Annotated in this window: 57 protein-coding genes and 3 pseudogenes (1 of these 60 running past the window's edge); 23 read left to right on the forward strand and 37 right to left on the reverse strand. The window is 41.2% G+C overall.

Annotation, left to right across the window (positions count from 1 at the left end):
* Positions 1-169: 169 nt before the first annotated feature.
* Positions 170-751 (reverse strand): GNAT family N-acetyltransferase, encoded by a 582-nt coding sequence (locus ACFVS1_RS15540; protein WP_352921966.1) that lies wholly within the window; start codon positions 749-751, stop codon positions 170-172.
* A gap of 96 nt (positions 752-847) precedes the next feature.
* Here ACFVS1_RS15540 and ACFVS1_RS15545 point away from each other — a divergent pair, with 96 nt between their 5' ends.
* Positions 848-1,036, forward strand: coding sequence for a hypothetical protein (locus ACFVS1_RS15545; RefSeq protein WP_387548623.1), 189 nt, complete (start codon positions 848-850; stop codon positions 1,034-1,036).
* 51 nt (positions 1,037-1,087) lie between these two features.
* Here the strand turns inward: ACFVS1_RS15545 and ACFVS1_RS15550 are convergent, their stop codons facing one another.
* Positions 1,088-2,233: a putative glycoside hydrolase gene (locus tag ACFVS1_RS15550; protein WP_387549389.1), complete on the reverse strand. Its 1,146-nt coding sequence runs from the start codon at positions 2,231-2,233 to the stop codon at positions 1,088-1,090.
* A gap of 562 nt (positions 2,234-2,795) precedes the next feature.
* Here ACFVS1_RS15550 and trpS point away from each other — a divergent pair.
* Entirely contained in the window at positions 2,796-3,782 is a 987-nt protein-coding gene (trpS, locus tag ACFVS1_RS15555) for a tryptophan--tRNA ligase (RefSeq protein WP_387548625.1), read from the forward strand.
* A 31-nt stretch (positions 3,783-3,813) separates the two neighbouring features.
* Here trpS and ACFVS1_RS15560 read toward each other — a convergent pair whose 3' ends face one another.
* The 4 genes from ACFVS1_RS15560 to ACFVS1_RS15575 form a co-directional block, all read right to left on the reverse strand.
* Positions 3,814-4,569 carry a YjbA family protein gene (locus ACFVS1_RS15560; protein ID WP_352922679.1) on the reverse strand — a complete coding sequence of 252 codons (756 nt, stop codon included), beginning with the start codon at positions 4,567-4,569 and terminating at the stop codon, positions 3,814-3,816.
* Positions 4,570-4,677: 108 nt separating this feature from the next.
* A complete protein-coding gene (locus ACFVS1_RS15565; RefSeq protein ID WP_387548627.1) occupies positions 4,678-5,448 on the reverse strand; it encodes a DUF2268 domain-containing putative Zn-dependent protease in 771 nt (256 codons plus the stop codon).
* 135 nt (positions 5,449-5,583) lie between these two features.
* On the reverse strand, positions 5,584-6,822 hold the full coding sequence (fabF, locus tag ACFVS1_RS15570; RefSeq protein ID WP_387548629.1) for a beta-ketoacyl-ACP synthase II: 1,239 nt from the start codon (positions 6,820-6,822) through the stop codon (positions 5,584-5,586).
* A gap of 55 nt (positions 6,823-6,877) precedes the next feature.
* Positions 6,878-7,813 (reverse strand): beta-ketoacyl-ACP synthase III, encoded by a 936-nt coding sequence (locus tag ACFVS1_RS15575; protein ID WP_352921973.1) that lies wholly within the window; start codon positions 7,811-7,813, stop codon positions 6,878-6,880.
* A gap of 202 nt (positions 7,814-8,015) precedes the next feature.
* Here ACFVS1_RS15575 and ACFVS1_RS15580 point away from each other — a divergent pair, with 202 nt between their 5' ends.
* Complete coding sequence (locus ACFVS1_RS15580; protein ID WP_352921975.1) at positions 8,016-8,240, forward strand: hypothetical protein; 225 nt, start codon at positions 8,016-8,018, stop codon at positions 8,238-8,240.
* Between the two features lie 42 nt (positions 8,241-8,282).
* Here the strand turns inward: ACFVS1_RS15580 and ACFVS1_RS15585 are convergent, their stop codons facing one another.
* The 3 genes from ACFVS1_RS15585 to ACFVS1_RS15595 form a co-directional block, all read right to left on the reverse strand.
* Positions 8,283-8,465, reverse strand: a complete 183-nt coding sequence (locus ACFVS1_RS15585) for a ComZ family protein (RefSeq protein ID WP_034314525.1) — start codon at positions 8,463-8,465, stop codon at positions 8,283-8,285.
* A 220-nt stretch (positions 8,466-8,685) separates the two neighbouring features.
* The gene (locus tag ACFVS1_RS15590) at positions 8,686-9,519 is read right to left on the reverse strand and encodes a Rossmann-fold NAD(P)-binding domain-containing protein (protein WP_387548632.1); all 834 of its coding nucleotides are present in this window, start codon (positions 9,517-9,519) and stop codon (positions 8,686-8,688) included.
* Positions 9,520-9,621: 102 nt separating this feature from the next.
* Positions 9,622-10,344, reverse strand: a complete 723-nt coding sequence (locus ACFVS1_RS15595) for a hydrolase (RefSeq protein WP_352921978.1) — start codon at positions 10,342-10,344, stop codon at positions 9,622-9,624.
* Between the two features lie 295 nt (positions 10,345-10,639).
* Between ACFVS1_RS15595 and ACFVS1_RS15600 the strand changes: the two genes are divergently transcribed.
* Positions 10,640-10,831: a YjzD family protein gene (locus ACFVS1_RS15600; protein ID WP_352921979.1), complete on the forward strand. Its 192-nt coding sequence runs from the start codon at positions 10,640-10,642 to the stop codon at positions 10,829-10,831.
* A gap of 82 nt (positions 10,832-10,913) precedes the next feature.
* Here ACFVS1_RS15600 and clpB read toward each other — a convergent pair whose 3' ends face one another.
* Entirely contained in the window at positions 10,914-13,502 is a 2,589-nt protein-coding gene (gene clpB, locus ACFVS1_RS15605) for an ATP-dependent chaperone ClpB (protein WP_387548635.1), read from the reverse strand.
* Positions 13,503-14,024: 522 nt separating this feature from the next.
* Here clpB and ACFVS1_RS15610 point away from each other — a divergent pair.
* A pseudogene (locus ACFVS1_RS15610) lies at positions 14,025-14,176 on the forward strand (IS5/IS1182 family transposase); the annotation flags it as partial.
* Between the two features lie 96 nt (positions 14,177-14,272).
* Here the strand turns inward: ACFVS1_RS15610 and ACFVS1_RS15615 are convergent.
* From ACFVS1_RS15615 to ACFVS1_RS15630, 4 genes are all read right to left on the reverse strand, one after another.
* Positions 14,273-15,475 carry an FAD-dependent monooxygenase gene (locus tag ACFVS1_RS15615; RefSeq protein WP_387548637.1) on the reverse strand — a complete coding sequence of 401 codons (1,203 nt, stop codon included), beginning with the start codon at positions 15,473-15,475 and terminating at the stop codon, positions 14,273-14,275.
* A gap of 126 nt (positions 15,476-15,601) precedes the next feature.
* Positions 15,602-16,714: a cupin domain-containing protein gene (locus ACFVS1_RS15620; protein WP_101224122.1), complete on the reverse strand. Its 1,113-nt coding sequence runs from the start codon at positions 16,712-16,714 to the stop codon at positions 15,602-15,604.
* 30 nt (positions 16,715-16,744) lie between these two features.
* On the reverse strand, positions 16,745-17,236 hold the full coding sequence (locus ACFVS1_RS15625; RefSeq protein WP_387548639.1) for a DinB family protein: 492 nt from the start codon (positions 17,234-17,236) through the stop codon (positions 16,745-16,747).
* 1 nt (position 17,237) lies between these two features.
* The gene (locus tag ACFVS1_RS15630) at positions 17,238-18,185 is read right to left on the reverse strand and encodes a fumarylacetoacetate hydrolase family protein (RefSeq protein ID WP_387548641.1); all 948 of its coding nucleotides are present in this window, start codon (positions 18,183-18,185) and stop codon (positions 17,238-17,240) included.
* A gap of 389 nt (positions 18,186-18,574) precedes the next feature.
* On the opposite strand from ACFVS1_RS15630, the gene ACFVS1_RS15635 reads away from it, so the two are divergent.
* Positions 18,575-19,333: an IclR family transcriptional regulator gene (locus tag ACFVS1_RS15635; protein WP_241590624.1), complete on the forward strand. Its 759-nt coding sequence runs from the start codon at positions 18,575-18,577 to the stop codon at positions 19,331-19,333.
* A 54-nt stretch (positions 19,334-19,387) separates the two neighbouring features.
* On the opposite strand, the gene ACFVS1_RS15640 is transcribed toward ACFVS1_RS15635, so the two are convergent.
* From ACFVS1_RS15640 to argC, 8 genes are all read right to left on the reverse strand, one after another.
* A complete protein-coding gene (locus tag ACFVS1_RS15640; RefSeq protein ID WP_034314546.1) occupies positions 19,388-19,567 on the reverse strand; it encodes a YjzC family protein in 180 nt (59 codons plus the stop codon).
* 274 nt (positions 19,568-19,841) lie between these two features.
* Positions 19,842-20,801, reverse strand: coding sequence for an ornithine carbamoyltransferase (gene argF, locus ACFVS1_RS15645; RefSeq protein WP_352921990.1), 960 nt, complete (start codon positions 20,799-20,801; stop codon positions 19,842-19,844).
* Positions 20,798-23,917, reverse strand: a complete 3,120-nt coding sequence (locus ACFVS1_RS15650; protein ID WP_387548644.1) for a carbamoyl-phosphate synthase (glutamine-hydrolyzing) large subunit — start codon at positions 23,915-23,917, stop codon at positions 20,798-20,800. The genes argF and ACFVS1_RS15650 overlap by 4 nt, the downstream gene beginning before the upstream one ends.
* On the reverse strand, positions 23,910-24,992 hold the full coding sequence (locus tag ACFVS1_RS15655; RefSeq protein WP_352921994.1) for a carbamoyl phosphate synthase small subunit: 1,083 nt from the start codon (positions 24,990-24,992) through the stop codon (positions 23,910-23,912). The genes ACFVS1_RS15650 and ACFVS1_RS15655 overlap by 8 nt, the downstream gene beginning before the upstream one ends.
* A gap of 81 nt (positions 24,993-25,073) precedes the next feature.
* Positions 25,074-26,225, reverse strand: coding sequence for an acetylornithine transaminase (locus ACFVS1_RS15660; protein ID WP_387548646.1), 1,152 nt, complete (start codon positions 26,223-26,225; stop codon positions 25,074-25,076).
* The gene (argB, locus tag ACFVS1_RS15665) at positions 26,222-26,995 is read right to left on the reverse strand and encodes an acetylglutamate kinase (protein WP_387548648.1); all 774 of its coding nucleotides are present in this window, start codon (positions 26,993-26,995) and stop codon (positions 26,222-26,224) included. Before argB ends, ACFVS1_RS15660 begins: the two co-directional genes overlap by 4 nt.
* A 12-nt stretch (positions 26,996-27,007) precedes the next feature.
* On the reverse strand, positions 27,008-28,240 hold the full coding sequence (argJ, locus tag ACFVS1_RS15670; RefSeq protein ID WP_352922000.1) for a bifunctional ornithine acetyltransferase/N-acetylglutamate synthase: 1,233 nt from the start codon (positions 28,238-28,240) through the stop codon (positions 27,008-27,010).
* Positions 28,241-28,256: 16 nt separating this feature from the next.
* Positions 28,257-29,294, reverse strand: a complete 1,038-nt coding sequence (gene argC, locus ACFVS1_RS15675) for an N-acetyl-gamma-glutamyl-phosphate reductase (RefSeq protein WP_387548650.1) — start codon at positions 29,292-29,294, stop codon at positions 28,257-28,259.
* A 232-nt stretch (positions 29,295-29,526) separates the two neighbouring features.
* On the opposite strand from argC, the gene ACFVS1_RS15680 reads away from it, so the two are divergent.
* Complete coding sequence (locus ACFVS1_RS15680) at positions 29,527-30,216, forward strand: Crp/Fnr family transcriptional regulator (RefSeq protein WP_387548652.1); 690 nt, start codon at positions 29,527-29,529, stop codon at positions 30,214-30,216.
* Between the two features lie 245 nt (positions 30,217-30,461).
* Here the strand turns inward: ACFVS1_RS15680 and moaA are convergent, their stop codons facing one another.
* The 3 genes from moaA to ACFVS1_RS15695 all read right to left on the reverse strand — a co-directional run bounded on the left by moaA (position 30,462) and on the right by ACFVS1_RS15695 (position 32,774).
* The gene (moaA, locus tag ACFVS1_RS15685) at positions 30,462-31,475 is read right to left on the reverse strand and encodes a GTP 3',8-cyclase MoaA (protein ID WP_387548654.1); all 1,014 of its coding nucleotides are present in this window, start codon (positions 31,473-31,475) and stop codon (positions 30,462-30,464) included.
* 106 nt (positions 31,476-31,581) lie between these two features.
* On the reverse strand, positions 31,582-31,890 hold the full coding sequence (locus ACFVS1_RS15690) for a metal-sulfur cluster assembly factor (protein WP_034314562.1): 309 nt from the start codon (positions 31,888-31,890) through the stop codon (positions 31,582-31,584).
* Between the two features lie 95 nt (positions 31,891-31,985).
* Positions 31,986-32,774, reverse strand: coding sequence for an alpha/beta fold hydrolase (locus ACFVS1_RS15695; protein WP_387548656.1), 789 nt, complete (start codon positions 32,772-32,774; stop codon positions 31,986-31,988).
* Between the two features lie 230 nt (positions 32,775-33,004).
* Here ACFVS1_RS15695 and ACFVS1_RS15700 point away from each other — a divergent pair, with 230 nt between their 5' ends.
* From ACFVS1_RS15700 to ACFVS1_RS15710, 3 genes are all read left to right on the forward strand, one after another.
* Positions 33,005-33,820: a Cof-type HAD-IIB family hydrolase gene (locus ACFVS1_RS15700; protein ID WP_241590635.1), complete on the forward strand. Its 816-nt coding sequence runs from the start codon at positions 33,005-33,007 to the stop codon at positions 33,818-33,820.
* A 103-nt stretch (positions 33,821-33,923) separates the two neighbouring features.
* Complete coding sequence (locus ACFVS1_RS15705; protein ID WP_164468789.1) at positions 33,924-34,076, forward strand: hypothetical protein; 153 nt, start codon at positions 33,924-33,926, stop codon at positions 34,074-34,076.
* Entirely contained in the window at positions 34,076-34,267 is a 192-nt protein-coding gene (locus tag ACFVS1_RS15710; protein WP_352922011.1) for a DUF3813 domain-containing protein, read from the forward strand. The genes ACFVS1_RS15705 and ACFVS1_RS15710 overlap by 1 nt, the downstream gene beginning before the upstream one ends.
* A 60-nt stretch (positions 34,268-34,327) precedes the next feature.
* On the opposite strand, the pseudogene ACFVS1_RS15715 reads toward ACFVS1_RS15710, so the two are convergent.
* Positions 34,328-34,564, reverse strand: a pseudogene (locus ACFVS1_RS15715) (KGG domain-containing protein); the annotation flags it as partial.
* Between the two features lie 136 nt (positions 34,565-34,700).
* Positions 34,701-35,543, reverse strand: a complete 843-nt coding sequence (locus ACFVS1_RS15720; protein WP_133348755.1) for a YitT family protein — start codon at positions 35,541-35,543, stop codon at positions 34,701-34,703.
* Positions 35,544-35,699: 156 nt separating this feature from the next.
* Between ACFVS1_RS15720 and ACFVS1_RS15725 the strand changes: the two genes are divergently transcribed.
* The 5 genes and pseudogenes from ACFVS1_RS15725 to ACFVS1_RS15745 all read left to right on the forward strand — a co-directional run bounded on the left by ACFVS1_RS15725 (position 35,700) and on the right by ACFVS1_RS15745 (position 39,372).
* A complete protein-coding gene (locus ACFVS1_RS15725; protein WP_387548661.1) occupies positions 35,700-36,566 on the forward strand; it encodes a DegV family protein in 867 nt (288 codons plus the stop codon).
* Between the two features lie 68 nt (positions 36,567-36,634).
* On the forward strand, positions 36,635-36,766 hold the full coding sequence (locus tag ACFVS1_RS15730) for a DUF3941 domain-containing protein (protein WP_352922015.1): 132 nt from the start codon (positions 36,635-36,637) through the stop codon (positions 36,764-36,766).
* Positions 36,767-36,869: 103 nt separating this feature from the next.
* Entirely contained in the window at positions 36,870-37,361 is a 492-nt protein-coding gene (locus tag ACFVS1_RS15735; RefSeq protein WP_063232211.1) for a YajQ family cyclic di-GMP-binding protein, read from the forward strand.
* A gap of 239 nt (positions 37,362-37,600) precedes the next feature.
* On the forward strand, positions 37,601-38,476 hold the full coding sequence (locus tag ACFVS1_RS15740) for an SDR family oxidoreductase (protein WP_387548664.1): 876 nt from the start codon (positions 37,601-37,603) through the stop codon (positions 38,474-38,476).
* 109 nt (positions 38,477-38,585) lie between these two features.
* Positions 38,586-39,372, forward strand: a pseudogene (locus ACFVS1_RS15745) (MBL fold metallo-hydrolase).
* 34 nt (positions 39,373-39,406) lie between these two features.
* On the opposite strand, the gene ACFVS1_RS15750 reads toward ACFVS1_RS15745, so the two are convergent.
* The 4 genes from ACFVS1_RS15750 to ACFVS1_RS15765 all read right to left on the reverse strand — a co-directional run bounded on the left by ACFVS1_RS15750 (position 39,407) and on the right by ACFVS1_RS15765 (position 45,444).
* The gene (locus ACFVS1_RS15750; RefSeq protein WP_387548666.1) at positions 39,407-40,450 is read right to left on the reverse strand and encodes a LacI family DNA-binding transcriptional regulator; all 1,044 of its coding nucleotides are present in this window, start codon (positions 40,448-40,450) and stop codon (positions 39,407-39,409) included.
* 329 nt (positions 40,451-40,779) lie between these two features.
* Entirely contained in the window at positions 40,780-42,429 is a 1,650-nt protein-coding gene (locus ACFVS1_RS15755; protein ID WP_387548668.1) for a glycoside hydrolase family 13 protein, read from the reverse strand.
* A 79-nt stretch (positions 42,430-42,508) separates the two neighbouring features.
* Complete coding sequence (locus tag ACFVS1_RS15760; protein WP_387548670.1) at positions 42,509-44,044, reverse strand: alpha-amylase family glycosyl hydrolase; 1,536 nt, start codon at positions 44,042-44,044, stop codon at positions 42,509-42,511.
* Between the two features lie 149 nt (positions 44,045-44,193).
* Positions 44,194-45,444 carry an extracellular solute-binding protein gene (locus ACFVS1_RS15765; RefSeq protein WP_387548672.1) on the reverse strand — a complete coding sequence of 417 codons (1,251 nt, stop codon included), beginning with the start codon at positions 45,442-45,444 and terminating at the stop codon, positions 44,194-44,196.
* A gap of 362 nt (positions 45,445-45,806) precedes the next feature.
* Here ACFVS1_RS15765 and ACFVS1_RS15770 point away from each other — a divergent pair, with 362 nt between their 5' ends.
* Positions 45,807-47,558 carry a glycoside hydrolase family 13 protein gene (locus ACFVS1_RS15770; RefSeq protein ID WP_387548674.1) on the forward strand — a complete coding sequence of 584 codons (1,752 nt, stop codon included), beginning with the start codon at positions 45,807-45,809 and terminating at the stop codon, positions 47,556-47,558.
* Positions 47,559-47,601: 43 nt separating this feature from the next.
* On the opposite strand, the gene asnB is transcribed toward ACFVS1_RS15770, so the two are convergent.
* Positions 47,602-49,449: an asparagine synthase (glutamine-hydrolyzing) gene (gene asnB / locus ACFVS1_RS15775; RefSeq protein WP_387548676.1), complete on the reverse strand. Its 1,848-nt coding sequence runs from the start codon at positions 49,447-49,449 to the stop codon at positions 47,602-47,604.
* Between the two features lie 285 nt (positions 49,450-49,734).
* Between asnB and ACFVS1_RS15780 the strand changes: the two genes are divergently transcribed.
* Positions 49,735-50,301, forward strand: a complete 567-nt coding sequence (locus ACFVS1_RS15780) for a DUF2777 domain-containing protein (protein ID WP_352922030.1) — start codon at positions 49,735-49,737, stop codon at positions 50,299-50,301.
* Positions 50,302-50,357: 56 nt separating this feature from the next.
* On the opposite strand, the gene ACFVS1_RS15785 is transcribed toward ACFVS1_RS15780, so the two are convergent.
* From ACFVS1_RS15785 to ACFVS1_RS15800, 4 genes are all read right to left on the reverse strand, one after another.
* Positions 50,358-50,699 (reverse strand): YisL family protein, encoded by a 342-nt coding sequence (locus ACFVS1_RS15785; protein ID WP_101224146.1) that lies wholly within the window; start codon positions 50,697-50,699, stop codon positions 50,358-50,360.
* A 134-nt stretch (positions 50,700-50,833) separates the two neighbouring features.
* On the reverse strand, positions 50,834-52,015 hold the full coding sequence (locus tag ACFVS1_RS15790; RefSeq protein WP_387548679.1) for a DUF418 domain-containing protein: 1,182 nt from the start codon (positions 52,013-52,015) through the stop codon (positions 50,834-50,836).
* A 32-nt stretch (positions 52,016-52,047) separates the two neighbouring features.
* Positions 52,048-53,322, reverse strand: a complete 1,275-nt coding sequence (locus ACFVS1_RS15795; protein ID WP_387548681.1) for an MFS transporter — start codon at positions 53,320-53,322, stop codon at positions 52,048-52,050.
* Positions 53,323-53,634: 312 nt separating this feature from the next.
* Positions 53,635-55,227 (reverse strand): long-chain-fatty-acid--CoA ligase, encoded by a 1,593-nt coding sequence (locus ACFVS1_RS15800; protein WP_387548683.1) that lies wholly within the window; start codon positions 55,225-55,227, stop codon positions 53,635-53,637.
* 224 nt (positions 55,228-55,451) lie between these two features.
* On the opposite strand from ACFVS1_RS15800, the gene ACFVS1_RS15805 reads away from it, so the two are divergent.
* From ACFVS1_RS15805 to ACFVS1_RS15830, 6 genes are all read left to right on the forward strand, one after another.
* Entirely contained in the window at positions 55,452-55,673 is a 222-nt protein-coding gene (locus ACFVS1_RS15805; protein WP_241590647.1) for a spore germination protein, read from the forward strand.
* Between the two features lie 22 nt (positions 55,674-55,695).
* A complete protein-coding gene (locus tag ACFVS1_RS15810; protein ID WP_387548685.1) occupies positions 55,696-55,902 on the forward strand; it encodes a spore germination protein GerPB in 207 nt (68 codons plus the stop codon).
* Between the two features lie 83 nt (positions 55,903-55,985).
* Positions 55,986-56,597, forward strand: coding sequence for a spore germination protein GerPC (gerPC, locus tag ACFVS1_RS15815; protein ID WP_241590649.1), 612 nt, complete (start codon positions 55,986-55,988; stop codon positions 56,595-56,597).
* Positions 56,587-56,766: a spore gernimation protein GerPD gene (locus ACFVS1_RS15820; protein ID WP_387548687.1), complete on the forward strand. Its 180-nt coding sequence runs from the start codon at positions 56,587-56,589 to the stop codon at positions 56,764-56,766. The genes gerPC and ACFVS1_RS15820 overlap by 11 nt, the downstream gene beginning before the upstream one ends.
* A 5-nt stretch (positions 56,767-56,771) precedes the next feature.
* A complete protein-coding gene (locus ACFVS1_RS15825; protein WP_387548689.1) occupies positions 56,772-57,152 on the forward strand; it encodes a spore germination protein GerPE in 381 nt (126 codons plus the stop codon).
* 43 nt (positions 57,153-57,195) lie between these two features.
* Positions 57,196-57,414: a spore germination protein gene (locus tag ACFVS1_RS15830; RefSeq protein ID WP_095391926.1), complete on the forward strand. Its 219-nt coding sequence runs from the start codon at positions 57,196-57,198 to the stop codon at positions 57,412-57,414.
* 45 nt (positions 57,415-57,459) lie between these two features.
* Here ACFVS1_RS15830 and trpB read toward each other — a convergent pair whose 3' ends face one another.
* Positions 57,460-57,671 carry the 3' portion of a tryptophan synthase subunit beta gene (trpB, locus tag ACFVS1_RS15835; RefSeq protein ID WP_387548690.1) on the reverse strand. 952 nt of this gene lie beyond the right edge of the window, so the window shows 212 of its 1,164 coding nt (coding positions 953-1,164); its start codon lies off the right edge, out of view — the gene reads right to left on this strand; it ends in the stop codon at positions 57,460-57,462.

A 57,671-nucleotide genomic window follows, 5' to 3' on the forward strand; every position in this document is an offset into this window, starting at 1 on the left:
ACCTACACCATACTTTATTCGACCTACACCGTACCTTATTCGACCTACACCGCACTTTATTCGACCTACACCGCACTTTATTCGACCGTTCCCGAATTTATTCCACTTGTACACCGTACTTTTTTCGACAAACTAAAAAGGGCCGGTTAAACGCCAGGCCCCTTTTTTCCTAAATTTCCATCTCTTTAAAAATATCCGTTTCCTGACTTGCATTCAAGCTTAGTACATCCTCTACATCTTGATAAGATTTCCCATATAGGTCATCATCTTTGTAAGTATGGATCTCAGAATAAATCTCTTTCATGAAATCAAATACGTCTTCTTCATCAACTGATGGATTTGCTGGCCAATATAGGATTTCCATAGGGGTATTCTCCTTGGTGGCAAGGGACTTTCTACAGTAGGAAATTGAAGAGGCATGCTGGAATCCTTCCCTTTTATAAAATTTCAGCCTTTTAATTGAATCGTCATCATTTTCTTGTACTGGTTCTACTTCCAGCAAGATCGTTTTCTGCTTTTTTTGCAGTTTTTGAATTAGTTTCCTTCCTAGTCCCTGCCCCCTTGAATTCTTTGATACAAAAAGGTAATCAACGAATATAAACTCTTCTCCTTCCACATACAATAAAACATGGTCGGGACCTTCATCCTTTTTATATATTTCCTGCTTATCTTCTAAAAGAACTTCTATATGTTCTTTGGACTTCATTTCTTCAATAGGGAAATACTGGTTCAGCTTATCGTACCAATTCATAATTTAATCTCCTCATTTGCTAGATTATACTTTCCAGATTTTTTCTTATCCACTACAATGGAACTTGAATAGCTTGAAAATATTAGGAGGGTTTTGATGATCAGTTACTTTTTGGACTTTTTATTAGTCGCTGCTTGCGTTATTGGCATTACAGCTGTGAATGGCGTAGTGACGAATAGCATCGGCGAAAAATGGTTTGGCGGGAAACGTCACTCTCATATTTTCGATCAATCGAAACGAATTCAGTCAGGGTGGAGTAAAGTTGGCGGGAATAAAAAGCGGTAATTCAGAGAGAAATTGGATGACCGGAAGGCTCTTCCAAGGTCATCCTTTTTTTCATGGGGTATAGTCTACTCCCTTTGTATATCGATTTGCTGCATTCCATAATAAGTATTCATCAATACCATTATCATTCAATGCTTTTATTTGGGCTTCCACTTCTTCCTTTCCATACCTTTGGTAATTCCCTTCACCTAAATATGAGGCAGTAAAGTCTTGTAGCCAAGGTCTTGAAGTAGGTGGAGTTTTTAATTCCTTCAGCTTCCCGTTCTCCAATTTCGCATATTCCTTAACGAGATTATAAGGCTCCAAATCAGGTTTATCGATACCAAAATAAGATGTCCAGTGACTCGGATAGATCATCGAGGAAATGACATCGACATTCTCAGAGATTTTTGTGAAGTTTTGCCCTATTCCCGGAGCCTCAGGCAATGTAGCTGCATATCCAAAAATATCCACTGATACTTCCACATCATATGGCTCCAGTTGTTTCCTCGCATAACTTACGAAATCTGTCACTGCCTGAACCCTTTTGGCTGTATGACTCACTTTCGCTTCATCATATTCACCGACGTCATATTTCAAATCATCTTCTTTATTTTCGAATCCTTCGGGAAAACGGACATAGTCAAATTGAATTTCCTTAAAACCCATCTTTGCGGCTTCAATGGCAATACCGACATTATAATCCCACACCTCTTTTAAGAATGGGCTAACGAAGGCATCCCCTCGACCATTCTTCCATACCTTTTCGCCATCTAAAAATGATAATTCGGGCTTCTCTTTGGCCAAAAGTGAGTCTTTAAAGACGACTACCCTTGCAATCGGATAAATCTGTTTATTCTCCAATTTTTTCAGCATTGCCTTTGGATTTTTTATATAGTCTTTACCAATTCCAGCATATGGGGAATCTGGATCTTCGGTTTTAAACGTTACGTTCCCCTTGTCATCCTTAATGTCAATGACCATCGCATTCAAGTCGGTTTCATCTACATATTTAATAAGTTCATTCAATTTATTGCCGCCCGCTGCAGGCCCTGTCACATATATTCCGCGCACAGCATCCGGATAGTCGAATTTCAACCCCGAATCAAAAACGAAACGCGGGACGCTCGCAGGCAATTCTTTATTTTCTAATGCTACCTGCCTGGTTTCGTTCATGCCTTGTGCATGAACTGGCTGTTGAATCAGGAATATACACATTCCTGTCATCAACCATTTACTCATTGGTTTCATTTTCTCCACCTCATTCGCCATCAGTCATCAATATTCAGCAAATATAATAAACCCCTTTCTTTAATACCACAAACAATTAACTTTACTCCTATATATTATAAATAATTAAAAAAACTGACTTACAAAATGAGAATACGTTCAACAACCCTGCATTCCCTTGTGAGTATTCTTCCCTAAAATGGTCTGCTCATTGGGAAATATGTTAAACGGATTGATTTTCCTTGAACCCTTCATTTCTTCCATATTCAAAAAAAGAGCGAAAAATCCGTTCTATTGGCTTGTTTGCCGTTTCGATTATACATTTAATATGAATAAATGCTAAAATACAGTATAGTGGACATTTCGTATTCTCAAAAATGGCATCGATACAGGACAAAACGGCCCTCCACAAGATTTAAATGAGCATTTCCCATCACAGGTATATGCACATTTCTTTCAAAGAAAGTGGATTCATTTTCTATTTATCCTTACAATAATGAAGAGCGAATATCCATTTATCAATAAACGCATTTAGAGGAGTGACTAGCAGTTGAAAAGGATTTTCTCCGGCATTCAGCCATCCGGTTCCGTTACTTTAGGAAATTACATCGGAGCAATGAAACAATTCGTAAACTTACAAAATGAATATGATTGTTTCTTTTGTATTGTTGACCAGCATGCAATTACAGTACCACAGGATCGCATTAAGTTAAGGAAAAACATTAAAACATTGGCCGCTTTATATTTGGCCATTGGCCTGGATCCTGAAAAGAATACCATCTTCATTCAATCAGAAGTACCAGCACATGCCCAGGCAGGCTGGATTTTACAGAGTATATCCTATATTGGTGAACTTGAGAGAATGACGCAATTTAAAGACAAATCTGCTGGCAAAGAAGGGGTATCCGCAGCACTGCTTACTTACCCTCCGTTGATGGCTGCCGATATCCTCCTTTATAGTACAGATGTAGTTCCTGTCGGGGAAGATCAAAGACAGCATCTAGAATTGACACGGGATTTGGCTGAACGGTTCAATAAAAAGCATAATGATATATTTAAAATCCCGGAAATCAGCCTCCCTACAGAAGGTGCCCGTATCATGTCCCTTCAGGAACCAACCAAGAAAATGAGCAAATCCGATCCTAATAAAAAGGCAACGATTGCGATATTGGATGATCCGAAGCAAATCGAAAAAAACATCAAGAGTGCAGTTACCGATTCGGAAGGAATTGTCCGTTACGATAAGGAAAACAAAGCGGGTGTTTCCAACCTTATGTCCATATACTCCATCTTCAGCGGAAAAACCTATTCGGAAATTGAAGAGATGTATGAGGGCAAAGGTTATGGTGACTTTAAAAGTGATTTGGCTGAGGTCGTTCTTGGAGAAATCCTGCCAATTCAGGAACGCTATAATGAATTGATCGATTCGCCTGAATTGGATGAAATTCTGGACCGCGGTGCGGAAAGGGCGAACATGGAAGCCAATAAAATGATCAGAAAAATGTATAATGGCATGGGACTTGGCAGAAAGAGATAAAAAAAGACGATCCTTAACGGATCGTCTTTTTTTATAATATTGATGGGCTATCGCCAGCCTCCACTTGCCATAGCTTTTCAAAGAAAGGCTGCCCCTTCACAAGGTTTTCACAAAGCTGAAGGTGCTTATCTGACCAGCCTTCCTTCATTTCTTCATATAATTCAAGCCAAGCTATCTGAAAATCCATTTCTTGAATGCTTTCATATTTCTCAGGAGCCCATTCTGTATACCAATAGCGGATTTCAGCCGTGTTTTTCGCCGTGAATAATTGGTCCATGGCCATGAATAGCAATTGCTTAAGCTGTCTTTCTTTTCTTGTCAAACCGTTCATGAATAAGGGAGACGGCGACAAAATATGATATTCTTTCTCAGATGTAGGTTTTTCAGTAAAGGTGTAATCCATCTCATCATGGTTTTCTATCATGTCATAAACAATTTGTTCCTGCCGGGGAATTATTCTGCTTTTCCTAATCGGAATATGATACCCTATCGTATCAACAGCTAAGATTCCATTTCCGTCAGTCACGATAAAACAATAGTCGAGCTGAATTCGTTCATGATTTTTCCTTGCATACGCTTTTTGATATACATCATTCAGAAGTGGCTTAGGTAATTCTGACAAGTCGTTTTCTATGTAGTGGAACAATGTTGATGACACTTTCAACAAAGGAACTTGATCTAGTAGTTCGATCCCGTCATCCTTCCTCCATTCATGAAAATGACAAATATTATAGCCGTTTTCTTCTCCTTCAAACCAGTTAACCCATACATCATGAAGATATAGCATCATTCATCCCTCACTTAAACAAATTTCTGTTTGTCAATCAGTATAGGCAGGAACCATACAATTTATTCCTATTCTAGAAAACAGATTAAGAAAAAAAGAACGTATATATTAACTCTTTTTAGATAGGAATTCTTCAGATTGAATAATGAACGATTTTTTCACAGAGAGTTTCTCAGAATTTTTCACCAGGTAATAGCCACTACAGTATCCAAGCATATATGGGTATCCTTTCGTCCCGAGCAGAAGTGCATCATGAAGGGGATCTGTACGTTTTATCGTGTGCTTTTCCTCTAAATGCTTACTCCAAAATTCTCTTAGTTTATCTTCTTGATATAACTTAGTCCATTTAGCTAAAAATTTTGTTCCTAAGTATTTCCCCACCGTTCTTTCCGCCAGTCCTTCCATGATCATCGTATCCAGGAGAGTGAATTCTTTTTGGTCCTTTTCCAAATGATGCAGACGGCAAACATGATGATATTCATGAATCAACAGCGCCTCCATTTCCTTTTCGGCTATCCCCTTGCCGTAAAAAAGGAATAGTTTATCTTCAAATGCCACCCCTGACTTCGTTTCAATTTTTTTATTCCATATCCCTGAAGACATGAGCGGAAAAATATATATGGGAACATCAGGCCCACCCCATAGCTTCTTATAAGCTGTAAACAACCTTTGTGTTTTCTCCCAGACATTATTTTCGTTTAAGTCTTCCCATGTTTGTTTTGTTTTTTGATTCGGCGAATACATGCCATGCTTCAATAAATGATGATAAATCATGTCCGCATCAAGGGTATTATTGAATGTACCTTTAACTCTTTCCATCATCCGGACTGGGCGGTTGAAATCCTTCTTCATCCATTCATTGGTTGAAATGACTCCCATTTCCCATACACCTCCGCTTCTATTGACTATCGTATGATTTAAAGAAGGCGGTTGACACATTTTAATTCCTAGTATTTGCAATTTTCCCTTCAACATAAAAAGAGCAGATCCCTAAGATCTGCTCTTCCTTCAAACTTATTGATATTTTTTGAAAAGAATAGTTGCGTTATGTCCACCGAATCCAAGTGAATTGCTGATGGCTGCATTGATTTCGCCCTTCCTTGCTTGATTCGGGACATAGTCCAAATCACACTCAGGGTCTGGTGTTTCAATATTGATGGTTGGAGGCAAAATGCTGTCCCTGATTGCCTGAATCGTGAAAATCGCTTCCACACCGCCTGCTGCCCCTAACATATGGCCTGTCATCGATTTAGTGGAACTTATTGCAAGTTTATTAGCATGGTCGCCAAAGACTTCTTTGACTGCCATCGTCTCGTATTTGTCATTGTAAGGCGTACTCGTTCCGTGGGCATTCACATATTGGATGTCTTCAGGATTCAGACCTGCATCCTCGATTGCAATTTTCATCGCTCTTGCCCCGCCTTCTCCGCCTGGTGCCGGAGCGGTAATATGGAAGGCATCTCCAGTTGAGCCATAACCAGCTATTTCAGCATAAATCTTGGCTCCTCTATTCAATGCATGTTCAAGATCTTCCAGAACGATGATTCCAGCTCCTTCGCCTATTACAAAACCATCACGGTTAAGATCAAAAGGACGGCTAGCCGTTTGTGGATCAGGGTTTGTCGATAAAGCCGTATTTGCACAGAAGCCTGCAACCGACATTTTTGTGATTGGCGCTTCGGCCCCGCCTGTAATCATCACATCGGCATCGCCCCGTTGAATGGCTTTAAACGCATCACCAATTGAATTAGTTCCTGTTGCACAGGCCGTTACCGTACAAGAATTGATTCCTTTTGCACCCAGTAAGATAGAAACCTGGCCAGCTGCCATGTCCGGAATCATCATTGGTACGAAAAATGGGCTTACACGTTTATATCCTCTGTTTAAAAAGTTTTCATGCTGTGTCTCAAGTGTCTCCAGCCCGCCGATACCCGAACCGATCCAGACTCCGACACGTGTAGCATTTTCATCGGTTATTTCCAGCTTGCTATCATTATATGCCATAACGGAAGCTGCAATTGCATAATGGGTAAAACGGTCCATCTTACGTGCTTCTTTACGATTTATATATGTTTCTATATCAAAATCCTTGATTTCAGCAGCCACTTTAACGGGATATTCTTCAGCATTCAAACGAGTTAAAGGTCCTATCCCCGATTTCCCCTCGATTATATTTTTCCATCCAGTTTCTGCATCATTACCAACTGGAGAGATTGCTCCAATACCTGTTACAACTACACGACGATTAGTCATTTAAAAATGGCTCCTTCCTATTTTTAAAGCTCTTACTTACGTTTTGCTTCTTCTTTTATTTACCCCACCTAAGAGCGATCGCCCCCCATGTAAGGCCACCACCAAACCCGACCATGACGATTAAGTCATTGTCTTTGATTCTTCCTGCTTCCATTTCTTCCACAAGGGCCATTGGAATGGACGCTGAAGAAGTATTTCCATATTTATGAATCGTTTTTGTCATTTTTTCAAGAGGGAGATCCAAGCGTTCCCTTGAGGCTTCCATAATTCGTATGTTAGCTTGATGCGGGACAAGCAGATCCACATCTTCTTTCGTCAAACCAGCTTTGTCCAAGACACCCAGGCTGGATTCACCCATCTGACGGACAGCAAATTTAAATACTTCACGTCCATTCATATGAATGAAATCTCCCTCCTGTAATAGGTGCTTCCCACCGGTTCCATCTGCGCCTAATTCAAAGGAAAGGACTCCTTTGCCTTCAGATACAGGTCCAAGTACAACTGCACCAGCTCCGTCACCAAAAAGTACAGCAGTATTGCGGTCTTCCCAATTGGTTACTTTCGAAAGTTTTTCAACACCGACAATCAGCACATGCTTATATGCACCTGTCTTAATAAATTGCTGTGCCGTGATCATTGCATACATAAAACCGGCACATGCAGCACTTACATCCATTGCAGCTGCCTTCATCGCTCCCAATTTCTCTTGAATCATGCAAGCGACAGAAGGAAATGACTGATCCGGTGTAACAGTGGCTACAAGAATTAAATCTATCTCTTCAGCCGGAATTTTCGCATTTTCCAATGCAGCTTTTGCAGCTTCATAAGCCATATCTGATGTATCAATATCATCTTTGGCAATTCTTCTTTCCTCAATACCCGTCCTAGTCCGAATCCACTCATCAGAAGTGTCCATAATTTTCTCTAGGTCCGCATTTGTTACGATTTTGTCGGGTAAGTAGCGACCAAGCCCTAGTATTCCAGCATTCATCTTGCCATCCCCTTATATTTTAATGAGTTATTATAATCATCTATTATTACCTGGTACTAATTTTATATAAAAAAAGACTTCCTTGCAAGAGTTAACAGTTTGAAAAGCTAAAGAAATCTCTTTCGGAAGTCGGACAAGCGCCTATGCCAAGGGAAATTTGGGACATACATTATAAATAAAAGGAGAATAGGAGGAATTCATTTTGGACATCTTCAATCGCAACAGGGAGAGAAAACAACCCGATGATCATTTTTCGAATTTGATGTTTGGCAGGAAAAATGAACCGGAGCAAGAGGAAACGCAGGTTGATTACATGCAATTGATGGCGAGCGTTGAGACCATGATGGGCTTATACAGTCAATACAAACCAACCATTGATAAAATCAATCTGAGCCCATTGATCGCCAAGTTCTTGAAAAAAGAATAAAAAAATTCAAGGCTGCCCTTTTACCGGACAGCCTGCCTTTAATTAACGCTGAGCATCTTGTTTACCAAGCTCATAAGCTTCTTGCATAACGCTTTTAAAGAGCTCCATGAATGGCTCTGCCATCTCCATTGAGAATGGAATCCCGCTTGCTTCAAGCTTCGCTTTAGCCTCTGGGAAGTATTTCATGGCGATTCCCATAAATTCAAGAGTTTTATCTGAACTCATTCGCATTTCCCCCTATCTTTTGAATATTCATCAATTGATCATTGTGATGCCTAAATAAGCTCAATATTATCATAATTCCACTGAACCCTTTCGTAAAGGGCGTACATATAAAATCACGAATTTCTTTTGATGTTAAAATCCCTATCCTTGAACATTATAGTACAAGACATATAGATTATAGGCAAATATACAGTTTTGTCGTTCCCAAATAACGAAAATGTTAATCACGCTTTCTCCACGTTTTAAGTAAGTTTAATCGTTTATTATGTTTTCTTTGTAATGCAATGCCTTCTTCCGGTTCCATTTTGCATTGTACTTCAAATATTGTTCCTTTATTGACTTTAGTTGTTGATTCGGAAGTGAATGAATCCAAACTTTCAACAAATATCAACTTGGCACATTTTTCCCAATGATCATCAATACTGCTGCACAATTGGATGTCCCTATCGGAACTTGTGGTAAGCACCGCTTCCAAAGCATTTACAAAATCAGTGATGTAGAGAGCATCACCAGTATATTCGGCAGCAATTGCCGCTTTGATATCAGACTGTCCAAGCTGATTGATTCCAGCTTCAAAGCTCATGCCTTCCGATTGCCAAGGTCCATAAATCGTCGGTAAAAATATGATTTTTGCAGAATCCATTTCACGAATCAAGCTTAATATCGACTGAAATATACCGGCATCTTTTTCAATGGGCATGAAAAGTACGAAATTTGGCGTTTCATTCTTGCCATTTTTTTTGCATTTCTCGATGAAGGAAACGATTTCTCCTATTACAAAATCGATTTTGTCCATATTTCCGCTTTGAATATCGTAACAAGATATGAACACCGTGTCCTGCTGTGAAATATCCAATAATTTAAGTTTATTTATCGGAAAGTATAGATAATTTGAATTCCTGCCTATTTCAAATTCCTTTTCTTCCTTAATATATTGACTTGCTTCGGAATCAGCCCAATCGATTCCGATTACTTCTTTCCCTTGGTTCAAAAAATATTGAGTCACATAGAATCCCACAAATCGATAAGTGCCAATGACAATGTTTGTTTGCATAAATACAGCCTCCTCGTATGCCATAAAGCCCACTTCACCCGGCACGTCTAGTTTTTTTAGATGCTGTATCGTATGCAAACTATTGTAAAAATATATCTCTTCTCATAAAGTCTCTTCATTCTCATTGAAAAACTTCTGTATTTGATAGGGGATTTTATATCGTTTTTCGGGCAATATATACGTCAGCTGCAAGTCTGCTTTTCTAGCCAGCTGGATTTGCCGATAAAGGGAGGCTTGCTCTTTCCGTAAGCTTCCAAAAACCTGAATCACTTTCATGGGGATATTCTCTGCAATCATTGAATCTTCAGTGTCCAGTATATGCTGTTCACATTCTATCGGATCGAGCTCAAATGCAGCAGCGACCTCGGACAGCCACTTTTTATAGAAGAATTTATTTTCCTTTTCTTTCTCCAGTTGTGCTTTCAAGGAAAAAACCGGATCTATCAACACGACAGACCGTATTTTATTACCAAGTTCATTCATTAACTTTAAGGCAAGGAGTGCGCCTGTCCCCTCTGCCAATATATGAACTTTTTGATTGACTATTTCTTTTTTCATGAACAGAATATATAGGTTAAGGGAAAGCTCGAGTGCTTTAGGACTGCCCCAGTTTGCTCCGTAAAAATTAGATGAAAATAGGGTGTATCCGTTTTCCTTTAAATATTCCAATATCTGCAGCCTGCCAGGATGCTGCAGCCAAAAGCTGCTTTCTTTTTCGACAAAATGACTACGGTCTCCAATCACCATTACGGAAAAACCACTGGGCCGTTCTGGATAATAGATGATATTCCATTGGTCATCAATTTGAAAAGTTCGTTGTTCCATCGTTCAAACTCCTTTAAGGAATATTACTACTACTATATTAATTTATGACGGAAAATAGAAAGGGTCAGTGGAAACGCCTAACTTCTTATCTTTAATTAACCAAGCACGGAGTTTTCACTTTTATTTTTTCGGTATGATTTCCCTTTTGAAGTTTGAAACCAACAAGTCTGCCTGAAAAAGTTCTCTTATGATTTAATGTATTGAATTATTTAAAGGTTATTATTAAAAACACGTTTTAACTGTATATTAATTATGGTAAGATAAAAATGAATGTAGTGGAATGAGGTGAAATTCGATGCGTTATGCTTGGACAATTTTTTGGACATTCTTATTAGTGCATATGACTGTATATGTTGTTTCTTCCATGATGGGAGTTTCATACGATGCTGCGCAGGGAACGATTTTAGGATTAGCTGCTGCTATCCTGATTTTCATCATCCCGGCTATCTTGCCTGCTGGGCCAGCTAAAGACTCTCATCAACATTAAGAAGCAAAAAAGGACATCCTTTATAGGATGTCCTTTTTGTTATACCGTTCTTTGCTTACGGGTAAACTACATTTCAACGTTTTTATATGAGAACCAATTCATCGTGATCATAATCAATCGTTAATCCTTCTTTAATCTCAACAGTCCCGGCAATGATTTTACGGGCGATTTTCGTTTCCAGATGCTTTTGGATGAATCGCTTCAGCGGTCTTGCCCCATATACCGGATCATATCCTTGTTCTGCAATGAATTCCTTAGCCGCTACAGTAACATTCAGGACTATACTTTGTTCAGTTAACCTTACTTGTAATTGATGAACCATTTTATCTACGATTTTAACGATTTCTTGTTTTGTCAGAGGTTTGAATAATACAATGTCATCAACTCGATTCAAAAATTCCGGACGGAAATGCCCTCTTAACTCTTTAAAGACCTGATCTTTTATTTCTTCCTCAATTCCGCCATCCACCCGGTTGGACTGCAATAAGAAATGGGATCCGATATTGGAAGTCATGATGATCACCGTATTTTTACAGTTGATTGTTCTTCCCTGGGAGTCTGTTATCCTTCCATCATCCAGCATTTGAAGCAAAATATTGAAGACTTCCGGATGCGCTTTTTCAATTTCATCCAATAATATGACTGAATATGGGTTTCTCCTAACAGCCTCCGTAAGTTGGCCGCCTTCCTCAAATCCAACATATCCAGGAGGTGCACCAACAAGGCGGGACACCGAATGTTTCTCCATATATTCCGACATATCGATTCGAATCAAATGTTCCTCACTATCGAATAACGTTTCTGCCAAAGCTTTTACCAGTTCGGTTTTACCTACACCCGTTGGCCCAAGAAAAATGAATGAACCGATTGGTCTGTTTGGATCTTTAATTCCGGCCCTTGCCCTTAAAACAGCATCGGATACGAGTTCCACCGCTTCTCCTTGACCTATTACGCGTTCATGCAGAATATCAGATAGGCGAAGCAGCTTCTCCCTTTCACTTTCCACCAGCTTGCTAATCGGAATCCCCGTCCACCTTGCAACAATCGAGGCAATTTCCTCCTCCGTCACTTCCTGGCGAAGCAATCGTGATTCCTGTTTTTCCTTTTCCAATTCGTCTTCCATTGCTTCCAATTCTTTTTGAAGCTGCGGAATCCTTCCATGCCGAAGTTCGGCGGCCCGGTTAAGGTCATAGTCATTCTCTGCCTGTTCCAGCTCATGACGCAGTTTCTCTAGCTCTTCACGTTGATCCTGCACCTTTTGAAGTGCTGATTTCTCCATTTGCCACTTCGATTTCATGCTATTCGCTTGATCCTGAAGTTCTGATAGTTCTTTTTGAAGCACTTCCAGCCTTGCTTTGCTTTGAGGGTCCTCCTCATTCTTCAAGGCCGCCTCTTCAATTTCAAGTTGCATGACTTTTCTCGTAATTTCATCCAACTCGGATGGCATTGAGTCGATTTCCATTCGAATCATCGCACATGCTTCATCCACGAGATCTATCGCTTTATCCGGTAAAAATCGCTCCGTTATATATCGGTTCGAAAGGACAGAGGCCGCAACGATCGCCCGATCGTGTATCCTGACGCCATGGTGAATTTCAAACCGTTCCTTTAATCCCCGCAAAATTGAAATCGTATCTTCAACATCCGGTTCAGGAACCAGAACCTGTTGGAAACGGCGTTCCAGAGCCGGATCCTTTTCAATATATTGCCGATATTCATCAAGGGTCGTTGCACCGATACAATGCAGCTCACCGCGAGCAAGCATCGGCTTTAACATATTTCCGGCATCAAGTGCGCCATCCGTTCTTCCTGCACCGACAATTGTGTGCAATTCATCAATGAATAATAGAATTTTACCGTCACTTTTCTTGATCTCATTCAAGACCGCTTTTAGGCGTTCCTCAAATTCACCGCGGAATTTGGCACCAGCGACAAGCGCACTCATATCAAGTGAAAAAACGGTCTTGTCCTTTAATCCCTCAGGCACATCCTTCCGGACGATCCTTTGTGCCAGCCCCTCGACTATGGCTGTTTTACCTACTCCGGGTTCTCCTATTAATACAGGATTATTTTTCGTTTTACGTGAAAGGATCCGGATGACGTTACGGATTTCCGTATCACGGCCGATTACGGGGTCAACCTTCCCCGATTTAACCTCAGCAACGAGATCTCTGCCGTATTTTTTCAGTACTTCATAAGTGCTTTCAGGATTTTGACTAGTCACTCGCTGATTCCCCCTTATATCGTTTATAACCTGTTTTGCTTTATCATAATCAATTCCATATAATGAAAAAAGCCTGTTCACATTCGTTTTATTGACCTGCAGCGAAGCAAGGAGTATATGTTCGACAGATAAGTATTCATCCTCCCACATCTGCATTTCCTTTTCGGCAGCCGTCAACATTTGCTGCAGGGAGGATGACATGTAAACCTGGGAAACACTACCGCTCACTTCCGGTAATCGATCCAGTTCCTTATTTAGCTCTATATCAAATAGATTCATCGGTTTACCAGATTCCGATAAAATCCTGATTAATAAACTTTCATCCTGTTCCATTAAGGCCTTTAATAAATGAAGCTCCGTCAGCTCGGGATTCCCTCTATCTTTGGCTAGTTCCTGGCCGCTGATGAACGCCTGTTGGGTTCTTTCCGTCATTTTATTCATATCCATCTTAAAACCTCCCATTCATCTATATCATGAACGAATTACCACACAGTTTGACCAACTTTGACCTTTATATTTTCATTATACTTCTAATTTTCCCCATGTAAAGGAAAGTTATAAAAAATGCAGTAGGTATGGAGGATAAACGGAAAAAACCTTTCTTCAAATAGAAGAAAGGCACAAACTGTAGACAAATCGATGGAAATCGAGTTTGTCTACAGTTTGTTTTAGGGTTTGTACATTTGAACGTTGATTTACACTCCAGGCACTCGTTTTCCGCGGGCGGTCCGGGAGCCTCCTCGGCGCCTTTGCGCCTGCGGGGTCTCCCCGGGACTCGCTTTTCTAAGCAGGAGTCTCGTACCTTCCGTTCCAATCGACTTTGTTTTAACTTTTAGATAGAACCCTTTTGCCAAAAGTCTTCATTGTTTTTAAACTTAGAATTAATAAAACTTGAGGTGATGAGGGTATTTTCTAAACATAAATCTATGCCCGCGAACCATTTGGTTCGTTTAAATGGCGGCTGCCATTGACTTCTCTTTCATTTCCACACATGTGAAAGCCAGTGCGAATAAGCAGAGATTTGAAAAGAAAATCGTTCGTAGGGAACACGAGCGTATCAATGACGCCTTCAAGTTGAAATAAATAAAGATCGTACAAAACAGTTTGCCTATTCATTCCACGAGCAGCAAATGCAGCTTATAAAACACAAGCGATAGAAGAAAAGCAGACCCATTTGTACCATGCATAAACTCACTGATTGGATGTAACAAAATGGCTTATGCTTTCACGGCCGTTTTATTGTATCCATGAAATTCATCGACGAATTGGAAATCCTTATCCGTCCGACCTGCAAGGATCGTATCTCGGAGAAGAATGCCTGCATCGGTCGTATTGTGGATGATTTCCCCCCAAATTCTTGCGCTCGATTGAACATTAGCCGTGCGTGGTATGCGTTCCTCTTGATATTTCAAAAATGCCTGTTCAATGTCATTCCCATGCTTATGAAGCATATCCGACAAATAAGCTGCGTCTTCTAAAGCCTGGCAAGCCCCTTGTGCCAAGTATTGAAGCATCGGATGTGCCGCATCACCCGTAAGTGTAATTCTTCCTTTTGTCCAATTATCGATTGGTAACCGGTCATACATTGGCCAGCGGCGTTGTCTTTGGATAAATGAAATCGCATTCTGAACAAGCTCACACGTTCCGGCAAACACACGGTCCATTTCTTCCGGAGTTCCCCATTGATCTGTTTTTTCGTTTTCTTCCGTGTATTGAGAACTTTTGAACACCACTACTTGGTTGTATAGTTCTCCCCTTCTAACCGGGTATTGAACAAGATGAAGGTTTGGTCCAATCCACATATAAACATCATCTAAATCTCCATGGCTCGTAACCTCTTCCATCGGAATCGCTCCCCTGTATGCAACATATTGAGAGCAGATCGGTTGATCTTCCACAAAAAGCTTCCGTGCCTTGGACCATAATCCATCGGCTCCAATAACAGCGGTTCCTGAATGTTGGGACCCGTTGGCAGAAGTAACCGTCACTTCACCTTCATTTTCTACCGTTTCAATAATGGTTTGGTTCGTAACCAGTTCAATATACGGGTTATTTTCACAGGCTTCAGCCAGTACTTTATGCAAATCGGAACGATGCAAGACAACATACGGTGCTCCATATCTTTCTTTATAAACATCACCTAAATCCAATGCGGAAAGCTCTTTTCCGGAAAAGGCATCCATCAGCACCAATCTTTTTGGAAATACTGCAATTTCATTGATTTTATCCATGACCCCTAAACGCTGCAAGACGTTGGTGGCATTTGCTGCAAGTTGAATCCCTGCACCAATTTCGCCAAATTCGGGAGCTTGTTCAAGGACTTTTACATATTGTTTTGTTTCTGCAATTCCTAAAGCAGTTGCCAATCCGCCAATTCCCCCACCGATAACGATGAATGGTTTATTTTCTGTGTTCATCATCAATTCCCCCTATATTTAGTTGCTTTTAGCCAATGTTGCGGATCACTACCACAGTAAGCGTTTTCATTCGACTGGCATTCCATATATTCATCAGGATCTAAGCTGAAGATTCCAACCAGATTATTTTCAAACCAAAACAGGCTTGAATTCACTTTCAACCTTTTGGTAACCATTGTTTGCGTCTAATGCCTGTTGCTGCTCCAAATCGAATCTCTCCATTATTGGTAGGTCGTTTACTGAGAACAAGTAAGAATCCGCTTCTGCAACATGCTCATGCCATGCCCAATTTGGAACGACGAAATAATCTCCCTTTGACCAGTCAAAACGCACTCCATTAATTACCGTATAGCCTGATCCTTGGTGCACTTGATAAATTGTGGAATGGGTATGGCGATGTGCTTTCGTATGGAAACCTTTCGGAAGTTTCTGCATCCATGCCCCCATCGTCGGATTGGCCGTTTGGCCATTTGATGGATTGATATATTCCACGGCGAAACCATCATATGGATCCGGTTCGAAATTCATTAAACCTTCTATCGCTGCTTTGGTGCCTTTCCACTTGTAGTTGGCAAGCGGTGCCACTTGTGAATAACGGTCGGATACTGGACGAACCATTCCGCCTTGATAACGGAGCTCTGAAAAATTATCGGGCCGTTTAGGCGTTTCAATCCGATCAGGATATGGTTCAAAGAAAGTGCCGCCTATGGAATAGATGGTTGGGATATCAAGGGCATCCATCCAAATCATCGGTTTATCGCCAACATGTCCATGACCATGCCATAGGTTTTTAGGCGTGATCAAGAAATCTCCTTCTTCCATGAAGATCCTTTCTCCCTGCACGATGGAGTAAGCACCTTCACCATTCGTAATGAAACGAAGTGCACTTTGGGAGTGACGGTGGGAAGGGGCCACTTCACCTGGCAGCAATAGCTGGACCGCTGCATATAGCGTTTGTGTTGTCGAAGCCCATCCCCAAGGCTGACGATAAGTGAGTCCAGGGTTTTGAAAATAAATGGCCCTGCGCTCCCCGCCTCGGTCAGGTGTGAATATTTCAGCCGCTTCCATCAATTTTTTTGTTAAAAGTTCTTCTTTCCATAAATAAGCATGCGCATGAGGTTTAGGTTCATGATCCATCAGAGCGGGAATGGCTTCCCACAGCGGCCCAAGGTTATACTGCTGAATATCCTTTGTAAAATCTTTTACGATTGTACTATTCATGTATTCCGATTTTTCAGCCATATTAATCCCTACTTTCTTTTTTATCTTGCCTCACTGGATTTTAGAAAGATTTCGCTTTATTTGATCATAGTGTCCTGAAACATGCTCATCGATGAAGTGATCGACTATATAAGAAACTGGTTTGTTTCCGAATTTAGCGAAATTCCGGTGTGGCGATTCTTTGGATAGTGTTTCTTCATCTAAATTCCCTAGACTGCTCTCCACTTCGTATTTAAGCTCCTCCACTTGCTTCATGACAACTTCAACAGCAAGTTTGTCTGTATCTGTAACTGCTGCCAATCGGGCTGGATCTTGCAATCCACGCCCCCATTCGGCTCCAGGCATCGCTATAACAGTTTCCACTTCACCTAACCAATAAGGAATGGCTTCAGCTAAATGGGAAAGTATCTGCATGATTGACCATTCATCCTCTGCTGGTTTAAATCGGATTGTATCTTCCGGTAGGTTTGCCGCTGTTTCAAGAATGTGGTCGATTGATTGTCGAACCGATTGGATTGAAGTCCCGATTTCCTGATAAGCCATTTTATTTTCCCTCCCCGACACGTCGCACACGGTTTTCAAGATAACCTATTTTGTCTATTTCGATTTTGACAACGTCACCATCTTTTAAAAACACTTGTGGATCACGGGCTACCCCTACGCCACCCGGTGTTCCTGTGAGTACGATGTCACCTGGTTCAAGAGTCATTAAGTTCGATAAGAATTCAACTAGATACTTCACATCGAATACGAAGTTAGATGTATTCGTTTTTTGGCGTTCTTCACCATTTACCGTTAATCGGACATTTAAGCCAGATGGATCGGAAAGTTCATCGGAAGTGACTAACCAAGGCCCCATCGGAGCACTTCCTTCAACCGTTTTCCCTTGTAGCCACTCAAGTGTTCGCCGTTGGATATCACGGTAAGTGACATCATTCGCAATTGTATAACCAGCTACATAATCAAGAGCATCTTCTTTTGAAACATTACGTGCCCTTTGTCCGACCACAAAAGCGAATTCAGCTTCATAATCTAGTTGTTCTGAGATTGGGAAAAACGGTATATCATCCTGGGGACCGATTACTGTATTGGCGAACTTTGCAAATACCACAGGGTATGGAGGCAGTTCACGACCCATTTCAGCAATATGCTCACGGTAGTTATGTCCGACACAGATAATTTTGCTTGGCTTTTGGACAGGGGCCTCAAGCTTTATATTTTCAATTTCATGTACCAATTTATGTCTGAAGGAATCACGATTGTTAATAGCGAAGTCCGCAGCCTTTTGCGCAATGGAAAGGCTTTCATTCCCTCCCTGTAAAAACTCCTCCATTGTTGCAGGGACATACGCGTCAGCGATTTGTTCGCTGCGAAGTTTCCCTTCGCTTTCAAGAAGCGCTTGATAGGCATAGTTCAAGTCAACTACTAAATTATTCGGGTAAATTGCACCAATACGTTTAAATCCTTGACTGCTGAAAGTTACTAATTTCATATTTCATTCTCCTTTATTTATCTGGATTTTTTAATGACTCTTTTTGATGCCACCATTCCGTTTCTGCTGGATTGCGTCGCATACCAGTATTTGAATGACTGTGCATCTTATTAATTTCACTTATAGGTAACACTGTTCACTATTTATATAAATAATAACTCAATTTTCGGAATATTGTCAAGAAAGTATTGCGAAATTTTGTACAAATGTTATCATCTACACCATTATCAGTACTTCGGAATCAATAAAAACTGCGCTAAAGTTATTTTTTAATAGGAAAGGATATTGATAGCTTCAAGCAGCCAGCGGTTTTTCTGCTAAATTTCATTTATATTTTACAGATTCTGATATACTAGACCTAAATGAAAACAGATTAGGGAGATTGATTTATGGAAATCGTAAAATCCGGTTCGACGATTCAATCATTACAAATAGGGATGAGCATCATAGATTTACTTGCTTCCCAAAGAACTCCTTTAAGATTCTCTGATATACAGGAATTAACGGATATAACGAAAAGTAATCTTTATAAGTATTTGAATACTTTGACTCAACTGGAGCTACTATATCGCGATAAGACAACCGGTATGTATCACCTTGGGAGCAAATTGATTCAATACGGAATGGCAGCGATAGGAAATGAGGATGTAACGAGCAGAATAACTCCTTATTTACAGGAAATCAGTCACCATACTTCTTGTACGGTCCTTTTTTCCGTTTGGACATACGATGGACCAATCACTGCGAAGATATGGAATTCCAACCAAAACTTAAACATCGGGGCACAGTTAGGTACGAGACTTCCACCATCATCCTCTTCCGGAAAGGTATTCACTGTATTTCAGGATCCTTCATTGACGGCGGAATGGATTGAAAAAGATCGTAATGTTACAGGTCCGTTCCTTAAAGAAACAAATGAATATGATGAAATTCGGAAATACAAAATAGCTTTTGCCAAAGAGCCTCTTGTACCATCCGTTTCCTCCATGTCCATTCCGGTTTTTAATTATAATTCGGAATTATTGGGAGCGATCACTGCCGTTGGGTTCACCGAGAGCATTCCTGATCATTATGAAGACCCTTTAAGCCATTATTTAAGGAAGTGCTGTTTGGAAATCTCGAATATATTCGGTTATTCTGCTGAATAGAAAAAAAGCAGGAAGAAGGAGGGCGATCATTCCTTTTTCCTGCTTTTAAATGTTTCATGGCTTCCGCTTATATGTCCATATCCGGTTATGATTGGATGTTTCAGGAAAAGAATCCCCTGCATCAAGCTTTACCATTTTCGGATTCACTACCGTGCTGCCCGTTTCACCGATTTCTACGTAGGTCCCATTATTAGGTGCCTTCTGACCCGGCTTAAATTGACGATTTTGCCCCATAGATTTCACCCCTTTACATGCTTTCCCTGTTATTATTACCAGGTTCCTTCCTTTCATGTCAGAAAAATTAAGAACATACAGGAAAGCGGCTGAATAAAAAAGGTGTTGTTCTTTGAACTTGACTTGACCGTTGATTGGAACGTAGGGCACTTATTGATCTAGTTATGGTTCTCTACCTGCTACAAATAAAATCAAAAAGGTTTCGGAATGAGACCATCCGAAACCTTTTTTTCTAAAAACTGAGTGACTGCTCTCTAAGGAGACTCTTTTTTGGTTAAGACATTAAGTCTACAAGGACCGCCTTTTGTGCATGCAGACGATTTCCGGCTTGGTGGAAAACGACGGAATTAGGCCCATCGATGACTTCAGCCGTAACCTCTTCCTCCCGATGTGCAGGCAGGCAATGCATAAATAGATAATCTTCTTTAGCAAGTTTTACTAGCTCACCATTGATTTGATAATCTTTAAAAGCTTCTAAGCGGATACCATTCTCGATTTCCTGCCCCATGGAGGTCCAAACATCGGAATAGACGATATCCGCACCTTTTATGGCTTCCGAAGCCGATGTTGTCACCAAAACTTCACTGCCAGTCTCTTCTGCCACTTTTTTAGCATAGGCGACGACCTTTTCATCAGGTTTGTAGCCGTCAGGACATCCTATGGAAAAATCCATTCCCATTTTTGCACAGCCTACCATCAATGAATTGGCAACATTATTGCCATCACCGATATAACTCATCTTCAAGCCTTTTAGGTGCCCTTTTATCTCGATGATCGTCAAGAAGTCAGCAAGCACCTGACAAGGATGGGCAAGATCTGTTAACCCATTGATGACTGGGATAGTTGCATTTTCTGACAATTCCAGGATTTTTTCATGTTCGAAGGTACGAATCATGATGCCATCAATATATTCAGAAAGGACTTTTGCAGTATCGGAAATCGTTTCACCACGTCCAATTTGCAAGTCATTGCCACTTAGGAACAAAGCGTGTCCGCCAAGCTGCATCATGCCCACTTCAAAAGAAACACGGGTACGGGTAGACGATTTTTCAAAGATCATCCCCAACGTTTTACCTTTTAAAGGCGTATATTCTTCACCGGCCTGCAATTTGCCTTTAATGGTCTGCGCCAGTTTTAACAAATCTGCAATTGCAGTTGGTGTAGACTCCTTCATGGTCAAAAAATCTTTTCCATTTAAAATCTTCGCTTGTGTCGGTGCCGTCATTGAACTCATACGTGTGACACTCCTTTCGAATATGGTACAAGCCATTCCTGAAGCGAGTTCACCCCTGGATCAGCATTTTCTACCGATTTTAGATAGGCCTTGAACGTCTCTTCTTCCGTAAATGCAAGCAGTCGGTATTTCGCAGCAAGTAACCTTAGCTTTTTATCTTCCTCCGTTGTTCCATATGCCAAAACGACCGCCGCATTTCCTTCATTTAACCATTTATCAAAATCCGAATTCCCCAATATCAAACCTGCTTCTTTGATTTGGGCTAACAAATCTTCACTTAATTGGACAGATTCTGACTGATAAACACCTGTAGTATGTTTAGCTTTTTGTGCATGGAATACTTTTGACAACGCTTCATTTACCGTTTCCCCGATGGCTATTCCTTCACCTGTTGATTTCATTTCCGGACCTACCTTCGAATCAAGTCCGCTTAGTGCAAATGTAGAAAATACGGGATATTTGACGACTGCATATGGAATTTCATCCATTAAGCCCGTTTTTTCGAACGCATTCGACAATGAATATTTCCCAAGCAATATTTTTGTCGCGATTTGCACCAAGGATACATCGGTCACTTTACTGATGATTGGAATTGTCCGGCTTGCACGAGGATTCACTTCCAATACATATACACTATTTCCCTCAATCACGAATTGGATGTTCATAAGTCCTTTATACCCAAGTTCACTAACTAGTTTATTAGCATAAAGGGTCATTTTATCTTTGATATCATCCGTTAAGGATTGAGCTGGCAATAATGCCATGCTATCTCCTGAATGGACTCCTGCTTTCTCTATATGTTCGGCAATGATGGGAATGTATACATCATTTCCATCCGCAATCAAATCGATTTCGGCTTCCTTCCCTGGAATATAGGAATCGATCAACACTGGATAGACAAGTGCCGTTCCATTTGCCATTCTATTCAACAAGCTTTCCTTGGAGCGGATGATTTCCATTCCCTGGCCGCCAATTACATAGGATGGACGTAAGAGCACCGGAAAGCCGATTGCCTCTGCACTTGCAATTAATTGTTCTTCACCATTAGCCATAGAACCCGGTACATGCGGAATATCCAGTTTTTGAAGAAGCTGATAAAAACGATCACGATCTTCTAATTGATCTAGTGTATCGAAGGAAGTCCCCAACAAATTAACACCGTATTCTTCCAGGCCTTTTGCCAGGTTTATCGCAGTCTGCCCACCAAATTGGACGATTACATCTATAATATCTTCCGCTTCTATTACATTAAGAACATATTCAAGAGTCAACGGTTCAAAATAAAGGCGATCTGCCGTCGCAAAATCCGTGCTTACCGTTTCCGGATTATTATTGATCATGATCGTTTCAACATTTTCATCCTGGAGTGCATAAACACCGTGAACCGAACAGTAATCAAATTCTATTCCCTGTCCGATGCGGATCGGACCGCTGCCAATCATCAAGACTTTCTTTTTATCCGTTTTTTTCTGTTCGTTCTCACCAAAATATGTTGAATAGTGATAGTTCGTATGTGATTCGAACTCGGCTGCACATGTATCAACCGTTTTGTAGACAGCCGTAAGACCTAGTGATTTGCGGTGTGCTCTCACTTCCATCTCACTCACTTTCCATACGGAAGCAAGATAGCGGTCGGAAAAGCCCTTTTCCTTGTATGTCTGCAGTTCTTCCTTTGTCACCTGATCATTTGCCTTAGATTCAATCTCCAATTCGTACTGGATCAATGACGCAAAGGATTTAAGGAAGAAATAATCTATGGCTGTCGCTTCATGGATTTCTTCAATCGACACGCCTTTTCTAAGCATTTCAAAAATGACAAATATTCGTTCATCAGATTTTTCGGCAAGCTTTCCCCAAAGTTCAGGAACGGTTATATTTTTCAGCGATAATAGCTGCAGCCCAATCGTTTTCAATTCCAAAGAATCGACGGCCTTTTGGACTCCCCCTTCAAAGCTGCGGTGTAAAGCCATCACTTCACCAGTCGCCTTCATCTGTGTTCCCAATTTGCGGTTGGCGGTCGTGAATTTATCGAATGGCCATCTTGGGAACTTCACCGCTACGTAGTCAAGAGCAGGTTCGAAGCTTGAATATGTGCTTTTCGTTACTGGATTGATGAGCTCCGATAAATCGTAGCCGACAGCCAGCTTCGCGGCTATGCGTGCTATTGGATAACCTGTTGCTTTGGAAGCCAGTGCCGATGAACGGCTGACGCGCGGGTTTACTTCTATTAAATAATATTGCTTGCTATTCGGATCAAGGGCAAATTGAATGTTACATCCGCCTATGATACCTAAAGCAGAAATGATTTTAATGGATGCGGCACGCAGCATCTGAAACTCATCGTCCGATAAAGTCTGTGATGGTGCCACGACGATCGAATCACCTGTATGGATCCCGACCGGATCGATGTTTTCCATATTACAGATGGTAATGCACGTATTGTTGCCATCTCGCATAACCTCATATTCGACTTCCTTATAACCAGCTATGCTTCTTTCAATCAAGCATTGTGTAATCGGGCTTTCTTGAAGTCCGCCCCGTACAAGTTCCTTAAAGGTGTCCAGTGAATCGGCAATACCACCGCCAGTTCCGCCGAGTGTATAAGCGGGACGAACGATGATGGGGAAACCGATTTTGTCGGCAAAAGCCAGCGCTTCTTCAAAAGTATGGACAATCGTACTGTCGGGAACGGGTTCACCTATTTCAAACATCAACTCACGGAACAGCTCACGATCCTCCCCTTTTTTGATGGAGTCGATCGGAGTTCCCAATAATTTGACATTATATTTTTCAAGTATTCCAGCATCATCCAATTGATAAGCAAGATTCAATCCTGTTTGACCGCCTAATGTAGCGAGCAGGCCATCCGGCTTTTCTTTGGAAATGATTTTTTCCAGTACGTCAACTGTTAAAGGTTCGAAATAGACAGCATCCGCATTCATATCATCAGTCATGATCGTTGCTGGATTGTTGTTGACCAGTATGACTTTATATCCTTCTTCCTTTAAAGCAAGGCAGGCCTGTGTACCTGCATAATCGAATTCGGCGGCCTGCCCGATGACAATAGGCCCCGAACCAATCACTAAAATGGTCTGTATCGTGTTGTCCTTAGGCATAAGCTTTTTCTCTCCCGCTATAATCATTTATCATTTGTAAAAAGTCATTGAATAGTAATGAACTCTCGATAGGTCCTGGATTTGCCTCTGGGTGGTACTGCGTAGTGAAGATTGGCAAGTCTTCATGCATGAGCCCCTCAACCGTGTTATCATTCACGTTTCTGAATCTTACTTGCAGTGATGTTCCTTGCAGGCTCGGTTCATCAACCTCATAACTATGATTCTGCGAACTCATATACACCTTTTTCGTTTTCAAATCGACCACGGGCTGATTCGCACCGCGATGTCCAAACAGCATTTTTTTTGTATTTCCGCCTAAGGCAAGGGCCGTTAATTGATGACCGAGGCAGATGCCCATCGTTGGAAAATTCGTTATGATCTTTTTAATGTTTCCTAAGAGGTATTCAAGCTGTTTTGGATCCCCAGGCCCATTTGAAAGCAAAATACCATCTGGCTTCATGTCCTTGATTTGCTCGAATTCCGTATCGAATGGTACGACAGAGACTCGGCAGCCTTGCTCGACCAATGAATCCAATATGGATTTTTTATATCCGAAATCCATCATCACAACGTGCTTGTCGCCTTCCCCAAAGCTCTCGACAACCTTTGTGGATACCTCAGCTACATGGGCTGATAAACCATTCAGGCCGGGTACGACAGTGTATTTTTCTTCTGCTGTGATGACTGCCTGCATGGAACCTTCCTGTCTTATATTCTTAACGACCGCTCTTGTGTCAACATGGCTTAAAAGAGGGATGTTCCACTTGTCTAAATATTCACCAAGTGAATATTCAGCCTGATAATGGGAATGGCTCATATTTCCTTCATATACAATCACACCGGCAACATGCGGCTTCTTACTTTCAAAATCATGTTCATTGATTCCGTAATTTCCGATCAGCGGGTATGTGAAGATGACAATCTGGTCCTTATATGAAGGATCTGTCAACACTTCTTGATATCCGGTCATTCCTGTGAAAAAGACAATCTCTCCAGTGATTGTTTTTTCAGTCGATTTAGTCAGCAGTTCCCCTTCAAAGACGGAACCATTCTCTAAATATAGATAGCTTTTCATGATCTTCACCTCTTTAGATGATGTATATTTATATATACAATAGCATAATTATTCATTTTATTCTATAAAAATTCAATAAATTTAGACAGTTTGTTTTATTGCCAATACTTTTTTAATTTTACTTATCGCCCTATCGATCTCCGATTCGGTAACTGTCAGGGATGGGAGTAAACGAAGTACTTTAGGACCTGCACTCAATACTAGTAAGCCCTCCTCTTGCAGTTCCATTAAAAACACCTGAACATCTTGTTTACACTCAATTCCGACCATCATTCCCAGACCGCGAATCTCTTTCACTTCATCCATGCCCTTCAATGCTTTTGCCAATTCGCTCTCAAGGTATTCAGCCTTTTTAACGGTTTCTTTTAAAAACCCTGAATGGAAAATTTCCTTTAACACGGCTTCGGCTGCTGAGACACTGACGGGATTGCCTCCAAAAGTGGATCCATGGCTTCCAGGGTTAAAGAACTCAGACAGCGCTTCCTTCCCAATCATCGCCCCGATTGGCAGGCCATTTCCCAGCCCTTTTGCAGAAGTGATGATGTCCGGTTGAATATTGAAATGCTGGAATGCGAATGGTTTCCCTGTACGCCCTATTCCAGTCTGAATTTCATCTATGATAAGGAGAAATCCGTGTTCTTGGCATTTAGTTTGAATTGCGTCCAGATATGATTGCTGTACAACATGGATGCCTCCTTCTCCTTGAACAATTTCAATCATTACAGCTGCAGTATTTTCATCGATGGCTGCTGTCATGGCCTCATTATCATTAAATGGAACGTATTCGAACGAAGCTAGCATCGGTCCGAAACCAGTCTTGATTTTTTCCTGCCCGGTGGCAGCCATCGTTGCAAACGTACGGCCATGGAAAGACTGCTGACATGTAACAATTTTGCTTTTCCCGGTAGCTTTACGTGCTAGTTTGATAGCTGCCTCATTCGCCTCGGCGCCGCTGTTGGCAAAGAACACCTGACTTAAACCAGAGGCATCAGCCAGCATTTTTGCTGTCCGTTCCTGTATGGAACTTTGAAACATATTCGATACATGCCAATATTTATCAAGCTGTTCCATAACGGCCATTTTTACCTGCTCATGGCAATGTCCAAGATTCAGTACCCCGATTCCGGATGTGAAATCCAAATACTCTTTACCTGTTACACTCGTAATCTTCAATCCTGACGCTTTTCTTGGCTCAATGTTCCACCTTGCGTATGTTGGAAATAAAGAACTCATTGTAATACCCCTTCCTCCTGAAGAAATTTCGTACCGATGAATTGTCCGCCTTGATAAAAATGATCTTTCCCACTAACGATCATCACTTCTTCAATTCCTTTATTCAGCACTGACAACGCTGTATTGACCTTCGGAATCATTCCCCCATGGATACCTCCATCCATGATCATATTCTTCGTTTCCGTTTCATTCAATTTTTCAATGATCTGCCCATTCTTCAAGACCCCTTTAACATCGGTCACAAATAAACACATATCAGCCGATAGCGCCTTCGCTACAGACCCGGCAGCCATATCGGCATTCACATTTAATTTAGTACCTTCTTCGGTAGTTGAAATGGGCGTCAATACTGGACAATAACCTTTTTCGAATAAAAGTCCGAATAATTCCGTATTGACTTGTTGTATTTCACCAACAGCTCCAAGTTTTTGTTCATCGATATAATCACCTGTGAGAATTCCGCCGTCAGAGCCATTTAAACCGACTGCCTTGATGCCATGAGCTTCCAATTTATGAACGAGGCTGCGGTTTGATTTGCCTGCCAGCATAAGTTCCACAATTTCCAAAACTTCAGTGGTCGTTTTTCTTAACCCATCTTCAAATACAGGTTCAATTTCAAATTTTTCAAGCATTGAATTTATATCAGGGCCGCCTCCATGCACAAAGACGATATGGTAGCCGCGGTTTTGTAACTCTTTTACACTATTGAAAAACGACTCCGATAACTCGTTAATAATGCTGCCGCCGCACTTAATGACTAATATGTTCATACTTTTCACCTCTTACGAACGATAGCTTCCGTTTATTTTCACATAATCATAGGTTAAATCGCAGCCCCATGCCGTGCCTGATTCATTACCATCTTTCAAATAAACATGAATGATGATACTTTCGTTTTCCAAGTATGCTTTGGCATCTTCCTCAGAAAACATGATTGGCTCACCATCTTTTAGTACGACAATGTCACCAAAAACGATCGTTGTTTGATTCGGATTGAATACCACTCCGCTTCTTCCCATCGCAGCAATGATTCGTCCCCAGTTTGCATCCGCTCCAAAAGCTGCCGTTTTCACTAGATTTGACCCAACGATCGTCTTCGCCATCATTTGTGAATCTTGCTTCGTATTCATGCCATGAACATTCACTTCTATCAGTTTTGTGGCACCTTCACCGTCTTTCGCAATTTGTTTGGCGAGATTTTCAGAAGTTTGCTTTAATAACTCCAGGAAGATGGACCATTCCGGATGGTCAGGTGTCAAAGGTTCATTGTTCGCCTCTCCATTCGCGAGCACCAACACCATGTCGTTCGTTGAACAGTCGCCATCAACCGTGATTTGATTGAAAGTATCATTTGTAATCGAGGATAGTGCTTGCTGTAAATCAGCCGGTTCAATTACTGCATCCGTCGTAATGAAGCCGAGCATCGTGGCCATGTTTGGATGAATCATTCCCGAGCCCTTTGCAGCACCGCCCATTTTCACGCTTTTACCGTCAATGATTGTTTCATACCCACAGCTCTTCGTTACGATATCGGTTGTTAAAATGGCTGTACCAAAAGCTTCAGCAGCTTCAGGTGTATTTTCTGGCTGCAATGACGCTATGCCTTTCCTTACCTTTTCCATTTCCATGAATTCCCCTATGACTCCAGTTGAAGCCACTGCAAATGAATGGTCCTCCAAACCGAACTTTTGAGCAGCAAGCTTCCTCATTTCATTTGCATCTTTTAAACCCTGTTCACCTGTACAAGCATTCGCACAAGCACTATTCACTACAATGCCGTGTAGTTTCCCAGTAACGGCAATGCTGTCTTTCGTTACATTGATTGGAGCTGCCTGAACTATATTTTGTGTATAAACGGCCGCGGCTGATGCTGGAACATCGGTGAAAATGATACCAACGTCCTTTTTAGAATAGCGTAATCCTGCATGGACACCTGACGCTTTGAACCCTTGGGGCATTAAAATGTTTCCTTCTTGAATATGTTTGATTTCTTCAACTGGCTGTAATGTATTCATTATTTCCCTCCAAAGTTTACGGATATAACGGACTGTTCCATAGTCCTGCCGTTTCTTCTAGTCCCATTAATATATTTGCATTTTGAATGGCCTGCCCTGCAGCACCCTTCACTAAATTATCAATTACCGAAACCACCGTGACCTTACCTGTCCTTACATCATAATCGACGCCAATGTCACAAAAGTTCGATCCATATACCTGTTTCGTGGATGGAAAGCGATCAAGGGGCTGTACCCGGACAAATGGGTGGTTCTCGTATACGGTTTCGTATAAATCCTTTAATTCAACATTTGAGGTTTCCCGATTTACCTTAATATACATCGTAGCCATAATCCCTCTCGTCATTGGAACAAGATGTGTATTAAAGGTAATAGGCTGTAAACCTGATGACCATCGCCCAAGCTGCTGTTCGATTTCAGGTATGTGTTGATGTTGATTTACCTTATATATCTTAAAGTTCTCATTCATTTCACTATAATGGGTAACTGCCGAAAGTGATTTACCCGCCCCTGAAACCCCGGATTTTGCATCGATGATCACATCGGCAGCTGCTCCCGCCAATCCTTCAGTGAATAAAGGGGCAAGACCTAATAGTGAAGCGGTTGGGTAGCACCCTGGATTTGCAATTATCCTCGCGTTTTTTATTGCTTCAGTATTCCATTCAGCCAATCCGTATACGGCCTCTTCAATAATAGGCTGAGGCGCGGCCGGCTTTTTATACCAGTGCTCGTATTCACCTGGAGTTTGAAGCCTGAGGTCTCCTGATAGGTCAATAACTTTAATGTCGAGGTCGGAAAATTCCGAAATCAATTGCGAGGAAACACCGGAAGGAGTTGCAAGAAATACAATATCGGATTTTTTTGCGATAGCCTCCGGGTCAATTTCTTCTAATTTGTCCTTCATATGCATTAAATGTGCATTTTCTTCAGATAAACTTCGGCCAAATTGCGAAGAAGTATGCAATGATTTTATTTTAAATTGCGGATGATTATTCAAAAACCTTATTAGTTCCATTCCTCCATAACCCGTTGCACCTACTATTGATACGTTCAAAAAATCATCTCCTATAATTTCAGGTCCCTGCCATTCTTTGATTCTATTATTATATGACTGAATAAAAATAAAATCAAATGTATTTTTATAAAATTTAAAACATTAATTTCTCATGAAAAATTATCCAACGAAACTCCTAGAATTATCCAAACTTGTTGACTGCTAGGGTTTTTTCCGTTTAAATCAAAGGTAGTAATTGACTAATGACGCTATCTGAAAGGTGGTCATATGCATGACAGAATTATCGTTATCTAATCGGATGCATGCAATTTTAGATAATAAACAACAAGTTAAACATCTGAAAAAAGGGCGCTACCTTTTTCAAGAGAGCACCCCAGCAAGTGATTTGTATTACATTATTAAAGGGAAAGTGGAAGTAAGCAAGGTTGTTCCCGACGGTCGGGAATTAACTATACGCATTAGTTCGGAGAATGATTTGGTTGGGGAAACAGTCTTGTTTTCTCAAAATCCTAAATATATGATGAATGCAAAAATGATGGAAGATGGAACTGTTGCGGTTATCTCCAAAGAAGCATTGGAAGAAAAAATCTCCTCCGATAGCCATCTTGCTGTCGAGATGATGACATGGTTATCCGCTCAAAACCGTAAAAATCAGGCTAAATTCCGCGATATGCTCCTGCATGGTAAGAAAGGCGCATTATACTCCACACTCATCCGTTTATCAAATAGCTATGGCACTGAAGCAGAAGACGGTAAAGTTATCAATCTTCCCTTTACAAACCAAGAACTCGCCAATTTTTGCGGCACTTCCCGCGAGGTGGTCAATCGAATGCTTGCTCAATTAAGGAGAAACAATGTCATCTCCATTAAAAAGGGACGCATTACCATTCTAAATTTTGATTATTTGAAACAGGAAATCGACTGTGAAAACTGTCCAATAGAAATCTGTACCATCGATTGAATCCCTCCCATAAAAAGCAGCCATACATAATGCCTTATTGATCTAAGAATGATTGGAGTTTATTTTTGGCTAAATCCATCCCTAGGACCATGGAATTATTTTCATTGCCTTGTGTCCTATATAAAAATGCATAAAAAAAGTATAAAAATCGATTTCGACCATGACTGACATCAGTTCCTGACAACTATACAAAAAAAGGGATGGCCATTGCTGCCATCCCTTAATTTTTTACTCATTCAGACGGATTACCCGCCAATGAATGACATTTCGATTTTTTCCTGTTTCTTCACCGTTCCCGCTGCCCGCTCATCCGAATAGCGGTCGTCCCTTCGGTTCCAAAGCGAAAAGATGAACCCAGTCAATTCTTCATCTGTCATGTCAGAACGGAGCAATGACTTCAAGTCATGTCCCTTTCCATTAAACAGGCATGTATATAAACTACCATTAGCAGAAAGACGTGCACGTGTACAACTTGAACAAAAAGACTCGGATACCGAGGTTATGAAGCCCACGTCTGCATTAGTGCCTTTATAACGGTAGCGCTTTGCCACCTCTCCAAAATAATCTTCTTCAACGGGTTCAAGATCGAATTCGGCTTGGAGCATTGCAAGCAGTTCTTTTTTCGTAATGACATTCTTCAACTGCCAGCCATTTGTATGTCCGACATCCATGAATTCTATATAGCGTAATTGAATGCCCTCATCTTTACAAAATCGTGCCATCGGCAGGATTTGAGATTCATTGGTTTCTTTTTTCACAACCATATTCACTTTAACGCCAAGCCCTGCTTCCTTGGCAGCAGCGATGCCTTCAATAACGGGCTTTATGCCAATATCCCTGCCGTTCATCTTCTTGAAAAGTTCGTCATCGAGGCTGTCTAAGCTGATATTCACCCTCTGCAAACCAGCTTCCCTCAAATTCACGGCATGCTTTTTCAAGAAGACACCATTCGTGGTCAATCCAATATCCTCAATACCTTCAATTTTAACGAGATTTGAAATCAGAGTGGTAAGATCTTTCCGGAGTAATGGTTCCCCGCCAGTCAACCTTAGTTTTTTCACCCCTAAGCCTGCGAATATTTTAGAGAGCCTTACAATTTCCTCATAAGATAATAGCTCACTTTTAGGCAGAAACTGAAAATTCTCATGAAAAATTTCAGCTGGCATGCAATATTGGCAGCGAAAGTTACAACGATCTATGACTGAGATCCTTAAATCCCTCAGTGGCCTGTCCAATGAATCTTTAATTTGACTGTTCAATTAACCACTCCTAGCCGAAAGTATTAGAAAAAACCAGACCATAAAAAGTGGCTCCTTGAATGGATTCACTTTTTTTGACTGGCTTTTCATTTCTATTACAGAGTTATTATTTGATACCTAATGCAATTTTAGCATATCTGGACATTTTATCTTTCGTCCATGGCGGACTCCAGACAATCTTCACATCCGTTTCCTTGACCTCGGGGATATCTTCCAGAACCAATTTAACTTGATCGACGATCGTCCCAGCCATCGGACAGCCCATTGCTGTCAATGTCATCGTAACGGTAGTCAGACCTTCCTCATCCATATCCACATCATATACCAAGCCTAAATTAACGATATCTATACCAAGCTCAGGGTCAATGACCTGCTCCAAAGCTCCCAAAATAATGTCTTTTGTATCTTGATCCACTTCGATCACTCCTTTTATGGATAATCTCTTCGTTTTAGATTATCGGTTTCATCATTATATCCGTATAAGCATCATAACAGATTTTGAGTGAGTACTTAAGCATTTTGCACAGCTGACAGTAAATGTTTCGCGAACCAGTCTGCTGTCTTAAGCACTCCTTCTCTACTGACCTTATGCCCAGCCTTAGGGTCAAGGATAAATTCAATTTTTTCATCTGCCTCATCATACCCTGCTTTGACCCCTTCATAAAAACGGTATGCATGTTGATAAGGCACAACCGGATCTTTGGCACCATGCCAAAAAAGAAGCGGACGGTTGGAAAGCTTATCCTGATTAAGGCTCAAATCAAATGGCTTGAGCTGTTCAATCACCTTGGCAACTTCCTCATCAGTGGCTGGGAAATTAACTTTCCTTTTCTTAATCTCCGCCATTTGGAGCTCGGCATACGCGACATATGATGGGTTACCCATTAAACTGACTCCGGCGGAAATCCATTCATAAGCAGCCAGGGCCCCATTAGTCACTATTCCCCCCATAGAGGTACCTGCTACGCCAATTCTGTCGGGATCAATTAGTTTTCGGGATAATAAATCATCCTTCAGCAAAGATAAATCCTGGATTGTCTGTAAAACCATTTCCCAAAAAAGGGGCATCATTTGAGAATCATTTAAACCGGCTTCCCTTTCCCCATGATGAATCACATCGGGCAGAAGCACACGAAACCCCTTTTCAGCCAATAAATAAGCATAGTGTAGATTGTGTTCTTTTGCACTTTGAAAACCATGTATAAAAATAATAAGCGGCAATTGCTGTTTGAAGGTGGTTTCTTTACCTAGGTGCAATACAGGAATATGTCCAATTAGTTCTTTTTCAATTATTATCAAGTTAACCCCTCCAAATAATTTGTTCCGGTCTTTCCAATACCATTATCAAAATCGCATTGGCATCCATCATTTCATTCCTTTAAACCTGCGCTTCGCTTTAATTATCATAATCCTGGATATAGTAATATCATACAGGAATGCATAAAGAATGAAAAAGATTTACATTTACTTTAAAATAGGCTTAACAATATTCGCATATAATGAAATCAAAAAGAACAGAAGGTGTGTACATGGCTGAGAAACATTTAATCGTATTGGATCTTGATGGTACCTTACTTACAGATAACAAAACAATTTCTTCAAGGACTAAAAAAACACTCCTGAAATTAAAAGAAGATGGACACGAAATTATGATCGCCACCGGGCGTCCCTTTCGCTCAAGTGAACTTTATTACCGGGAATTGGGGTTGACTACACCAATCGTTAATTTCAATGGCGCTTTCGTCCATCATCCATTACATACAAATTGGGGGGTATACCACTCTCCACTGGATATAAATGTTGCGAAAGATATTGTCGAAGCGTGTGATCAGTTTAAATATCACAACATCATCGCCGAAGTCCGGGATGAAGTTTATGTCCATTATCATGATGAAAAGTTAATGAACATGTTCAATGTAGGAAATCCGATCATGAAGACAGGTGACTTGCGCAATTACCTTCAGGATTCCCCAACTTCGATGCTAATTCACACAGATAGTGAATTCGTAGGACAGATTCGCCAGCATCTATCCGATGTTCATGCAGAATTGGTCGATCATCGCCGTTGGGCAGAGCCTTTTCATATCATCGAAATAATAAAAAGTGGGTTAAGTAAAGCCGTAGGGCTAAAACGTGTATCCAACTATCTGGAAATTCCTCAAAACAGGATCATCGCTTTCGGTGATGAAGATAATGATTTGGAAATGCTCGAATACGCGGGAACAGGGGTTGCCATGGGAAATGCGATCTCACCAGTAAAAACGGTAGCAAATACGACTACATTGACAAATGAAGAAGATGGTATAGCCGTCTTCCTCGAAGAAAAATTCAATATAAAAGCTTAATACGTCATTTTTTTCCTTCATAATATCTACCTTTCAAGCCAAACTAATAAGGACAACAGATCGTTTCCGTTGTCAACAACGCTCAGAATCGGAGGAGATAAGAATGGGTAAAAGCAGTAAATCTAAACGATTTGTACAGCAGGGCAAAGAAAGTGTTGCCAGGCATGCCGAAAAAATCCCTTATCACACTACGTTTGAAGAAGCTGAAAAAGACAGATTAAGAATTATGTCTGAACAAAGCTATGGTGGCTTCTAATGGGAAACAAACTATTCCAGAAGGCTAGGGAATTTGTTGAAGAAGCTCTCCACTCTGAGCATGACGGTGACCAGCAAAAGACAGAGGACATCGCTAAAAACGCTCTTTCATCAGCCTTTGCCAATACGACCGAGGCCGAAAAAGAACAACTGCGGGAACTCCAGGAAGAGCTGGAAAACCACTCTAAATAACGTGAAAGCCTCCAGGTTTCCTGGAGGCTTTCGCTATGTTTTCATCCATTGTTATTTTCGTGCTTTACCACCTTTTTCACCGATTTCTTTATAAAAGTCTTTACCATGGGAATCAGCAGTGGCTTCCCCGCCCTTTTGTCCAATTTCTTGATAGAATTCCTTATCATGATTATCCGATGTGGCTTCTCCGCCCTTTTGCCCAATTTCCCGATAAAAATCCTTGTCGTGATTTTTAGAAGTGGCTTCCCCGCCTTTACGGCCTGCTTCCTGTCTGCTCATTTTTTCTTCGTTAGCCATTTTCATCACTCCTTCATAAGATTTTAAATTGGCGCTACAATATAAGAATTAGCCGTTTTGTACAGGCAATAAACTTAAAACGCCCAAATACTACCTTTTGTAATAGAAGTGTAATGGCCTTGATTTTTTATTAATATCATTCCCTGCGGAAAGTTCCAACAATGCCTGACGTTTCTATGATGTTCGTGAAAGCGTGCGGATCCACTTCCTTGATGATCCGTTCAAGGTCATACAGTTCATACCTTGTAATGACAATCAACAACATTTCCTTCGTTTCGTTGGTGAAAGCCCCTTTTGCGGGAACCCTTGTAATTCCGCGAACTAACTTTGCATGGATTGCCTGTTTAAGTTCTTCGCTTTTCTTTGTAATGATCATGGCCGTAAGCTTTTCATGACGCGTATGTATTGCGTCTACGACACGGGTCGATGTATAAAGGGTAACTAGTGTATACAAAGCTTTTTCCGGTCCATAAACAGCACCTGCCGTTACAATGATCACACCATTCAGCAAAAATAAATAAGTACCTACAGGTTTATCTTTCTTCCGTGAAAGAAGCATGGCGATAATATCCATTCCTCCAGTCGATGCACCGTATTTCAATGTGATCCCAACACCTACTGCAGCAATGACTCCGCCAAATACCGCATTCAATAATATGTCAGGTGACCAGCGTGTAATCGGAATGATTTCCATAAAGAAGGACATCAAGGCAACACTGAGAAAACTATAAAAAGTGAAAGACTTTCCAACCTTTCGCCAAGCAATGATCGTTACCGGAATGTTCAATAAAAGCAATAGAATACCCGTCGATACATTAAAAGGAGCAAAAGAACCAATCATCCTCGATAGAAGTTGGGCCACTCCCGTAAAGCCGCTTGCATATACGTTTGCCGGTATTAGAAAAAAGTTCATTGCGACGGCATTCAGCAATGCTCCGACCACAACTATGATAATTTTCTTCATTTCACCACTGTACATCCTAAAAACCTCCATTTCACCCTTATTCTATTATCTTTTTACCCTTAATTATTTATTCTATTTACGTAGAGATTGAATTTTCACCGTTACGTGCTACACTAAAAAGGAGAGTGACCACTCATTTTCTAAAAACTGTAAAAAGAAAGCAGGTGTATTATGGCTATCACAATTCTTGCAGATAGTGCATGTGATTTGCCGTTGTCTTTCTATAAAGAAAACAATGTTTCATTAATCCCTTTACAAGTCCATCTTGACGGGGAAAATTATGAAGATTTACTTACTATTAATTCTCACGAAGTCTATCAGGCGATGCTTGAAGGAAAAGCCCCGAAAACATCGCAAGCTTCCCCAGAATGCTTTATAGAACTTTTCACACAATTTGCCAAGGAGAAAAAACAGGGGATATATATAGCCTTTTCCTCTGAATTATCAGGAACATATCAAACGGCAGTGATGATTCTTAATCAGGTTAAGGAAGAGTACCCTGACCTTGACATTGAAATCGTCAATACGAAATGCGCTTCGATGGGCGTCGGATTAATTGTAAAGAAAGCAGCAGACCTAGCAGCAAACGGTGCCACTAAAGAAGAAATCCTGGCTGCAATCGAATTCCAAACCCGGCATATGGAGCATCTATTCACTGTAGATAACCTTGAATATCTGGCCCGTGGCGGCCGCATCTCCAAGACATCTGCCCTTGTTGGCGGTTTATTAAACATTAAACCGTTATTGCATGTTGAAGATGGGAAGCTTGTTCCGCTTGAAAAGATACGCGGCAAAAAGAAATTGATTAAACGTGTCATCGAATTAATGCACGAAAGAGGCAAAAACTTAACAACCCAAACGATTGCCATCAGTCATGGCGATGATGAAGCAACGGCCATGGAATGGAAGGAAGCCATCCAAAATGAATTCGGGACAACCGACTTCATGATCCATACAATTGGGTCCGTCATCGGTGCACATGCCGGTCCTGGCACAATTGCCCTCTTCTTCTTAAACGATACCCCTGAGAAATTATAAACATACATACTCCCTTCCATAATTGTGAACAATATATATTGATCAGATAATGGAAGGGAGTTTTCACTATGTCCAAAACAACCGATGACAATAAAAGGCCAAAAGATAACCAAGCGATAAATGCTGAAAAAAATATCGCTTATCAGGAAAACCTTACTGCAGGTAAGCACTCCTATTCGAAGAAAACAGACCATAAATGAAGCGCGGGGCTTGTCCCCTCGCTTTTTTAATATCGTTTATATAGTTGTCTTCCTATCACACTTTCTCTATAATAAAGGAAATAAACCCTGCTGGAGGTAAGTGATGGCAAAGGAAAATTCATTTGATATTGTTTCGAAAGTAGACTTTTCAGAGGTAACGAATGCAGTTACCATGGCTATGAAGGAAATACAGACTCGCTATGATTTTAAAGGGAGCATTAGCAGCATCACCATTGAAAAAGAAGACCTGGTTCTAGTATCCGACGATGAATATAAGCTCGAACAGCTGAAGGATGTTCTCATCAGTAAGCTCATTAAACGTGACGTACCCGTTAAGAACCTGGATTATGGAAAATTAGAAGGAGCTTCTGGCGGAACCGTTCGCCAACGGGCTAAGTTAATTCAAGGCATCGATAAGGAGCAAGCAAAAAAAATCAATACCATCATTAAAAATAGCGGTCTTAAAGTGAAAAGCCAAATCCAGGATGATCAAATCCGGGTTACCGGTAAGAACCGGGATGATTTACAAGGAATCATTTCGGCTATTCGAGGCGCTGATCTGTCCATTGATGTACAATTCCTAAATTACCGCTAATTATGAAGACCTCACCTGCTTTGGGTGGGTCTTTTATTATTTGTTGCAACTGCCTCCATCAACGTTCATCCCCCCTTTTTCTTCAAATGAATTGCCTTCATGGAACATGGAAAGACTAGTCATGTTCCCTTCAGTTAAAACATTAAACATGAATTTATTTGGGTATTTTTTCCATGTTTTCTTTTCCTAAAAGAAGGAATAGAAAAAGCGTAGATAATTAAATGGGAGGCGTTTATATCTTGACTACTCAAAACCAAAATCAGAACAAACAAGGATTTCCACCTCAACATCAGCAGCATCAACCTGGATTGGAAACAAAAATGGAACCGAACCCAGATTCAGTTAAAGCTGCCTACAAAGGAAGCGGCAAATTGAAAGGGAAAACGGCAATCATAACTGGAGGAGACAGCGGAATCGGTAAATCGGTTGCCATTTACTACGCTAAAGAAGGAGCGAATGTGACAGTTGCATACTTGGATGAACACGAGGATGCCAAAGCGACAAAAGAATTGATTGAAAAAGAAGGCCAGAAATGTTTACTCATTTCCGGTGATATCGGTGATGAAACCTTCTGCCGGGAAGTCGTCAAAAAAACGGTTGATGAATTTGGCGGTTTGGACATTCTAGTAAACAACGCCGGAGAACAGCATGTGCAGACAAGTATCCTTGACATTTCAGCTGAACAATTGGAAAAAACGTTCCGCACGAATATTTTCTCGATGTTCCACTTAACTAAAGCTGCATTGAAGCACCTTAAAAAAGGAAGCAGCATCATTAATACAACCTCTATCACAGCCTATCAGGGCAACCCAAAACTAATTGATTACTCTTCAACAAAAGGTGCAATCCTTGCATTTACAAGAGCCCTGTCGAACTCCATTTCAAAAGATGGCATCAGAGTGAACGGTGTGGCTCCAGGCCCGATCTGGACACCGCTGATTCCTGCCTCATTCGGCGAAGAGGATGTTGCCAAATTTGGACAGGATACTCCAATGGGCCGTGCAGGGCAGCCAGAGGAATTGGCACCAGCCTATGTATATTTGGCAAGTGATGATTCATCCTATGTCAGCGGACAAGTCATCCATGTAAACGGCGGGACCGTTGTAAACGGATAAGCCTTACCTTTCCAAAAGCAGTGGATGTCAAATCCGCTGCTTTTACTCTTTCAAGCAGGATATTTCCGGTTAACGCGGAATATATGAACGGGAAGGAGTGGGGTCATTTTTGAAAAACATTGTAGATCCATGGTTCACCGTTCAGGAATTGGACTCAAAAACGTTTGCAATCAGTGAATATGGTCATTGGGAGAAAGTTCATTCCTTTTTATTACTTGGGGGACCCGGGCTGCGTTAATCGACACAGGGCTAGGCATCGGTTCGATAAAGGGGATTACAGACCAGCTTACCGATCTTCCTGTTATCGTCCTGACCACACACGTTCATGTGGATCATATTGGCGGTCACGGTGATTATGATACCATTTATGTTCATGGTGATGATGCCAATTGGCTGATCAATGGTATTGAAGGTTTGTCCTTGGAACAAATAAGCAAGAACATGGCCCGGGATATCATTATACCCGTACCGGAATCATTCGATCCTTTTACATACAAGCCATACCAGGGGTACCCTGATATGCTCTTATCGGATGGAGATACGATCGATCTCGGGAACCGTAGTTTAATCATTTATCACACGCTGGACATTCACCTGGACATATCTCAATATTGGATAAGGAAAAAGGTTATTTATTCACTGGCGACCTGCTTTATTCAGAGACTCCCGTTTATGCGTTTTATCCCTCGACGAGCCCTGAAGACCTTGTTAATTCGTTAGAAAAAATCGCAAAGATCAAGGCAATCTCCAAAATCTATGGCGGACACAACCAACTCGGCCTCGAACCAAGGATTCTTGAGGAAGTTCTTGCAGCCGTTCAATATCTTAAAGAGAATAAATTAGTCAGACACGGAACGGGTGTACATGCATTCAAAAGTTTCAGCGTACATTTCTAGCAAAAAAAGGCATTGCTCTGCAATGCCCTTCTCGTCAATAAGTCATGGCCATCGCACCTTGTTTGATCGATCTGCAGGAATGCCTTTCCACGAAATGATGTGGAATGATGGTCCCGGCAGGAGCATCCCCAGTCTGCAGCATGTGAATGATGCCCTTAGCTGCCTGATATCCCAAATCAAAAATATTAATATCTACGGAAGTCAGGGCTGGTAATGACAGTTCAGAGAAAAGAACGTTATTGAAGCTGACGATTGACATTTCTTCAGGAGTGCGCACGCCCATCTCGCGAAGTGAATGCACAATGCCAAGTGCCATGAGATCATCACTGACTACCAAAGCGGTAGGTGGTTCATTGATGGATAGTAACCTTTTTGCAGCGGCTTGTCCCCCTTCATGCAAAAAATCTTCATGCAGGGTATATTCCATCCTTCGATCGATTCCAGCCCTCTCCAAGGCCCGTTCATATCCTGATAAGCGATCAAGGGTCATTACAAGGGTTACATCACCTCCGATGAATCCAACCCTTTCATGCCCTAGCTGTATGAGGTAATCCGTTGCCTGTTCGGCTGCCAGGACATTATCATTATCAACATATGTTATCTCCTCGGTGTAATCATAGGGTTTCCCAATGATTACAAATGGAAAAGCCCTTGCTCTCAAATAGGTCAGAATGTGATCATTCATCCTTGAATACATCAGGATTATTCCATCCACCATCCCCCCCTGCACCATATTCACTACTCCTTCGTAGAGTTCATTTTCGGTTTTTCCCGTGCTTAGCAACAGGGAATAGTGGTTTTCCTGGGCTCCCTCACTTAAACCCTGGAGGATTGTCGGAAAAAAGGGATTTTGATAATAATCATTTGACGAACTTCGCATTACCAAACCAATGATCCTGGTTGATTGATTGGCAAGACTACGTGCAATGAAGTTTGGGTGGTATCCTAATTTAGTCATCGCCTTACGGACCCGTACCTTTGTTTTTTCACTTATCCGAGGATTGTTTGCAATCACTCGAGAAACTGTTGAAGGAGCAACATTCGCTAGCTGTGCCACATCTTTTATTGTGATGGCCATGCATTTCCCCTCTCCTCTCTTAGCCTTTATTGACTTTATTTTTAAAAAAGGTGAATGCCAATAAAACTTCTTTAATATTTGTTTTATATTTATACATTTTGCATGTATTCATAATACACTCAGTTCAATAGTTATATCCATACTTTTTTTAATGTTTGTTCAATTTTTCAGAAAACACTTACTTTTCCGTTATTTTCATCTGTGTTTTAAAATTCAAAAAGAAGCTGATGTATGATCAGCTCCTTAAAACGACAGGTGAATTGGAAAATAAGAAGTCAGACGACTAACTACATAGGTTTTAAGCTGATTTCCATTCAAGTCCATAGCAATCAATAACGATATATCCTCGTTTCATATGGACGTAAATCAATAAGGGACACCTCAGGGCAATCGTCATAATTAGCTAGTAAAAGTTCCATTCCCCCCCAATAAGAAAGGTCGATTTGATGGTGATTCATACTAAAGTTACATACTACCATGACTGAATTTTCATTCATATTTCTTGTATAAATATAAAGTTCAGGGTGATCTTCCCATAACAATTCATATTCCCCATAAACGAGGACCTGATGTTTTTTTCGAAGTTCAATCATCTTTTTATAAAAATGATAAATGGATGACGGGTCGTTTTTCTGCAGTTCTACATTAATGGCGCGATAATTTGGATTAACCCTCATCCAAGGTGTTCCATGGGTGAATCCGCCATTTTCAATATCGTTCCATTGCATCGGTGTTCGTGAATTATCACGGCCGCTATGCCATATAATGTTCATGATTTCATCATGAGGACGACCTTTCGAGGTCTCTATCCGGTAAAAGTTTTTCATTCCGACATCATCATAATCATCAATCGAATCAAATTGGACATTCGTCATGCCAATTTCCTGACCTTGATAAATAAAAGGTGTCCCTTGCATGAAAAAGTATAGGGCCCCTATCATTTTTGCGCTTTCCAACCAATATTGATGATCATTTCCCCAGGTGGATACACTTCTCGGCTGGTCATGATTTTCAAAAAACAAAGCATTCCACCCTTTGTTTTTCAGCCCTTTTTGCCATTTGGTCATTGTGCGCTTTAACCCTAGAACATCAACATCGTGATTCTGTCCCCTATTCCAAAGCCCCAGATGTTCAAATTGAAAGATCATATTGAACTTCCCATTCGATTCTCCGACCCATTCTTCCGCCTGCTCAATCCTGACGCCATTGGCCTCACCGACCGTCATAATATCATACTTAGAGAATGTTTCTTCTTTCAACTCCTGAAGATAATCCAGAATCCCGTCCTGATTAGTATGCATTTCAAAAGCCGGTACATACTGATGCCAATAAGGATTGGGCATATCCGGAAGGCCTTCACGCTTATGAATATGCGTGATTGCATCAATCCGGAAGCCATCGATCCCCTTATCGAGCCACCAATTGACCATTTCATATAACGCCTTTCGCACATCAGCATTTTTCCAGTTTAAGTCTGGCTGCTTTTCAGCAAATAAATGTAAGTAGTATTGATTGGTCCTTTCATCGAATTTCCAGGCACTTCCTGAAAAGATGCTTTCCCAATTATTAGGCTCACGGCCGTCCTGCCCATCCCTCCATATATACCAATCCCGTTTCGGATTATCGCGGGAAGAACGTGACTCGACAAACCAGGGGTGCTCATCACTTGTATGATTCAAAACAAGATCGAGTATCACCTTCATCCCACGTCCGTGAACATCTTTCAATAACAGATCAATATCTTCGATTGAACCGAATTCATCGGAAACTGCTTGATAATCACTAATATCATAGCCATTATCCGCATTGGGCGATTTATAAAATGGACAAATCCAAATAACATCTATTCCCAAATCCTGCAGGTAGTCAAGCTTAGAAATCAATCCTTTTATATCCCCGATTCCATCACCATTACTATCCATGAAACTGCGCGGGTATATTTGATAGCAAACCGCTTCTTTCCACCAGGTCTTATTCATGCTGTAACCTCCCGATCCTGTTTTCCACAAAGCCTTAGGGACAATGTTTGGCGGCTACCGACAATCGAGAGGCATATGATTATTTTGGCTGGTTCCGTTTTGAACGCTTAATAACCAAAGCAATGAATATACCAAATATAAGAAGAACCAATCCTATAACTAACAGGTAAGGAATATTAATAATCGACTTAGGTGACAGCGTATAGACTTCTGTCGTCTCCCTGTCGATTACGATAGAGTAACTGTTGTCCTTACTGCGGACCAGATCCCCATTCAGCATACCTCTCAACTCTTTATTGCTTTCAAGTTCCTTATCAGTAAGATTTATCGTTTGAGTTTCTGTCGTATTGTTCATGGCGACGACAACCGTTTCTTCACCATATACACGCTTGAATACCGAAGCTCCACCTTTTTCATATAAAAGCTCCATATCCCCTTTTTTCAATGCTGGGTACATGTCTCTGAGGTCAGAAAGCTTTGTTATATATTCCACCAATTCCTGCTCTGTCTTAAAATTCATCAACTTATGATTATCCGGCGCAATATCGCCGTTCAAGGCAATTTCCGATCCATAAAATACGATTGGCACCCCTGGCATCGTATATAGATACGACAGCGCCATTCTCCATCTGGAACCTGGATTTTCGTTATGGTCGGCTGCATCCTTTGTAAACCGGGGCATTCCCTGCGTATCCATGAACAATGCTTGATGGGCATTGCCCCCTAATTCATCTTCGCTTTTTGCAAACGCATCAAATACAGGTTTCAATTCTTTATCGGGTGCAGCAAATGCTTCCCGTAGCTCTGAATTTTGCGGATAAGCCATAAAAGCGTCGATACCCGTCTCCTTGTAGCTTGAGATCAATTCGGCATCACCTTGTACATCGCCGATTGTATAGAAATTTGATTTTTCAGATTTAACTGCATCCACAAATTCCTTCCAAAAATCCTTCCCTACGTATTGGACTTTATTTATACGGTATCCATCAATATCCGTTTCCGTTATCCACCATTTGGCAGCATCCAGTAAATATTTTCTGGTTTCCTCATTATCTTGATTCAAATCGGGAAGACCGTCGATCCAGCCTGCTTCCAAATCCGTTTGGCTACCGTCCTTGGAAATCTTCTTTTCTTCATGGAACCAATCTTGTTTTTTGGGATCGGTCAGCCAAGTGGAGTCAGGACCCACATTATTTGCTTGAAAATCAATGATCACCTTCATATCGCGTTTATGTGCCTCATTCACAAGTTTTTTAAACTCTTTCATTGTCCCATAGTGTTTATCCGTTTTATAAAAATCGGCCACCCAATCGCCATGATAACCATTTTCATCATTAGCGAAAATCGGTGAAAGGATGATAGCGGTATAACCCATATCTTTTAAATAATTAAGTTTCTTCGTGACACCTTCGAAATCCCCCCCATTAAACGCGGAAGGGTCATTCACGTTCGCATCTCCATTATTTTGAGTATTCCCATCGAAAAATCTGTCGACCAATAATGAATATACGATTTCATCCTTCCAAGTTCGTTGTTCTTTTTCAGCTGCTCCTACTGGAATGGCGTAAAAAAGAAGCAACGGAATTAAAGCGAGTGATAACACTCTTTTTCTCATAACCGCTCTCCTCCTAGCTATCTCTTTACGCCTTTAAGATTAGCCTTTTGACCCCTTAACGTCAAATCCAATTTATAAAAAACTTTACACTAAAGGGACAAATTGGGGATACTGGTTATGGTTCCTGAATTGGAAAAGGCAGAAAATGATTAACGTTCTTTTTTTATCGTCTTGACCGCTTTATCCAAGGCCTTTTTTGGTTTTGCTTTTTGAGTGGTCATTTCATCCATGGCTGAATCCATCGGCCCCCATACCTTATTCATTTCCGGAATATTAGGTACTGGTTCTGCGTATTGTAATTGTATGCTTAAGGCTTGTGCCCTTTCATTTTCATTGATTGCGGCATTGTGTTTAATTGATTTATTCGGAGGGATTTCCCCTGTTAAATCATAACGCTGCATTGCATGATCATCATTAGTCAAATATTCAACTAACTTCGTAGACCAATAAGGATGTTTTGTGAATGCTGTTACATGCCAGCCCTTGATTTCCATGAACGTTCTCATTGGCTTGCCATTGGGCAATTCGGGCATGGGGGCAATTCCTGTTTCCTTCCGCTCGGTAAATGAGTTTCCGTCACTCATGATAGAAGCCAAATTCCCTTGTATGAACAACTTTTCGATCGCTGCCTTGTCGCCTTTGGGTATCAAACCAGCCCTATACCACTTTTGGATGTATGCAGCCCCTTTTATGGCACCCTTATTATTCAAACCAATGTCGGAAGGGACTAGTTTTCCATTCTTATCTTTAAATATATAGCCTCCCATTCCAGCGATCACTCCATACGAATCATGGAAATCATTCCATTTGGCGTAGTAACCATGAACGTTACCCTTTCTTAATTCCTTCGCCATTTTATAAAGGCCATTCATCGTCTCAGGAGCCTTAGCCATCAATTTTTTATTATAAAATAAAACGGATGTGTTTACGGATTTCGGCAAGCCAAATACCTTATCCTGATACATCTCCCCCCTAATTGAAGGTTCAATGAAGGCATTCAATACCTCATCCTTCACCTTCACTTCCTGAATTAAGCCTTCCTTCACGATTTGCCCGACTCTTTCATGAGAAAAGGTTACGACATCCGGAGCCTTCCCGTTTCCGATTGGCCCATCACGGCGTAGCCGCTCATACATCTCGGTAGCTATTTCAAGCTCTTCATGCTCAACGTTGATTCCATATTCTTTTTCAAAAGCTTCAATCACCGGCTTTAGGGCCTCCGCTTTACCTTTTTCCTCCCAAATGATCAATTTTTCCGGCTTCACTTCATTGCTGGCTTCGTCTTCTTTTTTCTTATTTTCTTTCACTGCTTTATTTTCCAGATCTGAACTGGAACCACAAGCACTTACACTAACGATCAAAAACATGGACATGAACAAATGAAAAATCAGCTTCTTCACTTTGATTCTCCTTTTTAAAATGTTTATTCTATCATGTCCAAAAGCACCAAATAATACTGTTTTTTCAATTAGTCCTTCAAATAAAGCCAGTTAATGAAAGCGATGCCAAAGCTATTGTTATCATTATATGAACGGCTTTGATTTTTACAACATTTTCCTTGGCGTATTTATTTCCTTGTAGTGATGAAGACTTTTTGTTATTTTTTAGTTAATAAGTGCTTCTTTCAATTGATATAGGGTATATAACCATATTGAAAAAGCACTTAACCTGGCTATTGCTGCTTCATCGAGATCCCCTCATAAACAGCTGGAAGTTTCCTTTTTCACATCCTCAAATACTTATAGAATTGGAGTGGTTTTAAATGGAATTTTCATCCATACACCATAGGCCTAATGACAATTACAGCTATCCCATCAACACTGAAACCCTACATATCCGCCTACGTACGAAAAAACAAGATATCTCCTCAGTTGGATTGATTTTTGGTGATCCATACATATCAGATAATGGTCAATGGCAGTACGAAGAACTTCCTATGAATTTATCAGGCAGCGATAACCGTTATGATTACTGGCATATCTATGTAAAGCCTCCCTACCGAAGAATTCGATATGGGTTCAAGGTAACCTCGGAAGAAGAAAGTGCATTTTACACGGAAAAGGGCTTCTTTAAAGAAGCCCCCCGAGATCCAGGATGCTATTTCGCGATTCCCTATCTACATCAAAATGAAGTTTTCGGGGCACCGGAATGGGTCAAGGATACAATTTGGTACCAAATTTTTCCTGAACGTTTCGCGAACGGAAACCCTGACAACGATCCGGAAGGTGTGAAACCCTGGGGAAGTGAAGACCCGGCGGTGGATAATTTTTTTGGCGGGGACTTTGAAGGAATCATTGAACATTTGGATTACCTAGAGGATCTCGGCATCAACGGAATCTATTTCACGCCAATCTTCCATGCCTATTCCAATCATAAATACGATACGATTGATTATCGGAGTATCGATCCGCAATTCGGAACGAAGGAAACATTGAAAACGCTCATATCCGAATGCCACAAACGGAATATCCGGGTCATGCTGGATGCTGTTTTTAACCATAGCGGCTACTATTTCCCCCCTTTTCAGGATTTACTCGAAAAAGGAGAGAAATCGAAATATAAGGATTGGTTCCACCCACACAGCTTCCCACTTAAGGGAGGGGAAAGACCCAATTATGAAACATTCGGTTTTTTTGAATCGATGCCAAAATTGAATACGGCAAATCCGGAGGTGAAAGAATATCTGCTCGAAGTCTCGGCTTATTGGATCAAGGAGTTTGATATAGACGCCTGGCGGCTCGATGTGGCAAATGAAGTCGACCAGCCATTCTGGCGTGAATTTCGAACAACGGTGAAAAATATAAAGCCTGACGTTTATGTTCTTGGGGAAATTTGGCATGACTCAATGCCATGGCTTCGCGGTGATCAGTTCGATGCGGTCATGAATTACCCTTTTACCAACCAAGTTTTTCGCTTGGTCGCTTCACAAACCATCAATGCACGCGAGTTCACAGAAGAAATGACAGCCATTTATCACAGTTATCCGACCAATGTTTTTGACGTGACATTCAATCTTCTTGGAAGCCATGATACACCGCGGATTTTCACGGATTGCGGGGAAGATCTAGCTCGAGCCAAGCTCATCCACGCAATCCTGCTGACATTCAATGGCAGCCCCTGTATATACTATGGCGATGAAATCGGCTTAACCGGTGGCATGGATCCAGGGTGCCGAAAATGCATGGTCTGGGAAGAAGAAAAACAAAACGCCGAGCTGCTCAATGAAATTAAGGCATTGATCTCCTTGCGAAAAGAAGAACGATTGCTTGCCAATGACGGGAAGTTCAATTTCCTTGATACAGCCGGAAACGAAAATATCGTGGCCTACCAAAAGTATAATGAAAAACGTACTGTCGTGATCCTCATCAATCCGACGGATGACCAGCAACCCTTTACTCTTCCTTTTGATTTGGAAGGACGTACACTAACGGATTTAAGAACAAAAGAAACCACACAAGTTGGCAAATTTGAATTGAGCGGTTATCAATATAAAATTCTCGCAATCAATCATTGAGACAATGAAAACGGGGCAATGAAAATCATCCGCCCCGTTTTTTTCATTCGATTATTTGGATATCGTATTCTTTGAACCATACATGGGTTTGTGCCAAGTGAGCGAGCAGCTGTGGACCTGACATCAATTGCCCGAACCACGGCACTTTAAAAGCGGCACCCTTGGAATCTACTATATCGGTTAGCTTCTGCTTATCGAAAAACTCATGAAGCACCGAATTTTTATCCTTCAGTAAGTCTTTCAACCATGCCTGCACTCGGTCTGTATATATAGGATTATGGGTTTTTGGATATGGACTTTTTTTACGATACAATACTTCATCCGGTAAGAGCCCCTCCAAAGCCTTCCTTAGAATACCCTTTTCACGGTTGCCTTCCATTTTCATTTCCCAAGGAATGTTCCATGCATATTCAACAAGGCGATGATCGGCAAATGGCACGCGCACCTCTAGACTTGCCCCCATACTCATCCGGTCCTTCCGGTCAAGAAGAGTCGTCATGAACCATAATAAATTCACATAGAAAAGCTCTCTCCGCTTTGCTGCTACACCGCTTTCCCCTTCCAATTTAGGCGTTTCGGCAAGGGTGGTCGAATAAGCTTCCTGCGCATATTCCTCAAGCTTCAATTTCTCGCGCCATCCCTTTTTCAATAAAGATACCCGCTCCCCTGTCGATCTCATCCATGGAAAACCAGCACGATTCAAATCATCCTCACGATGAAACCAAGGATAACCGCCAAAAATTTCGTCTGCACATTCACCGGACAGGCCTACGACAAAATCCCGCTTGATTTCCTTACAAAACCAGAGTAAGGAAGAATCGACATCCGCCATGCCTGGGAGGTCCCTTACAAGGACAGCTTCCGTTAAATAATTTGTCAACTGCTCTTGAGTGATGATCGATGAATGGTGAACCGTGTTAAAACTATCCGACATCTTTTTAATCCAATACCCATCAGAGTTAGGCTGGAAATCATTTGCTTTAAAATAGCGCTCATTATCCTCATAATCAATGGAATACGTATGAAGCGACCCTTTCCCTTCTTTTTGATAGGCGTTTGCAGCGATGGCCGTTATCGCGCTTGAGTCAAGCCCTCCTGATAAGAAGGTACAAAGCGGAACATCTGATACAAGTTGCCGTGTCACTGCATCTTCAACAAGATATCGAACCTTCTCGGCTGTCTCATCAAGAGTATCCCGGTGTTCTTCACTTTTCACATTCCAGTATCTCCAAATCCGGAGGCCTTTCCTTGATAAGGTAAGCGCATGGGCAGGCCTTAATTCCTGGATATTATGAAAGACGCCTGAACCTGGCTTTCGGGATGGACCAACACCAAAAACCTCAGACAGCCCTTCGCGGTCAATCTCCGTTTTAACATCCGAATGGGCCAAAATCGCCTTCAGCTCCGATCCAAAAATGAACCCGCCGTCCCTTTCCGCATAAAAGAATGGTTTTACCCCCATGCGATCTCTTCCAACGAATAATTTCTGTTCCTTTTCATCCCAAATCGCAAACGCAAAAATCCCATTGAACAAGTCAATGCATTTTTCTTTCCATTCTATATAAGAAGTTAGCAAAACTTCTGTATCAGAATGACCGTTAAATGAATATCCTTTTAATAATAGCTGTTTACGAATATCCTCGGTGTTATATAGCTCACCATTATAACAAAGCGTATATCTGCCGTTTTCGTGATTTTTCGTCATCGGCTGTTTTCCGCCTTCCGCATCGACAACCGTTAACCGTTTATGACCAAAGGCAACATGGGCTTCGCTCCAAACATTTTCTTCGTCTGGCCCCCGCTTTGCCAACGTTTTTGTCATGTTTTCCAACGTTTTCTTTTCTGTCCGTAAATCTTTTTGAAAATGCACCCAGCCTGTTATCCCACACATTTTACACTTCATCCTTTCTATCCGGACTATCAAAAATATATTGGCTCCCTGACTTAAAAAGATTTACAGTCCCTAAGTATCGCTCAGCATCATTCCGTAGGACCCCCTGCCAACAACGCCCGGCGTTGTTAATGAATTGTTGAGCAAAGCATCCCGTGTTTAAACATAGCCTATGCAAAGACGGAAAGATGGTTATTTGTCCATAATATTTTAAAATATACAGTTATATTTTCATTGGATTTTGACTAAAAAGTAGGTGAGGATTCCACTATTGGAGGTATATGTATGAGTCAGCAACAACGAACTAAGTTAATGAACAGGCAAACAAGAGCTTTTACCGAAGGAACAGTGGAAAATATCAATCAACAATGGATTTTTTTCGATGATGAAACAGATGAGGCCTGCTCCATTGAAGACCACGTTGACAGCGTCATTGAAGTGTACAGGGGAGGGCGCTGGCAGCAAGGAGTAGTTGAAGAAGAGGGAAAAATCCTGCTTCACCGGGAAATCACCTTCTTAAGGGAAAATGAGCCCATTCGGATACGCAAAAAACTGCTTTACTCTTTTGAACGTTTATTGGAAGAATTGAACGACGATTCTTTTTTCCAATTTGTAACGACATTGAATTCACTTGATTTTTCTATTTATGATTGTATATATAGCTATAACCAGCTCACCTTTTTAAGGGCCGTCCCAAACCAGTCCGGCGTGAATTTCTTCACCTTTGATAACGAGAGCCAAATTTGTCTCGTTCAGCACCACTTTTCTTACGGGAAAAAGGATCATGATCGTTTTGAATTCACCCTGAACACCGGAAAAAGGATCGTCATTGAGAAAGTGAATTCTCAATAACGGATAAAAGAAAACGGGTAAATGAGATTCCTCATTTACCCGTTTTTAATTCTTTATTAAAAAAAGTCCATTCCTTGTGGCAGTGAAAGTCCTAAATAAAGGACGAATACAAGCGCTACGATAAACAATGTCCACATGGCACTTGTACTTTTTCCTTTTTTCGTACGGACCAGCACCATTTCCATCGCCGCAATCACGATGATTCCGACAATCATTTTCACTGCGTAAGCACCAAAATCAGTGATCAACATGCCCCCTGTAAGGAAAATCAATAGATAGAACAACCGTGTTATCATATGTAGCATTTTCGCTTTCGGGTTTTCCCCTTTAAGCATCGAATATGTGACAAAGAAAAGAATGATTCCGATAACCCAAGCTGTAATATGCATATGTGTCATTTTTTTTGCCCCCTCGTTCAGTTTCCATTTCATCATATCATAGGCTTTTATAAAAAAACAAAACTAAGGATCCACCTGAATGGGTAAAACCAACAATTTAATGAACATCATTTACATTTCTTCTTACCTGGTCCCTACTTGCGCATAACCGGCTTTTTACCATATGTAAAAAAACGCCATATATATTCAACCGGCCCGTAATTAAACAGACCCATCCACAATAAGGAAAGCAGAATTTGCAGGCAAAACAGGGCTATTAGGAAAACAAAACCTGTCGTATAAGAGACTGATCCATATAAACCAAGCCCATATGAATAAAAAATGGCCGTACATACCATCGATTGGAACAAGTAATTGCTCATCGACATCCTTCCGATATACGAAAACGGGTGTAATAGGCGGGAAGCACCTGCCCGCTCCGCCAAAAGCGCGATTGCCGTGATATAAAAAATCGTAAGTAACGGTCCTCCCAAATAATCCTGCACGAATATCGTACCAAAATGGTATACCGTCACATATGGCAGAATCTTAATGGACATGCCCAATAACAAACTTACAATCGATATCATTTTCAATTGTCGTTTATATAGGGTTGGATTTTGGAGAAAGCCTTGTTTGGCAACGCCTGCTCCCATTAAAAAAAACGGAAAAATCGATAAAAAAAGGATAATGGCATTAAAGGGGTTGTTCACCATATACCAATCCAGCGCCCTTTGACTCATTATTTCCGTAAATGTACCAGATTGATAAACTTCCAAAGATTGCTTCATCATCTCCGAATCAGTCGTGATTGCCATCGCATCCCCTTCAAAAATGCCCATTATAAGAAATAGTGAACCCAATATCGCAAAAGGCAGGACATAACAAACCGTGCCTAGCAGAATTAAATTCCTGCCCTTCATCTTATAAAAAAACAAAAAGGCAAACCCAAATACAGCATAATTAATGAGGATGTCCCCATGCCAGATGAAAAAAGCATGAATGCATCCAAGTGTCAGCAGGAAACTTAGCCTTTTCATATATAGCAAAGGAAATGAAGTACCATTTTCTTCACTCCTTACAGCCAGTATGATCGCCCCGAAACCGAACAGAAAGGCAAATAACGGATAAAAGCTGGCCTGTGCGACAATATCACTGAATATATACAAAATCCTGTCCCATCCTCCAGCCCACCGCTCGGCACCATCTATGTACAAGAGCGGCGAGTGGAAAGAAGGCATATTCACTAAAAAAATCCCTAAAATGGCTAATCCACGTAAAATATCGATGCTTACGATCCTCTTACTTTCCTGCATTGGTGCCATCCTGCCATTCATAGGTACACCCTCTTTCATCCATACAGATTTTTCTATAACTCCATTGCACCATCTTTAACTTTCGTGACCGCTTTTTGCTTTTTTATCAGTATGACAAACAAGCTGCCCAATAAGCAAAAGATTCCTGCAAGGAAGAATGCCCATGTATAGGAGTTGAATATTTTGAAGATAATCCCTCCACCGTACGCCGCCACTGCTGCACCGACCTGATGGGCCGCGAATATCCACCCGTATACGATCCCGCTTTTCTCCATGCCAAAGACTTGCCTTGAAATGCTTATGGTCGGAGGAACGGTGGCAATCCAATCCAATCCATAAAAAACGGAAAAGATAATCAATAGGCCGATTGAGCCTTCATTTAGCGCAAATGGAAGTAATACGAGGGAAGCACCCCTTAGAGCGTAATACCAAAACAACAGCCAACGGTTATCAAAACGATCTGATAACCACCCGGATACAGTCGTACCAATCAAATCAAAGATTCCCATGAAAGATAGCAGTGATGCTGCCGTCACAACCGGGATACCAAAACTAATGCAGTAAGAAATGAAATGTGTGCCGATCAAACCGCTCGTTGAAAGTCCGCATATAAAAAAGCTTCCTGCCAATAACCAGAACTCCTTCACCCTCACTGCTTCAATCAACGACTGAAAGGCCATGGCGATGGGGTTCTTCTTTTGGACTGTAACAGCCTCCTGATTTTCCTCTTCTAATCCATATGGAAGAGTGCCCACTTCCTTCGGATTGTTTTTCATGAACAAAAGGATGATTGCCAGCATGATCAAGCTAAGGACCAAAATTAACCCAATTGCCCATCTCCACGAGTAATTCTCAATGATGATGGCTAAAACCGGAAGTAAAATGAGCTGACCTGTGGCCGTACTTGCCGTGAGTATCCCGACCGCCAGTCCCCGCCTCTTCTCGAACCAACGATTTGCTACATATGGGCTCAATACCGTTAAAAACACTCCAGAACCCAATCCAATGATAATTCCCCAAATGAACATGAGCTGCCATTCATGCTCCATGAAAAAAGTGAGGAAAATCCCTGCCAATAAAGTGGACATGGCCAATACCATCATTTTCTTCAATCCAAGCACTTCAATTAGAGCGGCCATGAATGGACCCGATAATCCATAAAGAAACAAACTTATCGCGAAGGCTAAAGAAATGACGGACCGGTCCCACCCGAACTCATTTTCAAATGGAACGATGAATACTCCCGATGATGACCTAACGATTCCGGCTACAATTATCGAGAAGAAGGTTATGATTAAAATAACCCAGCTATAATGTATACGTTTCAATGCTCTCCCCCACAATCCAAGACTCTTACAATAAACAGGATAAAAAAATAAAGATTATAATAATTTCAAATATTTTATAATAGTAACACTTTCTCGTTAAACAGGAAGCATTTTATCGAAACAAATCCCAATTCTCTTGAATGATTCTTATCAACAATGGCATGAGTCACTGCGGCTTATTTACGAATGGAAACATATCGCCCTCTCAATCTTCATTTCATCATATCCGATATCTTCATAGCTTAATATGAAATCCATCGAACCGGTAAACAGAAAAAAACGCTGATCATTTCTGAACAGCGTTAGCGAGCTTCAATTGACGAATCTGCCTGCTTTCCCCTTAGATTCCCAGTAATCATTACGGAGATGGATTTTTTGTATTTTCCCCGATGCCGTTTTCGGAAGCTCATCGACGAACGACACACTGGAAACTGATTTGAAGTGAGCTAGTTTTTCCCGTGTGAAGATCCTTATATCATCCTCCGTTAATTCCACGCCCCTTTTTGGCACAATGAAGGCATGCGGCGTCTCCCCCCACTTTTCATGGGGAACGGCAATGACTGCCGCTTCAAGAATATCCGGATGTTCGTAGAGTATTCCTTCCACTTCTATGGAAGAAATATTTTCTCCGCCACTAATGATGATATCCTTTTTGCGGTCAACGATATCCACATTCCCATTTTCATCAATCGTGGCCATATCCCCTGTATGCAGCCACCCATTTATCAATGTTTGGCTGGTCGCTTCTTCATTTTTCCAATAACCTAACATCACTCCATGGCTGCGGACGATAAGCTCGCCGATATCCACGCCATCATGGGCCACTTCCTCACCATTGTCATGGATAACCTTTACCTCACTGCCTATGATGGGATATCCAGCTTTCGCCTTCATTCTGTATTTTTCTTTTTCAGGAAGATCATCGAATTCAGAACGAATCAGCGATATCAGACTAACCGGTGTCGATTCAGTCATTCCGTATATTTGAATGAATTCCCAGCCTAACTCTTTTTCCACCCTTGTAACGAATGCAGGAGGCGGGGCGGAACCCGCAACGACGATTCGGATATCCTGCTCGATATTCGGAACATTCCGTTCATAATATTGAAACAAGGAATTCAGAACCGTTGGTGCCATATGCATGATGGAAACCTTATGTTTTTGCAGTGCATCAAATATCATTTCGGGGCTGGTTTTCCTCAAACAAACTTGAGTGGCACCATTTGCCGTATAATAAAATGGAGCACCCCACCCATTCACATGGAACATCGGCAGTACATGCAAATATGTATCGCGGTCATTTACCCTGAAATGATGCATCGCACCCAGGGCATGTAGATAGTTGTTGCGGTGAGTCAGCATCACCCCTTTGGGATTTCCTGTGGTCCCGCTAGTATAAAGGAGGCTCGAAACATCATTTTCATCCACGGTTTCCCGGTTAAAGCACTTGTTATCATAACGTTCCAGCCAAAGGTTGTAATCGGTTTCATTTATCTCTTCATCTTTATAATGAACGATTATGTGCTCGACCGATTCGAGTTCATCCATGACAGGGGAAATTAGATGATACAATTCCTGATCTACGAAAAGTACCTTGGACTCGCTATGGTTCAAAATGAATACATAATCTGCAGGCTTCAAACGGATATTCAAGGGAACGATCACTGCCCCAAGCTGAAAGACCCCATAAAAGCCTTCAAGCATTTCAATTGAGTTAGGTGCCAAATATGCAACCTTATCACCCTTTTTGACACCGAGATCCATTAAACCATTTGAAAGCTGGTTTACACGGGCGTTCAATTCTGCGTAGGTTAATACCTTGTCATCTCCAATGATGGCTTTCTTATCGCCATATAGTAAGGCTGCTCGATCTAAGAAATGCGATAATACTAATGGTACATTCATTTCCTCACCTCTGTTTTTATTTGAAAATTCTGAATTAGTATTATATTACCATATCTGTTTATAACATTTCAATAATATCCATCAGTGTTATATAACAATATATTGATAGGCAGATGAATCACATCAATCATCAGTCAACATACAATACATTGAAACTCCCTTCATTGATAGGCTCATGGCCTGAGATTCAAGGGAAAAACCAGAATAAAAAAAGGGTGATTTTCTTGCCGGCCATCGTAGGAGTCGTTCAAGTCATCAACGTCGGTAGCAGTGGAATTGTCCATATTGGTGACGTCTTTAAAATAAGTCCATTTTCCACCTCAAAAACGTTTGCGGGTGCTGGCTCTTTTAATACAGGTGAATCCATATCCCTCTATAATGCCTACAGCACCACAAATACAAATGATACAGATGGTGTCGATCAGCCACTGGTCTTAAATCTCTAATGGTTTTAAGAAAGGAGTCAGCATGATCTTCAATATTCACCAGACCATCCAAATCAATATGATAAAAATCGAAAGCATCGCCAATTCATCCGTTTTTCAAATAGGGAGTGCCGGGGTGATTAAACCATATTCCACTTTAGCCAATACCGGTGGATTCACAGAGCCTGCTCCCCAAATTGAAACTGATGTAATCCCATTAACCAGTTTCGTCCCGTTTACACGTTCCTAGTTCATAGGCATTCACCTACCTCCAACTTTTTCATATACTGTCATATATGATATTAACTTAATGTGAGGGTGGGGTGTTGAATCGTGAATCAGGATCTTTATTCATATTCCATACAAATGCAGCGTTTTCTTGAAGCCCAGGATAAACGGATCATGAAACTTGAACACGAACTCAAACGCCTGACAGATGAACTAGCCGAGCTGAAAAATAAACCGCCAATCCATGTTGATAAAATTGAATATAAATTCGATCAGTTAAAGGTCGAATCTCTAGATGGAACATTGAATATCGGTTTAAATCCAACTGATCTTAACAACATTGACGAATTTGCCGTCAACAACCAACCCGTCCAACCTGCCCCTAACCTATTTCCAGGCAGGGAAATCGTCGTCCAGGAAATTCACAACGATATACTTTCAGACTTGGAAAATATGATTAACGATGCGGAAAACCAGCTGAAAATATCATTGGAACCCTCTTATCATGACTTCATTAAGCAGGACGTTGAACGCCAGCTGCATCAACGAATCAATATGTATTTCGATAATCTTTCGTACGCGGAACGTGCTCCGCAGCAAAGGGATAATATCAAGGAAAAGATCAGGGAAAAGGTGAAATCCGATATTCAAACCGCACTATTTCAATTCATTACCCATTCTCAAGCCGAGACAGGAGGAAATCCAAATGGAGTTTAATGTAACCAATCACCAGCTTTGCGTAGGAGATATTAAAATTACCGGTGTATCAAGTTCTGCTTTATTTCTCATAGGGGATGTACAAACGGTCCAGCTATCCTCAGCATTCGATACCCCACCGGAGTCCCTTATCATCGGGCCACTCGTGCCGCTTACTCCCCAAGGATAAATAACATGTTTTCTAGAATATCAAAAGTAAAATCTTTATTATCCGACACAACATCATTCAGCTCCACTCTGCAAATCGGGGATACCTCATATATAGACGGTAATTCCAAGGCTTTAGCGGTCCAAAAGAGAAGTGAAACTTTCCAGTCAGTCGATATTCATTTCGAAGATTATGAAATTTTTAAGAGACCATTGTATATTCCGAGATTGAATGAACCAGTCATAGCAAGTTTTTCTAATCCGAATCCCTTCATACGGGTCGGCCATATCAATATAATCGGGATATCAGCCTCATCTGTAGTTGGTGTGGGGAACGTAGGCCATGCACGTATGGAATCAAGAGTGAAACATATACGGGAAGTTCCTAAAAACGACGTGACGCCATGAGGATTCAACCAACAACAGTAAAACTTTTAAAGGAGGGGTTCATATGCCCGCCATTATCGGTCCAGTTCAAGTATTTAATGTCGCGCAAGGAAACCTGTTATTCGGGGATTGCGCCGTCATTTCCCCTAAGTCTTCCTCCAAATCGGTTTCCGGATCCGGTTCAGGGAACACAGCTGCAATCGTTTTTACGGCCAATGGCCTGAACGGTAGCAATGTCCTTGATGTCAATGGGGTCGACCAGCCCATTACAGGGAATAATTAGTCATAGAAAAAGCCTCCCATTTCCAGGGAGGCTTTTAAAGTCGGCCTATTTTTCTAACATGTTGAATACTTGCTCGACATCTTTATCTCCCCTGCCTGATAAATTGACGATCAGTATATCATCTCTTGTTAATTCTTTGGCGAGCCTCATGGCGTGAGCCAGAGCATGTGAGCTTTCGAGAGCTGGAATGATTCCCTCTGTTTTGGATAATACCTGAAAAGCCTCAAGAGCTTCTTCCCCTTTTACCGTCACATACT

Source organism: Peribacillus sp. NPDC058075, assembly GCF_042885195.1.
Taxonomy (GTDB): Bacteria; Bacillota; Bacilli; order Bacillales; family DSM-1321; genus Peribacillus.

Excerpts from the sequence above, each read along its gene's own strand:
- ACFVS1_RS15785 (WP_101224146.1), bottom strand. The coding sequence starts at position 50,699 with ATGACACATATGCATATTACAGCTTGGGTTATCGGAATCATTCTTTTC.
- ACFVS1_RS15620 (WP_101224122.1), bottom strand. The coding sequence starts at position 16,714 with ATGGCTGAAAAATCGGAATACATGAATAGTACAATCGTAAAAGATTTT.
- ACFVS1_RS15770 (WP_387548674.1), top strand. The coding sequence starts at position 45,807 with ATGGAATTTTCATCCATACACCATAGGCCTAATGACAATTACAGCTAT.
- ACFVS1_RS15660 (WP_387548646.1), bottom strand. The coding sequence starts at position 26,225 with ATGAGTTCTTTATTTCCAACATACGCAAGGTGGAACATTGAGCCAAGA.
- argF (WP_352921990.1), bottom strand. The coding sequence starts at position 20,801 with ATGAGTTCAATGACGGCACCGACACAAGCGAAGATTTTAAATGGAAAA.
- ACFVS1_RS15705 (WP_164468789.1), top strand. The coding sequence starts at position 33,924 with ATGGGTAAAAGCAGTAAATCTAAACGATTTGTACAGCAGGGCAAAGAA.
- ACFVS1_RS15640 (WP_034314546.1), bottom strand. The coding sequence starts at position 19,567 with ATGGGGCAAAATCGTCAATTTAAGCCGGGTCAGAAGGCACCTAATAAT.
- ACFVS1_RS15635 (WP_241590624.1), top strand. The coding sequence starts at position 18,575 with ATGGAAATCGTAAAATCCGGTTCGACGATTCAATCATTACAAATAGGG.
- ACFVS1_RS15655 (WP_352921994.1), bottom strand. The coding sequence starts at position 24,992 with ATGAAAAGCTATCTATATTTAGAGAATGGTTCCGTCTTTGAAGGGGAA.
- ACFVS1_RS15650 (WP_387548644.1), bottom strand. The coding sequence starts at position 23,917 with ATGCCTAAGGACAACACGATACAGACCATTTTAGTGATTGGTTCGGGG.
- ACFVS1_RS15810 (WP_387548685.1), top strand. The coding sequence starts at position 55,696 with ATGATCTTCAATATTCACCAGACCATCCAAATCAATATGATAAAAATC.
- ACFVS1_RS15680 (WP_387548652.1), top strand. The coding sequence starts at position 29,527 with ATGACAGAATTATCGTTATCTAATCGGATGCATGCAATTTTAGATAAT.
- ACFVS1_RS15600 (WP_352921979.1), top strand. The coding sequence starts at position 10,640 with ATGCGTTATGCTTGGACAATTTTTTGGACATTCTTATTAGTGCATATG.
- ACFVS1_RS15750 (WP_387548666.1), bottom strand. The coding sequence starts at position 40,450 with ATGGCCATCACAATAAAAGATGTGGCACAGCTAGCGAATGTTGCTCCT.
- fabF (WP_387548629.1), bottom strand. The coding sequence starts at position 6,822 with ATGACTAATCGTCGTGTAGTTGTAACAGGTATTGGAGCAATCTCTCCA.
- ACFVS1_RS15830 (WP_095391926.1), top strand. The coding sequence starts at position 57,196 with ATGCCCGCCATTATCGGTCCAGTTCAAGTATTTAATGTCGCGCAAGGA.
- ACFVS1_RS15825 (WP_387548689.1), top strand. The coding sequence starts at position 56,772 with ATGTTTTCTAGAATATCAAAAGTAAAATCTTTATTATCCGACACAACA.
- ACFVS1_RS15710 (WP_352922011.1), top strand. The coding sequence starts at position 34,076 with ATGGGAAACAAACTATTCCAGAAGGCTAGGGAATTTGTTGAAGAAGCT.
- ACFVS1_RS15755 (WP_387548668.1), bottom strand. The coding sequence starts at position 42,429 with ATGAATAAGACCTGGTGGAAAGAAGCGGTTTGCTATCAAATATACCCG.
- ACFVS1_RS15720 (WP_133348755.1), bottom strand. The coding sequence starts at position 35,543 with ATGTACAGTGGTGAAATGAAGAAAATTATCATAGTTGTGGTCGGAGCA.
- ACFVS1_RS15700 (WP_241590635.1), top strand. The coding sequence starts at position 33,005 with ATGGCTGAGAAACATTTAATCGTATTGGATCTTGATGGTACCTTACTT.
- ACFVS1_RS15595 (WP_352921978.1), bottom strand. The coding sequence starts at position 10,344 with ATGGAACAACGAACTTTTCAAATTGATGACCAATGGAATATCATCTAT.
- asnB (WP_387548676.1), bottom strand. The coding sequence starts at position 49,449 with ATGTGTGGGATAACAGGCTGGGTGCATTTTCAAAAAGATTTACGGACA.
- ACFVS1_RS15585 (WP_034314525.1), bottom strand. The coding sequence starts at position 8,465 with ATGAGTTCAGATAAAACTCTTGAATTTATGGGAATCGCCATGAAATAC.
- ACFVS1_RS15735 (WP_063232211.1), top strand. The coding sequence starts at position 36,870 with ATGGCAAAGGAAAATTCATTTGATATTGTTTCGAAAGTAGACTTTTCA.
- ACFVS1_RS15540 (WP_352921966.1), bottom strand. The coding sequence starts at position 751 with ATGAATTGGTACGATAAGCTGAACCAGTATTTCCCTATTGAAGAAATG.
- ACFVS1_RS15790 (WP_387548679.1), bottom strand. The coding sequence starts at position 52,015 with ATGAATGGCAGGATGGCACCAATGCAGGAAAGTAAGAGGATCGTAAGC.
- ACFVS1_RS15545 (WP_387548623.1), top strand. The coding sequence starts at position 848 with ATGATCAGTTACTTTTTGGACTTTTTATTAGTCGCTGCTTGCGTTATT.
- ACFVS1_RS15590 (WP_387548632.1), bottom strand. The coding sequence starts at position 9,519 with ATGCAAACAAACATTGTCATTGGCACTTATCGATTTGTGGGATTCTAT.
- ACFVS1_RS15560 (WP_352922679.1), bottom strand. The coding sequence starts at position 4,569 with ATGCTATATCTTCATGATGTATGGGTTAACTGGTTTGAAGGAGAAGAA.
- ACFVS1_RS15625 (WP_387548639.1), bottom strand. The coding sequence starts at position 17,236 with ATGGCTTATCAGGAAATCGGGACTTCAATCCAATCGGTTCGACAATCA.
- ACFVS1_RS15780 (WP_352922030.1), top strand. The coding sequence starts at position 49,735 with ATGAGTCAGCAACAACGAACTAAGTTAATGAACAGGCAAACAAGAGCT.
- ACFVS1_RS15820 (WP_387548687.1), top strand. The coding sequence starts at position 56,587 with ATGGAGTTTAATGTAACCAATCACCAGCTTTGCGTAGGAGATATTAAA.
- argB (WP_387548648.1), bottom strand. The coding sequence starts at position 26,995 with ATGAACATATTAGTCATTAAGTGCGGCGGCAGCATTATTAACGAGTTA.
- ACFVS1_RS15550 (WP_387549389.1), bottom strand. The coding sequence starts at position 2,233 with ATGTGTATATTCCTGATTCAACAGCCAGTTCATGCACAAGGCATGAAC.
- clpB (WP_387548635.1), bottom strand. The coding sequence starts at position 13,502 with ATGGATATGAATAAAATGACGGAAAGAACCCAACAGGCGTTCATCAGC.
- ACFVS1_RS15800 (WP_387548683.1), bottom strand. The coding sequence starts at position 55,227 with ATGAATGTACCATTAGTATTATCGCATTTCTTAGATCGAGCAGCCTTA.
- argJ (WP_352922000.1), bottom strand. The coding sequence starts at position 28,240 with ATGAATACATTACAGCCAGTTGAAGAAATCAAACATATTCAAGAAGGA.
- ACFVS1_RS15630 (WP_387548641.1), bottom strand. The coding sequence starts at position 18,185 with ATGAAATTAGTAACTTTCAGCAGTCAAGGATTTAAACGTATTGGTGCA.
- ACFVS1_RS15615 (WP_387548637.1), bottom strand. The coding sequence starts at position 15,475 with ATGATGAACACAGAAAATAAACCATTCATCGTTATCGGTGGGGGAATT.
- ACFVS1_RS15760 (WP_387548670.1), bottom strand. The coding sequence starts at position 44,044 with ATGAGAAAAAGAGTGTTATCACTCGCTTTAATTCCGTTGCTTCTTTTT.
- ACFVS1_RS15725 (WP_387548661.1), top strand. The coding sequence starts at position 35,700 with ATGGCTATCACAATTCTTGCAGATAGTGCATGTGATTTGCCGTTGTCT.
- ACFVS1_RS15730 (WP_352922015.1), top strand. The coding sequence starts at position 36,635 with ATGTCCAAAACAACCGATGACAATAAAAGGCCAAAAGATAACCAAGCG.
- ACFVS1_RS15575 (WP_352921973.1), bottom strand. The coding sequence starts at position 7,813 with ATGAATGCTGGAATACTAGGGCTTGGTCGCTACTTACCCGACAAAATC.
- ACFVS1_RS15565 (WP_387548627.1), bottom strand. The coding sequence starts at position 5,448 with ATGGGAGTCATTTCAACCAATGAATGGATGAAGAAGGATTTCAACCGC.